The organism is Modestobacter excelsi (assembly GCF_005930495.1).
GTDB lineage: Bacteria > Actinomycetota > Actinomycetes > Mycobacteriales > Geodermatophilaceae > Modestobacter > Modestobacter excelsi.
This window is the reverse complement of sequence record NZ_SJEX01000036.1, coordinates 1-46,618: the sequence shown is the minus strand read 5'-3', so window position 1 is coordinate 46,618 and position 46,618 is coordinate 1. Positions and strand designations below refer to the sequence as shown.

General features: G+C 74.5%; 43 protein-coding genes, 1 tRNA gene, 2 pseudogenes and 1 riboswitch. Of the genes and pseudogenes, 21 read left to right on the top strand and 25 right to left on the bottom strand.

The window, feature by feature from the left end; translation table 11 throughout:
* The coding region (locus tag FHL80_RS13310; RefSeq protein WP_216870698.1) for a DUF2530 domain-containing protein at positions 1-203 on the top strand (203 nt) is incomplete at its 5' end.
* Here FHL80_RS13310 and FHL80_RS25535 read toward each other — a convergent pair.
* The 3 genes and pseudogenes from FHL80_RS25535 to FHL80_RS13300 form a co-directional block, all read right to left on the bottom strand.
* Entirely contained in the window at positions 136-432 is a 297-nt protein-coding gene (locus FHL80_RS25535; RefSeq protein WP_216870697.1) for a GNAT family N-acetyltransferase, read from the bottom strand. The two genes, FHL80_RS13310 and FHL80_RS25535, sit on opposite strands and share 68 nt — an antisense overlap.
* A gap of 121 nt (positions 433-553) precedes the next feature.
* Positions 554-688 (bottom strand): annotated as a pseudogene (locus FHL80_RS27080) (GNAT family N-acetyltransferase); the annotation flags it as partial.
* Positions 689-734: 46 nt separating this feature from the next.
* On the bottom strand, positions 735-1,544 hold the full coding sequence (locus FHL80_RS13300) for a DUF3027 domain-containing protein (protein WP_138733887.1): 810 nt from the start codon (positions 1,542-1,544) through the stop codon (positions 735-737).
* Between the two features lie 95 nt (positions 1,545-1,639).
* Here FHL80_RS13300 and FHL80_RS13295 point away from each other — a divergent pair, with 95 nt between their 5' ends.
* Positions 1,640-3,187 (top strand): MFS transporter, encoded by a 1,548-nt coding sequence (locus FHL80_RS13295; protein WP_246078653.1) that lies wholly within the window; start codon positions 1,640-1,642, stop codon positions 3,185-3,187.
* Complete coding sequence (locus FHL80_RS13290; RefSeq protein WP_246078652.1) at positions 3,178-3,720, top strand: DUF2771 family protein; 543 nt, start codon at positions 3,178-3,180, stop codon at positions 3,718-3,720. Before FHL80_RS13295 ends, FHL80_RS13290 begins: the two co-directional genes overlap by 10 nt.
* A gap of 24 nt (positions 3,721-3,744) precedes the next feature.
* On the opposite strand, the gene FHL80_RS27220 is transcribed toward FHL80_RS13290, so the two are convergent.
* The 4 genes from FHL80_RS27220 to FHL80_RS13270 all read right to left on the bottom strand — a co-directional run bounded on the left by FHL80_RS27220 (position 3,745) and on the right by FHL80_RS13270 (position 6,897).
* Positions 3,745-4,128: a cold-shock protein gene (locus FHL80_RS27220; RefSeq protein ID WP_138733886.1), complete on the bottom strand. Its 384-nt coding sequence runs from the start codon at positions 4,126-4,128 to the stop codon at positions 3,745-3,747.
* Positions 4,129-4,314: 186 nt separating this feature from the next.
* Positions 4,315-5,970: an AMP-binding protein gene (locus tag FHL80_RS13280; RefSeq protein ID WP_138733885.1), complete on the bottom strand. Its 1,656-nt coding sequence runs from the start codon at positions 5,968-5,970 to the stop codon at positions 4,315-4,317.
* A gap of 73 nt (positions 5,971-6,043) precedes the next feature.
* Entirely contained in the window at positions 6,044-6,265 is a 222-nt protein-coding gene (locus tag FHL80_RS13275; RefSeq protein WP_138733884.1) for a hypothetical protein, read from the bottom strand.
* A 113-nt stretch (positions 6,266-6,378) separates the two neighbouring features.
* On the bottom strand, positions 6,379-6,897 hold the full coding sequence (locus tag FHL80_RS13270; protein WP_138733883.1) for a hypothetical protein: 519 nt from the start codon (positions 6,895-6,897) through the stop codon (positions 6,379-6,381).
* 182 nt (positions 6,898-7,079) lie between these two features.
* Here FHL80_RS13270 and FHL80_RS13265 point away from each other — a divergent pair, with 182 nt between their 5' ends.
* From FHL80_RS13265 to FHL80_RS13230, 8 genes are all read left to right on the top strand, one after another.
* Positions 7,080-9,335, top strand: a complete 2,256-nt coding sequence (locus FHL80_RS13265; protein ID WP_138733882.1) for a helicase C-terminal domain-containing protein — start codon at positions 7,080-7,082, stop codon at positions 9,333-9,335.
* A 152-nt stretch (positions 9,336-9,487) separates the two neighbouring features.
* On the top strand, positions 9,488-10,768 hold the full coding sequence (locus FHL80_RS13260; RefSeq protein ID WP_138733881.1) for an SAM-dependent methyltransferase: 1,281 nt from the start codon (positions 9,488-9,490) through the stop codon (positions 10,766-10,768).
* A gap of 161 nt (positions 10,769-10,929) precedes the next feature.
* Positions 10,930-12,615, top strand: coding sequence for a DNA repair helicase XPB (locus FHL80_RS13255; RefSeq protein WP_138733880.1), 1,686 nt, complete (start codon positions 10,930-10,932; stop codon positions 12,613-12,615).
* 82 nt (positions 12,616-12,697) lie between these two features.
* The gene (locus tag FHL80_RS13250; RefSeq protein ID WP_216870696.1) at positions 12,698-13,645 is read left to right on the top strand and encodes an ABC transporter substrate-binding protein; all 948 of its coding nucleotides are present in this window, start codon (positions 12,698-12,700) and stop codon (positions 13,643-13,645) included.
* A gap of 2 nt (positions 13,646-13,647) precedes the next feature.
* Positions 13,648-14,604 (top strand): amino acid ABC transporter permease, encoded by a 957-nt coding sequence (locus tag FHL80_RS13245; RefSeq protein ID WP_138733879.1) that lies wholly within the window; start codon positions 13,648-13,650, stop codon positions 14,602-14,604.
* On the top strand, positions 14,601-15,389 hold the full coding sequence (locus FHL80_RS13240) for an amino acid ABC transporter ATP-binding protein (RefSeq protein WP_439331092.1): 789 nt from the start codon (positions 14,601-14,603) through the stop codon (positions 15,387-15,389). Before FHL80_RS13245 ends, FHL80_RS13240 begins: the two co-directional genes overlap by 4 nt.
* Before the next feature lie 199 nt (positions 15,390-15,588).
* Positions 15,589-17,367: a DEAD/DEAH box helicase gene (locus FHL80_RS13235; protein ID WP_138733878.1), complete on the top strand. Its 1,779-nt coding sequence runs from the start codon at positions 15,589-15,591 to the stop codon at positions 17,365-17,367.
* 137 nt (positions 17,368-17,504) lie between these two features.
* A complete protein-coding gene (locus tag FHL80_RS13230; RefSeq protein ID WP_138733877.1) occupies positions 17,505-17,849 on the top strand; it encodes a PspC domain-containing protein in 345 nt (114 codons plus the stop codon).
* A gap of 146 nt (positions 17,850-17,995) precedes the next feature.
* Here the strand turns inward: FHL80_RS13230 and FHL80_RS13225 are convergent, their stop codons facing one another.
* The 3 genes from FHL80_RS13225 to FHL80_RS13220 all read right to left on the bottom strand — a co-directional run bounded on the left by FHL80_RS13225 (position 17,996) and on the right by FHL80_RS13220 (position 22,587).
* Positions 17,996-20,986, bottom strand: coding sequence for a helix-turn-helix transcriptional regulator (locus FHL80_RS13225; RefSeq protein ID WP_246078651.1), 2,991 nt, complete (start codon positions 20,984-20,986; stop codon positions 17,996-17,998).
* A gap of 44 nt (positions 20,987-21,030) precedes the next feature.
* Positions 21,031-21,159: a hypothetical protein gene (locus FHL80_RS26730; protein WP_281283478.1), complete on the bottom strand. Its 129-nt coding sequence runs from the start codon at positions 21,157-21,159 to the stop codon at positions 21,031-21,033.
* Between the two features lie 135 nt (positions 21,160-21,294).
* The gene (locus FHL80_RS13220; protein ID WP_138733875.1) at positions 21,295-22,587 is read right to left on the bottom strand and encodes an MFS transporter; all 1,293 of its coding nucleotides are present in this window, start codon (positions 22,585-22,587) and stop codon (positions 21,295-21,297) included.
* Positions 22,588-22,915: 328 nt separating this feature from the next.
* On the opposite strand from FHL80_RS13220, the gene FHL80_RS13215 reads away from it, so the two are divergent.
* Together FHL80_RS13215 and FHL80_RS13210 are read left to right on the top strand one after the other, a co-directional pair.
* A complete protein-coding gene (locus FHL80_RS13215) occupies positions 22,916-24,337 on the top strand; it encodes a glucose-6-phosphate dehydrogenase (protein WP_138733874.1) in 1,422 nt (473 codons plus the stop codon).
* A 308-nt stretch (positions 24,338-24,645) separates the two neighbouring features.
* Positions 24,646-25,272: an HD domain-containing protein gene (locus FHL80_RS13210; RefSeq protein WP_138733873.1), complete on the top strand. Its 627-nt coding sequence runs from the start codon at positions 24,646-24,648 to the stop codon at positions 25,270-25,272.
* Here FHL80_RS13210 and FHL80_RS13205 read toward each other — a convergent pair.
* Positions 25,244-25,519: a DUF4031 domain-containing protein gene (locus FHL80_RS13205; RefSeq protein ID WP_138733872.1), complete on the bottom strand. Its 276-nt coding sequence runs from the start codon at positions 25,517-25,519 to the stop codon at positions 25,244-25,246. The two genes, FHL80_RS13210 and FHL80_RS13205, sit on opposite strands and share 29 nt — an antisense overlap.
* A gap of 17 nt (positions 25,520-25,536) precedes the next feature.
* On the opposite strand from FHL80_RS13205, the gene FHL80_RS13200 reads away from it, so the two are divergent.
* Together FHL80_RS13200 and FHL80_RS13195 are read left to right on the top strand one after the other, a co-directional pair.
* Positions 25,537-25,875 carry a VOC family protein gene (locus tag FHL80_RS13200; protein WP_138733871.1) on the top strand — a complete coding sequence of 113 codons (339 nt, stop codon included), beginning with the start codon at positions 25,537-25,539 and terminating at the stop codon, positions 25,873-25,875.
* Complete coding sequence (locus FHL80_RS13195) at positions 25,872-26,867, top strand: Gfo/Idh/MocA family protein (RefSeq protein ID WP_138733870.1); 996 nt, start codon at positions 25,872-25,874, stop codon at positions 26,865-26,867. Before FHL80_RS13200 ends, FHL80_RS13195 begins: the two co-directional genes overlap by 4 nt.
* Here the strand turns inward: FHL80_RS13195 and FHL80_RS13190 are convergent.
* From FHL80_RS13190 to thrC, 4 genes are all read right to left on the bottom strand, one after another.
* Positions 26,825-27,664 (bottom strand): DUF72 domain-containing protein, encoded by an 840-nt coding sequence (locus FHL80_RS13190; protein WP_138733869.1) that lies wholly within the window; start codon positions 27,662-27,664, stop codon positions 26,825-26,827. The two genes, FHL80_RS13195 and FHL80_RS13190, sit on opposite strands and share 43 nt — an antisense overlap.
* A 206-nt stretch (positions 27,665-27,870) precedes the next feature.
* On the bottom strand, positions 27,871-29,502 hold the full coding sequence (gene groL / locus FHL80_RS13185) for a chaperonin GroEL (RefSeq protein ID WP_138733868.1): 1,632 nt from the start codon (positions 29,500-29,502) through the stop codon (positions 27,871-27,873).
* Between the two features lie 280 nt (positions 29,503-29,782).
* Positions 29,783-29,983 (bottom strand): cold-shock protein, encoded by a 201-nt coding sequence (locus FHL80_RS13180; RefSeq protein WP_138733867.1) that lies wholly within the window; start codon positions 29,981-29,983, stop codon positions 29,783-29,785.
* A 231-nt stretch (positions 29,984-30,214) separates the two neighbouring features.
* The gene (thrC, locus tag FHL80_RS13175) at positions 30,215-31,510 is read right to left on the bottom strand and encodes a threonine synthase (protein ID WP_138733866.1); all 1,296 of its coding nucleotides are present in this window, start codon (positions 31,508-31,510) and stop codon (positions 30,215-30,217) included.
* An 18-nt stretch (positions 31,511-31,528) separates the two neighbouring features.
* Positions 31,529-31,656: riboswitch (SAM riboswitch) on the bottom strand.
* 59 nt (positions 31,657-31,715) lie between these two features.
* On the opposite strand from thrC, the gene FHL80_RS13170 reads away from it, so the two are divergent.
* Positions 31,716-32,537 carry an HAD family hydrolase gene (locus tag FHL80_RS13170; protein WP_138733865.1) on the top strand — a complete coding sequence of 274 codons (822 nt, stop codon included), beginning with the start codon at positions 31,716-31,718 and terminating at the stop codon, positions 32,535-32,537.
* Between the two features lie 98 nt (positions 32,538-32,635).
* On the opposite strand, the gene FHL80_RS13165 is transcribed toward FHL80_RS13170, so the two are convergent.
* The 5 genes from FHL80_RS13165 to rarD form a co-directional block, all read right to left on the bottom strand.
* Positions 32,636-33,499, bottom strand: coding sequence for an ABC transporter permease (locus tag FHL80_RS13165; protein WP_138733864.1), 864 nt, complete (start codon positions 33,497-33,499; stop codon positions 32,636-32,638).
* Between the two features lie 14 nt (positions 33,500-33,513).
* Positions 33,514-36,375, bottom strand: a complete 2,862-nt coding sequence (locus tag FHL80_RS13160) for an alpha/beta fold hydrolase (RefSeq protein WP_138733863.1) — start codon at positions 36,373-36,375, stop codon at positions 33,514-33,516.
* A 47-nt stretch (positions 36,376-36,422) separates the two neighbouring features.
* Positions 36,423-37,916, bottom strand: a complete 1,494-nt coding sequence (locus FHL80_RS13155) for a LytR C-terminal domain-containing protein (protein WP_138733862.1) — start codon at positions 37,914-37,916, stop codon at positions 36,423-36,425.
* Positions 37,917-38,035: 119 nt separating this feature from the next.
* On the bottom strand, positions 38,036-38,407 hold the full coding sequence (locus FHL80_RS13150) for a DUF3263 domain-containing protein (protein ID WP_138733861.1): 372 nt from the start codon (positions 38,405-38,407) through the stop codon (positions 38,036-38,038).
* A 78-nt stretch (positions 38,408-38,485) separates the two neighbouring features.
* Positions 38,486-39,400 carry an EamA family transporter RarD gene (gene rarD / locus FHL80_RS13145; protein WP_138733860.1) on the bottom strand — a complete coding sequence of 305 codons (915 nt, stop codon included), beginning with the start codon at positions 39,398-39,400 and terminating at the stop codon, positions 38,486-38,488.
* A gap of 159 nt (positions 39,401-39,559) precedes the next feature.
* Between rarD and FHL80_RS13140 the strand changes: the two genes are divergently transcribed.
* From FHL80_RS13140 to FHL80_RS13130, 3 genes are all read left to right on the top strand, one after another.
* Positions 39,560-41,212 carry a Na+/H+ antiporter gene (locus FHL80_RS13140; RefSeq protein ID WP_138733859.1) on the top strand — a complete coding sequence of 551 codons (1,653 nt, stop codon included), beginning with the start codon at positions 39,560-39,562 and terminating at the stop codon, positions 41,210-41,212.
* Positions 41,213-41,262: 50 nt separating this feature from the next.
* Complete coding sequence (locus FHL80_RS13135; protein ID WP_138733858.1) at positions 41,263-41,661, top strand: DUF5313 family protein; 399 nt, start codon at positions 41,263-41,265, stop codon at positions 41,659-41,661.
* Between the two features lie 140 nt (positions 41,662-41,801).
* Positions 41,802-42,230 carry a Rieske (2Fe-2S) protein gene (locus FHL80_RS13130; RefSeq protein WP_216870694.1) on the top strand — a complete coding sequence of 143 codons (429 nt, stop codon included), beginning with the start codon at positions 41,802-41,804 and terminating at the stop codon, positions 42,228-42,230.
* A 57-nt stretch (positions 42,231-42,287) separates the two neighbouring features.
* On the opposite strand, the gene FHL80_RS13125 is transcribed toward FHL80_RS13130, so the two are convergent.
* The 4 genes from FHL80_RS13125 to FHL80_RS13110 form a co-directional block, all read right to left on the bottom strand.
* Positions 42,288-42,497 (bottom strand): dodecin, encoded by a 210-nt coding sequence (locus FHL80_RS13125; protein WP_138733857.1) that lies wholly within the window; start codon positions 42,495-42,497, stop codon positions 42,288-42,290.
* 88 nt (positions 42,498-42,585) lie between these two features.
* Entirely contained in the window at positions 42,586-43,392 is an 807-nt protein-coding gene (locus FHL80_RS13120) for an LLM class flavin-dependent oxidoreductase (protein ID WP_138733856.1), read from the bottom strand.
* Positions 43,389-44,357 (bottom strand): Gfo/Idh/MocA family protein, encoded by a 969-nt coding sequence (locus tag FHL80_RS13115; protein WP_138733855.1) that lies wholly within the window; start codon positions 44,355-44,357, stop codon positions 43,389-43,391. The genes FHL80_RS13120 and FHL80_RS13115 overlap by 4 nt, the downstream gene beginning before the upstream one ends.
* Positions 44,358-44,432: 75 nt before the next feature.
* Positions 44,433-44,504: transfer RNA gene (locus FHL80_RS13110), tRNA-Thr, on the bottom strand.
* An 80-nt stretch (positions 44,505-44,584) separates the two neighbouring features.
* Here FHL80_RS13110 and FHL80_RS13105 point away from each other — a divergent pair.
* The gene (locus FHL80_RS13105; protein WP_138733854.1) at positions 44,585-45,451 is read left to right on the top strand and encodes an NAD(P)-dependent oxidoreductase; all 867 of its coding nucleotides are present in this window, start codon (positions 44,585-44,587) and stop codon (positions 45,449-45,451) included.
* 37 nt (positions 45,452-45,488) lie between these two features.
* Here FHL80_RS13105 and FHL80_RS13100 read toward each other — a convergent pair whose 3' ends face one another.
* The gene (locus FHL80_RS13100; protein WP_138733853.1) at positions 45,489-46,145 is read right to left on the bottom strand and encodes a hypothetical protein; all 657 of its coding nucleotides are present in this window, start codon (positions 46,143-46,145) and stop codon (positions 45,489-45,491) included.
* 251 nt (positions 46,146-46,396) lie between these two features.
* Between FHL80_RS13100 and FHL80_RS13095 the strand changes: the two are divergent.
* A pseudogene (locus tag FHL80_RS13095) lies at positions 46,397-46,618 on the top strand (peptidase S1); the annotation flags it as partial.

Below are 46,618 nucleotides of genomic sequence, written 5' to 3'. Positions count from 1 at the left end.
CCCGGGTGGTGCACGTCGGCATGGCGCTGTGGGCGGTCGCGCTCGTGGTGCTGCTGGTCCTGGGCGACCGGGTGGACCGGGTGTGGACCTGGACCTGCGTGGCCGCCCTCGTGCTCGCCCTGCTCGGGCTGGGCCTCATGCGCTGGCAGGGCCACGGCCGCCAGGACCGGACGCCTGGATCGCCAGCCACTCCTCGCGGGTGATGGCGTACTCGACCTCACCGAGCCCGCTGCCGGGCAGCGGGTCGTCCAGGGCGAGCGGGAACGTCCGCACGTGCGTCATCCCCAGTGCCGCCATGGTGGCGCGGGAGGCGGTGTTCACGGCCATCGTCTCGGCGAACACCCGCCGCAGCCCGAGGTCGGCGAAGCCGTGCCGGAGCAGCTCCCGCGCCCCCTCGCCGGCCAGCCCGCGGCGCCAGTGCCGGCGGAGCAACCCGGCCCCCTCCCGGGTCCCACCGCGAGCTTGTGAGTGGTGGGGAGGAGGGGGTCCTTCTGCAGCCGACGAACTCGTCCCCGACCAGGCCCGCCCAGAACCCGAGCCCCGGCACCCGCGCGGCGACGGCCAGCCGCTCACGGTGCCGGGCCTCGACCTCCGCCCGGGTGCTCGCCCGGCCGGTCACGTACCGCATGACCTCGGGATCGGCGTCCAGCTCGACCTCGGCCTCGAGGTGCTCCTCGGCCAGCGGCACCAGCCGCAGCCGGGCGGTCCGCAACGCGGCCTGCCCGCTCACCGGCTCAGAGGACGTCGAAGTCCGCGGTGTCGTAGCGCGCGGTGAGCTGGACCTCGGCCGGCTCCCCGTCGGAGGGCTCCAGCGTCGCCTGGCTGTGCGCGCCGCAGCCGTAGTCGGCGGTCACCACGTGGCCATCGGCCGGGGAGTACCCGTTCGCGCAGGCGCCCAGCGACAGCCGCAGCGACCCGGCCAGCGGGAGGAAGAACCCGCAGGTGGAGCAGGGGCCGGGTGCGTGCCGGGCCATGGCCGAGCGGGGCCCGAAGTCGCCGTCCCGCCAGCGCTCGGCGGCCTCGATCCGGCCCAGCGGCGAGAGCACCCGCTCGCGGCCGATGCCGATCTCCTCGGCGACCACCCGGCCGGCCGGGTCGTCGGCGGAGTCGTCGTCGGCGAGGTAGCTGGGCACCAGGCGGTGGTCGTCCTCCGTGGCGGGGAGGACGTCGCCGACCGACAGGTCGCCCGGGCGCAGCCGCTCGTGCCAGGGCACCCACGCCGGGGCGAGCAGCGCCGCGTCACCGGGCAGCAGGACCACCTCGTCGAGGGTGGGCTCGTCGTCGCCGGGCACCCGGGCCAGCGTCACGGCCCAGTGCCAGCCGCGGTAGCCGGGCAGGGTGGCGGCGAAGAAGTGGGTGACCACGACGCCGAGCGCCGGGTCGGCGTCGTCGGCGAGCACCTCGGCGGTCACGGCCTGGTGGTCACCGACGGCGGCCGGGTCACCGGCCACCTCGGCGGCAGCCGCGCGGGCCGGCTCGACCGCGGCGGCCAGCACCTCGTCCGGGGCGGAGCCATGGGCGGCGGAGAACGCAGAGTCGGACACGCCCCCATTGTCGCGGATGCCGCCCGACGCGCGCCCGGCGCGCCCCGGGACGCGCGGCACACCGCCTCCCCAGGCGGCTGCGGCACCATGGTCCCGTGCCCGACACGCCTGCTCCGCGCGCCCGTCGGCGGCTGCGCCCGGGCCGGGCACCGGGGCCGGGGGTGGAGACCCACCCGCTCGGCATCCCGCGGCAGCAGACCCGGCCGCTGCCGGTCGCCGGCACGGGGCCGGTCGCCGGGACGCCTCCGCCGCCGCGGCCCTCGACGCCCCGGGAGGGACCCGCACCCGACGCGACGCCGTGGACGTCGGAGGCCCGGCCGCGGAAGCTGACCGTCACCCGGGTGGCCGCGGCCCGCACCCGCGAGCTCAGCGGGGCGACCGTCCGCCGGGTGCGCGCCTACGGCCGGGCCGACGGCGCCGGGGAGACCGGCCTGGCCGGGCTGTTCTGGGTGAACGCCCTGCACATGGCCGGCGACGCGATGATCGCCGTCTCGCTGGCCGGCACGCTGTTCTTCGCCGCCGCCTCGGACGCGCAGCGCGGCAACGTCGCGCTCTACCTGCTGGTCACCATGGCGCCGTTCGCGCTCCTGGCCCCGGTGATCGGCCCGGCGCTGGACCGGCTGCAGCGCGGACGCCGCTGGGCGCTGGCCGGCAGCCTGCTCGGCCGCGCCCTGCTGGCCGTGTTCATGGCCGTGCACCACGACGACCTGGGCCTCTACCCGGCGGCCCTGGGCGTGCTGGTGCTGAGCAAGGCGTTCAACGTGCTGCGGGCCGCCGTCGTCCCCCGGGTGCTGCCGGCGGCGATGTCGCTGACCTCGGCCAACGCCCGGATGTCGGTCTTCGGGCTCGCCGCCGGCGGGGTGCTCGGCGCCGTCGGGGCCGGCACCGCCTCGCTGCTCGGCTTCGGCTGGGAGCTCAGCGCGACCGCGGCGGTGTTCGCCGCCGCCGCCGTGCTCGCGCTCCGGCTGCCCCGGCACGTCGACGTCCCAGGGGACGAGGAGCCGGCCGACGTGCTGCGCACCGCGCCGATGGCGGTGCCCGGCAGCCGCCGCCGGGCCACCACGCCGCACGTCGTCACCGCGCTGCGGGCGACCGCGGCGCTGCGCGGGCTGAGCGGCTTCCTCACGATCTTCTCGGCGTTCCTCGTGCAGGCCACCGTGTCCAGCGGCTGGGACGCCACGATCGCCCTCGGCGGCATCGCCCTCGCGGCCGGTGCCGGCAGCTTCCTCGGCACCGGCATCGGCGCCCGGCTGCACACCGCGAGCCCGGACCGGGTGGTGCTGGCCGCGGCCGGCGCGGCGGCGGCGATCACCGCGCTGGCCGCGTTCTCCTTCAGCCTGCCGATGGCCGCGCTGGTGGCCGGCGTCGCTGCGGTCGCCAACGCGCTGGGCAAGGCCGCGCTCGACGCGATCATCCAGCGCGAGGTGCCCGACAGCCTGCGGGCGTCGGCGTTCGCCCGCTCGGAGACCTGGTTGCAGCTGGCGTGGGTGCTCGGTGGCGCGCTGGGGGTCGCACTGCCCACCACCGGCTGGCTCGGTTTCACCGTCGCCGCGGCGCTGCTCGTGCTCGCCGTCGGCCTCACCCTCTGGAGCCTGCGCACCCGCCGGGCCCGCCGCACCATCGATCGGGAGGCATGGACGTGACCTCGGCAGGACGGACGCCGACCGGGGTGGCACTGCTCGCCGGACTGGGACTGATCGCCGGCTGCGGGAGCTCCGCCGCCGACGACGGCGGGACCGGCGGCAGCAGCAGCTCCACCGCACCGACCGTCACCGTGCAGGCCGGCGGTGACGAGATCCCGGTCGACCCCACGCAGTACTGCCTGGACGGCGACGGTCAGCGCTACGCCACGAGGCCGCCGGTCATCGAGGTCACGCCGGACACCACCGTCTCGCTGACCGTGCCCGACGCGGTGGCGGCGGCCGGCTGGAGCGTGCAGGTCTTCGACAAGGACCTCAAGGAGATGATCGGCGAGGTCGACGTGCCTGCGGGCGAGACGGTGTTCCGCGAGATCAACACCTCCGACGCCGCCCCGCCGACCTTCTACCTGGTGGTCGTCGAGGACTCCGACCCCGAGGCGTGCAGCGGCCTCTCCGGCGCCTGGCCGGTGGGCTTCATCCGCACCGACGGCGTCAGCCTCTCGACGACAGCCCCGTCGGGGTCCCCGGCCGGCTGACGTCGCCGCCGGACGGGTCCTCCCTCAGCCCTCCAGGTCGGCGGCGATCGCGCGGAGCACCGCGGCGACCTTGCGGGCCATCGGCTTGTCCGGGTGCCGGCCGTGCCGCAGCCCCTCGGAGACGCCGTCCAGCAGCTTGATCACGTCCTCGATGATCGGCACCAGGTCGTCGGGCTTCTTGCGGGTCGCCGCCACCACCGAGGGCAGCGGGTCGAGCAGCTGGACCTGCAGCGCCTGGTCACCCCGGCGGCCGGCGACGATGCCGAACTCGACCCGCTGGCCGGGCTTGAGCTCCGTGGTCCCGGGCGGCAGCGCGTCCTTGTGCACGAACACGTCCGGGCCACCCTCGTGGGCGAGGAACCCGAAGCCCTTCTCCGCGTTGAACCACTTCACCTTGCCGCTGGGCACGTCGATCCCTCGGTCGGTCGATCCAGGTCCCGACCGTGCCGGCCGGGACGTCGCGGCCGGTCAGCGGCCCGCGTCCCCCGAGGTTAACCGCCCGAGGACGCTGTGCCCCGCTCCAGGGGCCCGCCGTCGGCCCCGTCCCGGGTCCCGCCCTGAGCCTGCGAAGGGTGGGGAGGACGGGGTCCTTCCTCAGGCGTTGCGGATGGCAGCCGCGGCCTGCAGGCCCAGCTCGGCGACCGACACCTCGCGCATCTCGACCTTGCGGACCTTGCCGGTGACGGTCATCGGGAAGCCGTCGACGACCTTCACGTACCGCGGCACCTTGAAGTGGGCGAGCTTGCCGGCGCAGAACGCGCGCAGCGCCTCGGCGGTCAGCGGCTCGGCCCCCTCGCGCAGCTGCACCCAGGCCATCAGCTCCTCGCCGTACCGCTCGTCCGGGACGCCGATCACCTGCGCGTCGACGATGTCGGGATGGGTGTAGAGGAACTCCTCGACCTCGCGCGGGTACACGTTCTCCCCGCCGCGGATGACCATGTCCTTGATCCGGCCGACGATGTTGACGTAGCCCGCCTCGTCCATCACGGCGAGGTCGCCGGTGTGCATCCAGCGGGCACTGTCGAGCACCTCGGCGGTCTTCTCCGCCTCGTCCCAGTAGCCGAGCATCACCGAGTAGCCACGGGTGCACAGCTCCCCCGGCGTCCCGCGCGGCACGGTCAGCCCGGTCTCGGGGTCGACGACCTTCGACTCCAGGTGCGGGTGCGTGCGGCCCACGGTGGAGGTGCGGCGGTCCAGGTCGTCGTCGGCACCGGTCTGGGTGGACACCGGGGAGGTCTCCGTCATGCCGTAGCAGATGGTCACCTCGGTCATCCCCATCTCGTCGACCACCCGCTTCATCACCTCCACCGGGCACGGTGAGCCGGCCATGATCCCGGTGCGCAGGCTGGACAGGTCGTAGGAGCCGAAGCCCGGCAGCGCGAGCTCGGCGATGAACATGGTGGGGACGCCGTACAACGACGTGCACCGCTCGTCCTGCACCGCCTGCAGGGTCAGCGCGGGGTCGAAGCCCGGCGCGGGGATGACCATCGTGGCTCCGTGCGAGGTGCAGCCGAGGTTGCCCATGCCCATGCCGAAGCAGTGGTAGTAGGGCACCGGGATGCAGACCCGGTCGGCCTCGGTGTAGCCGCAGCCCTCACCGACGAAGAACCCGTTGTTGAGCAGGTTGTGGTGGGTGAGCGTGGCGCCCTTGGGGAAGCCCGTCGTCCCGGACGTGTACTGGATGTTGATCGGGTCGTCGGCGCTCAGCTGCGTCGCCCGCTCGGTCAGCAGTGCGCGGTCGGCGGCGCGGCCGGTGGCCAACAGCTCCTCCCACTCCGGGTCGCCGAGGAAGACCACGGTGCGCAGCGCCGGGCAGTCCTGACGGACCTCCGCGACCATGGCGCGGTAGTCGCTGGTCTTGAACTCCGGCGCGGCGACCAGCACGGAGATGCCCGCCTGCTGCAGCACGTAGGCGAGCTCGTGGGTGCGGTAGGCCGGGTTGATGTTGACCAGGACGGCGCCGAGCTTCGCCGTCCCGTACTGCACGAACACCCACTCGGCGCAGTTGGGCGCCCAGATGCCGACCCGGTCGCCCTTGACCACGCCGAGGGCGTCGAGACCCAGCGCGCAGGCGTCGACGTCGGCGACCAGCTCGGGGTAGGTCCAGCGGCGACCCGAGGCGCACTCCACCAGCGCCTCGTGGTCACCCACCCGCGCTGCCGTCCGGTCGAGGTCGACCCCGATCGTGTCGCCGAGCAGGGGCACCGTCGAGGTGCCACTGCTGTAGGACGGCAGCGCGGGCGTGGTCATGCCACTGCCTCGCTGGCGCTCGCCAGCAGCACGACCGAGGGTGCTGTGTCCCTGGATGAGCTCGCGAGCTCGCTCATCTGTCCTCGCCCGCCATCAGGCCGGCCCGGTTGGGGCGGTCGGTCGGGTGGGCGTAGCGCAGCCGCTCCGGCGGGAGCGGGAAGGCGTGGTCCTCACCGAACGGCGAGGGCCCACCGGCCATCTCGCTGACCAGCTCGGTGATCGGCGGGCCATCGCCCTCGGACACCCCCCAGGTCGGTTCGACCAGGTGGGCGTGCTTCTCCTTGCGCTTGGACATCGAGCCTCCATCAGCGGTGCGGTCCGGGTCAGCTCCCGGGTGCCTCGGTGCCATCTTCGCGTGTCGGACCGGTGGGATGCACGTCGCGTTCCCCGCCGTGTCGCCCGGCCGGGTCAGCGGCGGCCGGCTACCCGCGCCCCGTAGACGGTGCCCGCTCCGTCGGCGGTGAGCAGCCACTCCTTCGCGGAGACCTGCGCGTAGCGGACGTCGCAGCCGTTGAGCTGCTGCACGGCCCGGGTCCGCCACACCGCGGTGGACATCAGCCGCAGCCGCAACGGCTCGTCGACGTACTCGTCGAAGCCGAGCGGCTCGACCTGCAGCACCGCCGGTCCGGCGATCCGCAGCACTCCGACCTGCCAGTCCGTCCGGGCCAGCGCCGCGGTCCACCGGCGCGCCCGGACCAGCGCCCCCAGCCCGATGCAGGCGACCGCCGACCCACCGACGACCAGCGCCACGACCATCAGCCCGCCGAACGGCGGCCGCGCACCGCCGTTCTCGACGATCCGGACGACAGCCGCGCCGAGCAGGACCCCGAGGACGACGGCCACCAGCCCCCCGCCGAGCCAGCGGAGGGCCCCGGCGCGCAGCGCGTCGAGGGCGGTCCGGGTCTGCGGGTCGTCCAGCGCGGGCACCCGGCGATGCTCCCAGAACCGGGCGGCTCGTCCGTCGGCCCGCTCCGCCGCAGGGGCCTGCCGGGCAGTCGTGCTCTGGACAGTCGTGCTCCGCTGCCTGGGTGGGAGCAGAGCACGACTGTCCCCGGTGCCTCCACAGCCGCCGGAGCAGCACCGGTGCCCGCCGACGTAACGTGGACCGGATGTCTCCGGACCAGCCCGCCACGCTCGCCGCCTGGCTGCGCACCCGCACCGACGAGCAGCTGGGCGCCCTGCTGGTGGCCCGGCCCGACGTCGCGCGCCCCGCCCCGTCCGACGTCGTGGGCCTCGCGACCCGCCTCGCCGTCCCGGTCTCGGTCGACCGGGCGCTCGACGAGCTGGACGCGGCCACCCTGCAGGTGCTCGACGCCGTGCTCCTGTCCCCCACCGACGGCGTGCCGCGCACCGAGCTCCCCGGCCTGCTGCCCGACGTGCCCGGCGAGGTCGTCGACGCCGCCGTGGAGACGCTGAGCACCCGCGCCCTGCTCTGGGGCGACGAGGAGCTGCACGCCCCCGAGCCGGTGCGCCGCGCGGTCCGATACCCGGCCGGTCTGGGCCGGCGGGCCGCCGACCTGCGGGTGCAGCTCCCCCGCGACCTGCCCGCCGTGCTCGGCGACCTCCCCCCCGACGAGCGCACCGTGCTCGACCGGCTGGCCGGTGACCGCCCGGTCGGTCACCTGCCCGACAGCAGCGCCGGCTCGCTCAGCCCCGCCCGTCGGCTCCTGCAGGCCGGGTTGCTGGCCCGCATCGACGCGATCAACGTCGAGCTGCCACGCGAGATCGGCCTGGCCCTGCGCGGCGACCGGCCGCTGGGCCCGCCCCGGCTCCGCCCGGAGCCCGAGCTGAGCCGGCGGGACCCGGCCGTCGTCGACCGGCAGGCCGCGGGTGCGGCGCTCGAGGTCCTCAGCCGGGTCGTCGACGTGCTGACCGCCCTGGAGGAGGAGCCGGCGGGCCTGCTGCGCAGCGGCGGCCTCGGGGTGCGGGACCAGAAGCGGTTGGCCAAGGAGATGCACATCGGCGAGGCCGACGTGGCGTTCCTGGTCGAGGTCGCGCACGCCGCCGGGCTGCTGGACGTCGGCGGGGCGCACCGCGACGAGTGGCTGCCCACCCGCAGCTACGACGCCTGGCGCGAGCAGGACCTGGCCGACCGGTGGGCCACGCTGGCCTCGGGCTGGCTGACCAGCGTGCGGCTGATCTCGCTGGTCGGGCAGCGCGACGTCGCCGGCAAGGCGGTCAACGTGCTCTCCCCCGACGTGGTGCGGCAGACCGCCCCGGTGCTGCGGCGCTCGGCGCTGTCGGTGCTCGCCGAGTTCCCCGCCGGTTCCGGCCTCGCCGCCCCCGAGCTGGTGGCGCTGCTGCGCTGGCGCACCCCGCGGCGGGCCGACCGGCTGGCGCCGGTGCCCGACCTGCTGGCCGAGGCCGAGCGGCTGGGCATCGCCGTCGGGGGTGTGCTGGGCCGCGGCGGGCGGGGCCTGCTCACCGGCGGGGAGGACGACGCCGCCGACGGCATGCGCGGCCTGCTGCCCGAGCCGGTCGACCACGTGCTCGCCCAGCCCGACCTGTCGTTGATCGCCCCCGGGCCGCTGGTCGCCGACCTGGCGGGCACCCTCGGCGTCGTGGCCGACGTCGAGTCCTCCGGCGGTGCCACGGTCTACCGGGTCTCCGACGGCAGCATCCGGCGCGCCCTGGACGCCGGCTGGTCGGCCACCGACCTGCACGACTTCTTCGCCCGCTCCTCGCGCACGCCGGTGCCGCAGGCGCTGGAGTACCTGATCGACGACGTCGCCCGCCAGCACGGTCGGCTCCGGGTGGGCGCCATCGAGTGCTACGTCCGCTCGGACGACCACGGGCTCGTCTCCCAGGTGCTGAGCGACCGCCGCACCGCGAACGCCGAGCTGCGCCGGCTGGCCCCCGGCGTCCTGGTCAGCGGGCTGCCGCCGGAGGAGGTGCTGTCGGTGCTGCGCGCCGCCGGGTACGCCCCGGCCGGGGAGTCCGCCGGCGGTGCGGTGCTGACCCGGCCGCAGGCGCCGCCACGTGCCGCCGGACGTCGTCCCGGCGCCGCGGCCGGGCCGGTCGGGCCGCGCCCGCTGGCCCCGGGGGACGTCGCCGCCACGGTCCGGGAGATCCGCGCCGGGGACGCCGCCCTCGCCGCCCGGCGGGCCGAACCGGTGCGTCAGGTGCCGGGGGTGACCACGGCCAGCACGCTGGAGCTGCTCGGCCGCGCGGTCCGGGAGAACCTGCCGATCTGGCTCGGCTACGTCGACGCCCAGGGCAGCGGCAGCCAGCGCGTCGTCCAGCCGGTGTCGCTGGCCGGCGGTTTCCTGCAGGGCTTCGACGAGGGGCGCGGGGAGAGCCGCACCTTCGCCGTCCACCGGATCACGTCGGTGGCGCTGGTCGAGGCCGAGGACGCGACCGGCTGACCTGCGGGGCCACGGGTTCCGCTTTTCCACCTCGTCCGGGATGATCAAGCGCCCGTCCGGCGTTGCGCGGGTCAGTTGGTGCGCGCAACCAGTCTTCGGGCAGAAGGGCCCGGGTCGTCTGCTGGTTGCGGCCAGGGCGAGGAGTGTGGGGCATGACGAGGAAGCGGACGGTCGCCGACCGGCTGGCGGAGGCACTGGGTGCGGTGCTGGGCACGACGGAGCTCCCGGTCCAGCTGCGCGGGTGGGACGGCTCCCTCACCGGCCCCGCGGGGGCGCCGGTCGTGGCGGTGCACTCGCGCCGGGCACTCCGGCGGATGCTGTGGTCACCCGGGCAGCTGGGCATCGGCCGGGCCTACGTCGCCGGTGAGATCGACATGGAGGACGACGTCTTCGCGACGTTCACCGCGCTGCGCAGCGACAGCCGGCTGGCGCAGGAGAAGCCGCCGTCGAACTGGTCCTGGCGCGATCGGCTGTCCCTGCTGGCCACCGCCCTGCGGCTGGGGGCCATCGGTCCGGACCTCGCACCGCCACCCGAGGAGGCCCCTCCGGTCGGCGGAGGACGCCACACCCGTGCCCGCGACGCCGCCGCGATCGCCCACCACTACGACGTCGGCAACGACTTCTACGAGCTCGTCCTCGGCCCCTCGATGGTCTACTCGTGCGCCGTCTGGGCCACCCCGGAGACGGGGCTGGACGCCGCCCAGGAGGCCAAGCTCGACCTGGTCTGCCGCAAGCTCGGGCTCGCTCCCGGCTCCCGGCTGCTGGACGTCGGCTGCGGGTGGGGCAGCATCGCCATCCACGCCGCCCAGCGCTACGGCGCGACGGTCGTGGGCGTCACCCTGTCGGAGGAGCAGGCGCGGCTGGCCCGCAAGCGGGTCGCCGAGGCAGGGCTCACCGACAAGATCGAGATCCGGGTGCAGGACTACCGCGCCGTGGACGACGGGCCCTTCGACGCGATCAGCTCGATCGGGATGGCCGAGCACGTCGGCCGCGCGCAGATGCCCGCCTACGTGGCCCAGCTGGACCGGCTGCTCCGCCCCGGCGGGCGGCTGCTCAACCACGCGATCTCCTGGAACGCCGGCGTCTCGACCTGGCGACCTGACTCGTTCATCGCCCGCTACGTCTTCCCCGACGGCGAGCTGCTGAACCTGGGCGAGACGGTGAGCCTGCTGGAGTCCCGGGACCTGGAGGTCCTCGACGTCGAGGCGCTCCGCCAGCACTACGCGCTGACGCTGCGGGCCTGGGTGCAGCACCTGGAGCAGAACTGGGACGCCGCCGTGGCCGCGTCGAGCGAGGGCCGGGCGCGGGTGTGGCGGTTGTACATGGCCGCCAGCGCGCTGACCTTCGAGGCCGGCGACATGGGCGTGAACCAGGTCCTGCTGCAGAAGACCGGCGGCGAGCAGCCGCCGCTGCGCCGCACCGCCTGGGTCTGACGCTCCCGGGGGGCCATGGTGGCCACCATGGCCCCCACGGCCGCGTCGTCCTGAGGTCAGCCGCACACCGTCGTCCGGAAGGTCGGGTCACTGCCCGGCGTTAGCCTGGACAGTCCGGCGCGCTCTCTGCGCCTGAGCCCCCGAACAGAGGATGCGCACGCGTGAGTGACGGCCCCCTGATCGTCCAGTCCGACAAGACGCTGCTGCTCGAGGTCGACCACCCGCAGTCCAAGGAGTGCCGCGCGGCGATCGCTCCCTTCGCCGAGCTGGAGCGCTCCCCCGAGCACGTGCACACCTACCGGGTGACGCCGCTGGCGCTGTGGAACGCCCGCGCCGCCGGTCACGACGCCGAGCAGGTCGTCGACGCGCTGGTGCGGTACTCGCGCTACCCGGTGCCGCACGCGCTGCTGGTCGACATCGCCGACACGATGGACCGCTACGGCCGGCTCACCCTGGCCAACAACCCGGTGCACGGGCTGACGCTGACCAGCACCGACCGCGCCGTGCTGGAGGAGGTCGTCCGCAGCAAGCGGGTGGCCCCGATGCTCGGCGTCCGGATCGACGACGACTCGGTCGCCGTCCACCCCTCCGAGCGCGGCCGGCTCAAGCAGGCGCTGCTGAAGATCGGCTGGCCCGCCGAGGACCTCGCCGGCTACGTCGACGGCCAGGCGCACCCGATCGAGCTGGCCCAGGACGACTGGCACCTGCGCGACTACCAGCAGGAGGCCGTCGACGGCTTCTGGGCCGGCGGGTCCGGCGTCGTCGTGCTGCCCTGCGGTGCCGGCAAGACGCTGGTCGGCGCCGCGGCGATGGCCGAGGCCAAGGCGACCACCCTGATCCTGGTGACCAACACCGTCTCCGGCCGGCAGTGGAAGCGCGAGCTGATCGCCCGCACCTCGCTGACCGAGGAGGAGATCGGTGAGTACTCCGGGGAGCGCAAGGAGATCCGGCCGGTCACCATCGCGACCTACCAGGTGATCACCACCCGCCGGAAGGGCGAGTACCGGCACCTGGACCTCTTCGACGCCCAGGACTGGGGCCTCATCGTCTACGACGAGGTGCACCTGCTCCCCGCGCCGATCTTCCGGCTCACCGCCGACCTGCAGTCCCGTCGCCGGCTCGGGCTGACCGCGACGCTGGTCCGCGAGGACGGGCGCGAGGACGACGTCTTCTCCCTCATCGGCCCCAAGCGCTACGACGCCCCCTGGCGGGACATCGAGGCGCAGGGCTACATCGCACCGGCCGAGTGCATCGAGGTGCGGGTCAGCCTGGACGACGAGGAGCGGATGACCTACGCGGTCGCCGAGCCCGAGGAGCGCTACCGGATCGCGGCCACCGCGCAGTCGAAGCTGCCGGTGATCCGCCGGGTCCTGGAGCGGCACCCCGACGAGCAGAAGCTGGTCATCGGTGCCTACCTCGACCAGCTGGACGAGCTCGGCGTGGCGCTGGACGCCCCGGTGATCCAGGGGTCGACGACCAACAAGGAGCGCGAGCGGCTGTTCCAGGCCTTCCGCACCGGGGACATCAAGACCCTCGTCGTCTCCAAGGTCGCCAACTTCTCGATCGACCTGCCCGAGGCCGCGGTCGCGGTGCAGGTGTCGGGGACGTTCGGCTCACGGCAGGAGGAGGCCCAGCGGCTCGGCCGGGTGCTGCGTCCCAAGGCCGACGGCCGGCAGGCGCACTTCTACACGGTCGTCTCCCGGGACACCCTGGACAGCGAGTACGCCGCCCACCGGCAGCGGTTCCTCGCCGAGCAGGGCTACGCGTACACGATCGTCGACGCCGCCGACCTGGCCGGCCCTGGCGAGGTCAACGGCCCGGACTGGGTGGACGAGCCCGCCGATTGACGCTGGTGGGGTGGCCCGCCGCCCCACCAGCGGTGATCACAGGGGAAGATCTCTGCGTCGCTGACCGCAGAAGGAGTCCTCCGTGCGCCACCTCACCTCCCCTGTCCGCCGCCTGGCCGTCGCCGCGGTCGCCCTGAGCAGCACCGCGCTGGCCCTCACCGCCTGCGGCGGCGACTCGGCCGACTCCGGCGGCTCCGGCTCCGGCAGTTCCGCCGGCGGCGCGTCGTCCTCGCCGCTGCCGAGCGTCACGGCCGACCAGGCCCTGGCCGACCGGGTGCCCGACGCGATCGCCTCCGACGGGACGATCGCCGTCGGCAGCGACACCACCTACGCGCCTGCTGAGTTCATCGGCGAGGACGGCTCGACGGTCGTCGGCTTCGACGTCGACCTGTTCACGCTGGTCGCGGCGAAGCTGGGGCTGAAGGCGCAGTTCGAGACGGCGCCGTTCGACTCGATCATCGCCGGCGTCGGCTCGGGCAAGTACGAGGTCGGCGTCTCCTCGTTCACCATCAGCGCCGAGCGGTTGGCCCAGGCGAACATGGTGAGCTACTACAACGCCGGCACCCAGTGGTCGGTGAAGAAGGGCAACCCGCAGGACGTCGACCCGGACAACGCGTGCGGGCTCAAGATCGCGGTGCAGAAGGCCACCGTGCAGGTGGACGACATCACCGCCCGGTCCGAGGCGTGCACGGCCGCGGGCGACCCCGAGATCACCATCGACCAGTACGAGGGGCAGGACGAGGCGACCGCCGCCGTCGTGTCCGGCAAGGACGACGCCGGCCTGGCCGACCTCCCCGTGATGGTCTACGCGGTGCAGCAGACCAACGGCCAGCTCGAGCTGCTCGGCGACCCCTACGGTGACGCGCCCTACGGCTACGTCGTCCCGACCGACCAGGCCGAGTTCGCCCAGGTGCTGGCCGACGCGGTGTCGGCGCTCATCGCCGACGGCAGCTACCAGCAGGCGCTGGAGAAGTGGGGCGTGGAGGGCGGCGCCATCAGCGACCCCACGGTGAACCCCACCGTCGGCTGACGATGGCCACCGACACGACGACGCGATCGGCATCGCCCGAGCAGATCCGGGCGGTGCCGGTCCGGCACCCCGGCCGGTGGGTCGCCGCCGCGGTGATCGCGGTGCTGGTGGCCATGTTCGTCCACATGCTGGTGACCAACCCGGTCTTCCAGTGGAGCTTCATGGTCGACAACATGTTCAGCGCGCCGGTGCTCCGCGGGGCCCGGACGACGCTGATCATGACCGTGCTGGCGATGGTCATCGGCGTCCTGCTCGGCGTCGTGCTCGCGGTGATGCGGCTGTCGCCGAACCCGGTGGTCTCCGGCGCGGCCTGGGTCTACGTCTGGTTCTTCCGGGCCATCCCGCGCATCGTCCTGCTGTTCTTCGTGGCGAACCTCGGCGCGCTGTACGCCACCTACCAGCTGGGTTTCCCCTTCGACCGGCAGCTGATGGACCTGTTCGGCTTCAGCGGCGACCTGCGGTTCCTCGACCTGGACGGCAACCAGATCTTCACCGGCTTCACGGCCGGCCTGATCGGGCTGGCACTGTCCGAGGGCGCCTACATGGCCGAGATCGTCCGCGCCGGCATCCAGTCGGTCGACCCCGGCCAGACCGAGGCGGCCAGCGCCCTGGGCATGAGCCGGTCCACCGCGATGCGCCGGATCGTGCTGCCCCAGGCGATGCGGGTGATCATCCCGCCGACCGGCAACGAGACCATCGCCATGCTCAAGGACACCTCGCTGCTCATCGCGGTGCCGGTGACCATCGAGCTGAACTTCCAGCTGCGGGCGATCGGCAGCCGCACGTTCCAGATCATCCCGATGGCCGTGGCCTCGATCCTCTGGTACGCCGCGCTGGCCAGCCTGCTGATGATCGGTCAGCACTTCCTCGAGAAGCGGTTCAGCCGTGGCTTCGGCGCCCGGGAGACCCGGGCGCAGCGGGCAGCCCGTGAGGCACGAGAAGTCGGGAGCACCCATTGAGCACCGCCGCGGACATGCCCGCCGAGCAGCTGATGGTCCGCGCCGAGGGGGTGCACAAGCGCTTCGGTCACGTCGAGGTGCTCAAGGGCATCGACCTGGCGGTCGCCCCCCGCGAGGTCATGTGCGTCATCGGCCCGTCCGGATCGGGCAAGTCGACGTTCCTGCGGTGCATCAACCACCTGGAGAAGGTCGACGCCGGCCGGCTGTGGGTCGACGGCCGGCTGGTCGGCTACCGGGAGTCCGGCGGGAAGCTGCACGAGCTGAAGGACCGTGAGGTCGCGGCACAGCGGCGCGAGATCGGCATGGTGTTCCAGCGCTTCCACCTGTTCCCGCACATGACCGCGCTGGAGAACGTCATCGAGGCACCGCAGCGGGTGAAGGGCGTGGGCAAGCAGGCGGCCCGGGCGCGCGGCACCGAGCTGCTCGAGCGGGTCGGGCTCGGCGACCGGGTGCACAACTACCCGAACCAGCTCTCCGGCGGCCAGCAGCAACGGGTGGCGATCGCCCGGGCGCTGGCGATGGAGCCGAAGCTGATGCTGTTCGACGAGCCGACGTCGGCGCTGGACCCCGAGCTCGTCGGCGAGGTGCTCGACGTGATGCGCGGCCTGGCCGCCGACGGCATGACGATGGTGGTGGTCACCCACGAGATGGGCTTCGCCCGCGAGGTCGGGGACACCCTCGTCTTCATGGACGACGGCGTGGTCGTCGAGTCCGGCGCCCCGAGGCAGGTGCTCACCGACCCCCAGCACGAGCGGACCCGGGCCTTCCTGTCCAAGGTGCTCTGACCGCACCCCGGGACGTCCGGTGCGGGTGGGACGGACGGGTCCCGGCCGGACATGACCCTTCCCACAGCCACCGCACCGGCGGCCCGTCCGCGCAGGTCAGAGCCGCGCCCCCGGCGTCCCATACGTCGTCCTGGCGGGGGCGCGCGGGAGGCACCCGGTTGGGCGTGTTGCCGCCCGGCCGACCAAGATGGTCCCCGACATGGGGACTGCAGCACGAGCGGAGACACTGGGCCCGCAGACGACCAGCCGACCGCTCCGGGCGTGGCAGCAGGCCGCACTGGCCAGCTACGAGGAGACCTCGCCGAAGGACTTCCTGGTCACCGCGACCCCCGGCGCCGGCAAGACGACGTTCGCCCTGACGCTGGCCGCGCGGCTGCTCGCCCGGCGCGAGGTGGCCCGGGTGGTCGTGGTCTGCCCGACCGACCACCTGCGGCTGCAGTGGGCCGACGCCGCGGACCGGATGGGCATCGTGCTCGACCCCGGCCTGACCAACGCGGTCGGGCCGGTCCGGGCCGGCACCCAGGGCTACGTCACCACCTACGCGCAGGTCGCCGGCAAGCCGATGCTGCACGCCGCCCGGGCGACCGCGGTCAAGACGCTGGTGGTCCTGGACGAGGTGCACCACGCCGGCGACGGGCTGTCCTGGGGTGAGGCGACCGAGGAGGCCTTCGGCCGCGCCGCGCGCCGGCTGTCGCTGACCGGGACGCCGTTCCGCACCAAGGCCGACGAGCGCATCCCCTTCGTCCGGTACGTGGAGGACGGGTTCGAGGGCCAGGGCGGCCTGATGAGCGTCGCCGACTTCACCTACGGCTACAAGGAGGCGCTGGCGGACAACGTCGTCCGGCCGGTCGTCTTCGCCGCCTACACCGGCACCTCGCGGTGGCGGAACTCCGCCGGCGAGGTGGTCGCCGCGTCGCTGTCGGAGGCCGGCACCCGCTCGGTGGAGATGCAGGCATGGCGCACCGCGCTGGACCCCAAGGGCCAGTGGGTGCCGCACGTCATCGCCGCGATGGACGACCGGATCACCCACCTGCGCGAGACCGGCATGCCGGACGCCGCCGGGCTGGTGCTGGCCAGCGACCAGGACGACGCCCGCGAGTACGCCAAGATCGTCCGCCGGGTCACCGGGAAGGCGCCGGAGCTGATCCTCTCCGACGACCCGAAGGCGTCGAAGAAGATCGAGAAGTTCAACATCGGCGGCGCCCGGATCGCGGTCTGCGTGCGGATGGTCTCCGAGGGCGTCGACGTGCCCCGCGCCGCCGTCCTGGCCTGGATGACCTCCTACCGGACGCCGCTGTTCTTCGCCCAGGCCGTCGGCCGCGTGGTGCGTGCCCGCGGGCCGCACGAGTCGGCGACCGTGTTCCTCCCCGCCGTCCGGCCGCTGCTGTCGCTCGCCGCGGCGATGGAGGAGCAGCGCAACCACGTCATCCCGCCGCCGAAGTCCCAGCCGGACGAGGAGCTGGAGGCGCTCGACCTCCCGCCGCGGGAGCCCCGCGAGGGCGAGATGAAGCAGTGGGAGGCGCTGGAGGCCGACGCCCGGTTCGCCCACGTGCTGCACAGCGGGACGGCGCACACCGGCGAGGGCACCTCGGCCGGCGCACCGCTGGAGGCCGAGGACGAGGACTTCCTGGGCATCCCCGGGCTGCTGACCGCCGCCCAGACCGCCGAGCTGCTGTCCAGGCGGGACGACGAGCTGCGGATCCGGATCGCCGCCTCGCACCGGCGCGGGGACGACGAGGACGGCTTCATGGTGGTCGAGGACCACCCGGAGGAGGACGCACCCGGCCGCGGCTGGCGGGACGTCGCCGAGCTGCGCCGGGAGATCAACCGGCTGGTGAACCGGATCGCGGCGAAGACCTCGCAACCGCAGGCCGTCGTGCACACCCAGCTGCGCCAGTCGGTGCCCGGGCCCCCGTCGGCCTCGGCGTCGGTCGACGTCCTGCGTGCCCGCCGGGAGCGCCTCCGCACCATGCTCTGAGGAGAAGGACCCTCCGGACCCCACTCCTCACGGTCCCCAGGCGTACGTCACCAGGGGGATCCCTGAGTCCTGGGATCCGGGGCGGGTCCGGGCGTTCACCGATGTGCCGGGAGGCTCGCGGCGCGCAGGCTCGGAGCATGACATCGACCCCGTTCTCCGCTGCCCCGACCGGCCCTACGCAGCTCCCACCGGCCGGCCCGACCGCTCGCCCGCCGCTGCGCCGCAGCCGCACCGACATGATGCTCGGCGGTGTGAGCGGCGGCCTCGCCGAGCACACCGGCGTCGACGCGCTCCTGTGGCGGGCGGCCTTCGCCGGCCTCACGCTCGCCGGTGGGGCGGGCATCCCGGTCTACCTGCTCCTCTGGGTGCTCATGCCGCCGGCCCCCGCCGGCCCGGCCGACCGGACCAACCTGCTCGACGAGTGGGTCGAGCGTCTGCGCGGCCGGCTCAGCAGCCCCCGCACGCCCCCGGCTGCCGGCTGACATGCGGCCACGCCGCCGGACCCGCTGACGAATGCCTGGAGACCGTGAGGAGTGGGGCCCGGAGGGTCCCGCGACCGAGCGGCGAAGCGGCTCAGCGCGGCCGGGGACGGCACCTGACCGCGGTGCGGCCCGTCAGGGTCGCCATGTCAGAGCAGGCCGCGGGCGGCGGCCAGGGCGACCGCCTCGGTGCGGCCGGAGGCACCGAACTTCGCCAGGATGTTGCTGACGTGCACGCTGGCCGTCTTCTCGCTGATGAACAGCTCAGCGCCGATCTGCCGGTTGGTCCGCCCCTGCGCCATCAGGGCCAGCACCTCCACCTCCCGCGGGGTCAGCACCGCGGAGGCCTCCGCCGCCCGCGGCAACCCGGGCAGCGCCAGCCTCCCCCGGCGGGCCAGCGCCTCGATCGCGGTGCGCAGCGGCACCGCCCCCAGCCGCACCGCCACCTCGTGCGCCGCCGTCAGCTCGGCGGCGGCCCCGGGCCGGTCGTCGGCCGCCAGCAGCGCCTGGGCCAGACGGAACCGGGACCGTGCCTGCTCGAACACGTGCCCGTACCCGAACAGCTCGACCACCTGCTGCCACGCCTCCGGCGACCCACTTCCCCGCAGCCGGCCCAGCTCGGCCTCCAGCCGCGCGCACCAGGCCTGCGCCTCGACCCCGAGCTCGCCGATCGCCGCGTGGGCGCGCGCCGCCGTCCGCGCCAGCTCCGCGAGGGCCTCCCCCTCGGCCACCCATCCGGCCAGCGCCTCCTGGTCCCCGCTCCCGCGGGCGGCGGCCGCCGCGTCGGCGACCGCGCCCACCGCCGTGGCCACCAGTCGCACCGTCGCCGGCCGGTCCTCGCCCCACAACGCCTGCAGCCGGGCGTCCGCCCAGCGCGCCCGGTCGGCCGCCGTCCGGGCGTTCCCCGCCGCCGCGGCGAGCTCGATCTCGGCCGAGACGGTGGCCAGCATGAGCAGCACGTGCGCGTCCCACCGCGTGGTGAGCCCCTGCGCCCACGCCAGCCGCTCGTGGGCCGCCGGGTCACCCCGGCCGACCAGCACCAGCAGCCCGTCGGCGCGCACGTGCGCCGCCATGTCGGGCACCCGGGCGAGCTCGTCGGCCGCCGCCAGGCTGCCGTCCCAGTCACCGCCGACGTACCGGGCGACGACCTCCAGGTGGCGGAGCTCGGCGGCGTAGAAGGACCACTCGACGCCCAGCTCCCGGGCGCGGGCGAGGCCGGCGCGCGCGTGCTCCAGCGTCTCGCCGACCTGACCGGCCTCGTAGGCGACGATCGCCAGGCTGAACCACGCCCGGCTCTCGACGTCGGCGTCCCCGGACCGCTCGGCCCGCAGCCGCGCCTCGTGCAGCCGGGCGCGCACGGTCGGCAGGTCGCCGGTGCCCTCCACCCGGGCCAGCGAGACCGCGGTGTCGGCCCACGCCCCGTCCAGCCCCAGCGCGTCGGCGGCCGCGAGCGCCTCGTCGGCCGCGGCGTCGCCCTCGGCGATGCGGCCGGCTGCGTAGAGCGTGCGGGCGTGGGTGGCTGCCGCCCAGGTGCGGACCACCGACGGCGGCTCGGCCGGCACCAGCTGCATCGCCCGCTCGGCCTCGCGCAGCGCCTCGGCGGTCTCCTCGATCCGGGTCAGCCCCTGGGCGAGGGTGTAGTGCACCCGCGCCCGCGCCTCCGGGTCGCCGTCCGGGCCGAGCAGCCGCTGCGCGGAGCGCAGCAGCGCGACCGCCCGGTGCAGCTCCCCTCCGGCCCGGGCCGCGGCGGCGGTGTCCAGCAGCAGCGCCCACTGCTCCCGCCCGGCGCGCTCGGCGGCGTCGGGCACGGCGGCCCAGAGCGCGAGCACGGCCTCCAGGTGCTGCAGCTGCTCGGCCGGCGCCCCGACCCGCCGGGCGGCGGCGGCCGCCTCCAGCGAGGCGCTCAGCGCACCGGGCAGGTCGTTGCTCTCCCGCGCGTGGTGCGCCCGCTCGGCCGCGGTGCCGGCGGTGGGGTGCCTGGTCAGGTGTGCGGCGACCTCGGCGTGCAGGCGCACCCGCTCCCCGGGCAGCAGGTCGGCGAGCACCGCCTCGCGCAGCAGCGCGTGCCGGAAGCGGTAACGGCCGTCGTCGGAGACGACCAGCAGGTGGTGGTGCACCGCCTCGCCCAGCGCCCGCTCGGTCTCCTCCGGGGACTGCCAGGAGACCGCGGAGACCAGCTCGTGGCGCACCTGCCGGCCGGCGACCGCAGCGACCCGCAGCACCTGCTGGGCCTCCTGGCTCAGCTGCTCCACCCGGGCGAGCAGGACGTCGGTCAGCCCCATCGGCAACACCTCGCCGGCCAGCCCGGCCGCCAGCAGCTCCTCGGCGTAGAAGGCGTTGCCCTCGGCCCGGGCCACGACGTCCTCCACCGTGCCCTCGGCGACCCCGCCGGAGGTGGCCGCCAGCCCGCGGACGAGTGCGCCGACGTCCGCGTCGGGCAGGGGCTCCAGGGTCAGCCGTTCGACGCCGGGGAGCCGCACCAGCTCGGCCAGCAGCGGCCGCAGCGGGTGCCGCCGGTGCAGGTCGTCGGCGCGGTAGGAGACGACGACGGTGATCGGCTCGTCGACCAGCCGCGCGAGCAGCCGGGCGAGCAGGTACCGCAGCAGGTCCCGGCTGGACCGGTCCGCCCAGTGCAGGTCCTCCAGCACCACCAGCAGCGGCCGGCCGGCGGCCACCTCGGCCAGCAGCGCGGCGACCGCCTCGAACAGCTGCAGCCGGCCGTCGTCCGTCGGCGGGCGCAACGCGCCCCGGCCCAGCGGGCTGCCCCGGTCGGGATCGTCGTCCGGCGTGCCGGTCACCGGGGCGCCCGGCCGGCCGGTCAGCAGCCCGGCCAGCACCGGGTGGCCGGCCAGCACCGGGCTCAGCTCCGGATCGGCCGCGACCGGGCGCAGCAGGTCGACGAAGGGCAGGTACGGCAGGCCGACGTCGCCGAGGTCCACGCAGTGCCCGCTGAGCACCCGCACGCCCCGCTCGGCCGACCGGCGGGACAGCTCGTCGAGCAGCCGGGTCTTGCCGACGCCGGCGTCGCCGGCGACCAGCACGGCCGAGGGGCGGCCGTCGACCGCGCGGTCCACGTGCGCCATCAACCGGGCCAGCTCGTCGGCACGGCCCACCAGCGGACCCTCGTCCCAGCGCGGCATGCCACCGATCGTGGCAGAAGCCGCCGACAGGTCCGGGCGCACGCTCAGCGCGTCCGCCGCCGCCGGGACGTCCAGGAGCCGCGGCGGCTGCCGGCGGCGAAGGCCTGCGCGATGCGCTCGCGGCGGTAGGCCAGCTCGGCCTCCAGTGCGGGGTTGGGGTAGTTCGCGGTCATGACCGTCTCCTCGTCTCGTCCGGGTGGAACGAGGAGGACGGTCGTCCTGAGGGCGTGCCCCGGGCATCGGTCGACCAGGCAGTCCTGCCGGCTCAGGACGGTCTGAGGTGCTCCTGGTGGGACCTCAGACGGGCCTCAGCGGAGCTCGCTCCCCTTGGTCTCGGGGAGGGTGAGGATTGCGCAGAACGCCACGACCGCGGCCACGGCGACGTACCAGAAGAACCAGAGCGGGTGGTCGGCCTCGGACAGCGCGGTGATGACCAGCGGCGCCGTCCCGCCGAAGACGGCGACCGTGAGGTTGTACCAGGCGCCGATGCCGGTCGCCCGCAGCTCGGTCGGGAACAGCTCGCTCATGATCGCCGGGGCGATGGAGGCCAGCAGGGCGTAGAGCACCAGGCCGACGCTGAACACCACGACCAGCGACGCGAGCTGGTCCCGCACCAGGAACGACAGCGGGACGATGAGGACCGCGATCGCTGCGGACCACACCAGCATCTGCGGCTTGCGGCCGAACCGGTCCGACAGCACCCCGAACGGGTAGCAGCAGGCGATGAACAGCGCCGTGCCGATCGACAGGGCCAGGAAGACGTCGTTGGCGTCGGCGTCCCGGAAGTTGATGGCGAACGGCGTCAGCGCGCTGAAGAACGTGTAGTACGACAGCGTCGACAGCATGGTGAAGGCGCACAGCTGCAGCACCGCCCGCGGGTGCTCCTTGATGGTGAGCAGCAGCGGGTTCTTGGTCGCCCTCGCCTTGGCCGCGTTCTCCTCGAACTGTTCGGTCTCGCTGAGCGACCGGCGCAGCCACAGCCCCACGATGCCGAGCAGGCCGCCGGCGGCGAAGGCGATGCGCCAGCCGTAGGAGCGGAGCTGGTCGTCGTCGAGCACGTTGGTGAGCAGCACACCGAGCAGGGAGGCGACGAGCAGCGCGGTGCCGGTGGAGATGTAGAAGAAGGCGGAGTACCGGCCGCGGCGGGCCGGCGGGGCGATCTCGGCCAGGTAGGCCGAGGCGTTGGAGACCTCACCACCCAGCGACATGCCCTGCGCGATCCGGGCCAGCAGCAGGAAGATCGGCGCGAACCAGCCGACCTGCTCGTACGTGGGCAGGATGGCGATCACCAGCGAGCCGCCGGCCATCAGCAGGATGGTGAGCAGCATCCCGGCCTTGCGGCCGCGCAGGTCGGCGAACCGGCCGAGCAGCCAGCCACCCAGCGGCCGGAAGAAGAACGCCAGCGCGTAGGCCGACGTCGCACCGATCAGCGCCAGCGCCTCGTTCTCCTTGGGGAAGAACTGGGTCGAGAAGTAGACGACGAACGTCGCGTAGACCGTCCAGTCGAACCACTCCACGGCGTTGCCGATGCTGGCCGAGACCAGCGTGCGCACCGGCAGGCGGTGCGGCGCGGGGGGTGCCTGCTGCACCGAGCCGGCCATGAGGATCCCCTTCGTTGCGGACGTCGGTGTCCGCAACGCTAGTGACCCTGGGCACCCGCGGCATCCTGAGGGCGAGCTGAGCGGGGCGGCGGCGCGTCGCCCTCGGGCCCGTCGTCCCGCCCGCCGGAGAGCGGGATGAGCGCCGCGGTAGTGGGTAGGAACAGCAGGGGACGACGACGTCCCGTCGCACCGGGACTGCGGCCCGGCCGTCCGTGGTTCCACCCAACGCAGTTGCTCCACGGGTCGTCCACCTCACCGGCGTGGGGACTCACCGTCGGGCACACCGACCACCGAGGGCGTCGCAGCGGCGCCCAGCGAGAGGAGCACCGTGCCCCCCACCGGGACGAACGAGCTGACCCCCACCGTCTTCGTGCTCTACGGCGCGACCGGCGACCTGGCCCGCCGGATGGTGCTGCCGGCCTTCTTCGAGCTGGCCCAGCACGGCCTGCTCCCCGAGGACTGGCGGCTGATCGGCAGCGGGCGTGGCGAGCGCACCGACGAGGAGTTCGTCGAGCACGTCCGCAGCGCGCTGGAGGAGTTCGGGCCCGACCCGGACGACGGCCCCTGGGACGACTTCGCCGAGCGGCTGCGCTTCGCCGGCGGCGGGTTCACCGCCGACGACCCGGGCCAGCTGCTGGACGCCGTCGCCACCGCCCGCAAGGAGATCGGGGACGACGCCCAGCTCGTGCACTACCTCTCCCTGCCGCCCAAGGCCTTCACCGACTACACCCGGGCGCTGGGCGCCCACGGTCTCGGCGAGGGCGCCCGGGTCGTCTACGAGAAGCCGTTCGGCGCCTCGCCGGAGGGGTTCCGCGAGCTCGACGACCTGGTGCACTCCGTCTTCGACGAGGAGCAGGTCTTCCGGATCGACCACTTCCTGGGCAAGGAGGGCACCCAGGACCTGCACGCGCTGCGGTTCGCCAACGGCCTCTTCGAACCCATGTGGAGCCGCGAGCACGTGGCGCAGGTGCAGATCGACGTCCCCGAGGACCTCGACGTCGCCGACCGGGCCGACTTCTACGACGCCACCGGCGCGACCCTGGACATGCTGGTCACCCACCTGTTCCAGGTCGCCGCCGAGGTCGCCATGGAGCCGCCGGTCAGCTTCTCGGCCAACGACATCCTCTCCGCGCGCGAGTCGGTGCTGGCCAACTTCCGCCCGCTCGCACCCGAGGACGTCGTCCTGGGGCAGTTCGAGGGCTACCGCGAGCTGGACGGCGTGCCGGACGACAGCGCCACCGACACCTACGTGGCCGCCCGGCTGTTCATCGACTCCGGCCGCTGGCGCGGCGTCCCGTTCCTGCTGCGCACCGGCAAGCGGATGGCCGCCAAGCAGCAGCGGGTGAGCCTGGTGCTGCACCGCCCGAAGGGCCCGGTCAACGACGTGCCCGCCAACGGCAACGTGGTCTCGCTGTCGCTGGCCGGCGCGGGCGCCGTCGACATCGACGTGATGGCCAAGAAGCCGGGCCCGGACCTGGCGATGGCCCCGGCACGGGTCTCGCTGGACCTGTCGAAGATCCCGGGCGGTGAGCCGCTGGCGCCCTACGTGTCGCTGATCCACGACGTGCTGATCGGCGACCGGTCGCTGTTCACCACCAGCGAGGGCCTGGCGCAGACCTGGCGGGCGCTGCAGCCGGTGCTCGACGACCGCCCCCAGGTGCACCCCTACGCCCCCGGCTCCTGGGGGCCGGTGGAGGCCAACGCGCTGACCGGTGAGCACGGCTGGCTGCTCGGGCAGACCGAGGACTGAGGAAGGACCCCGGGCAACGCAGAACGGCCCCTCTCCTGCGGGAGAGGGGCCGTTCTGCGTCTGGGTCCGGACCGGACGCTGGTCGCCTCGCGGCGGTTTGCACATCCGCGGCTCCAGCCCCCGACCGAGGTCGGGGCGGTGTTCCGCGGCGGCAGTTATCCAGTGGAGCCCGGGGACACAGGTCGCCCGGCCCGGACCTCTGCGACTCTACCCGCGTCACGGAGCGGGCACCTGGGCACGCCTCGGTCGGAACCGCGGTCGCCCCTGGCCGGGACGGTGGCGACCGCCCGTCGTGCCAGACTCCAGGCGTGGCCGGCGTCGACTTCGAGCACTGGACGCAGCTGGCCGGGGACTCCCCCACCTCCCGCACCGAGTGGGCCGCCGTCGTCGGCGCGTGGAGCGAGCCGCACCGGCGGTACCACGACCTCGCGCACCTGACCGCGGTCCTCGGCATCATCGACTCCCTCGCCGGGGCAGCCGCCGACCCGGCCGCCGTCCGGCTGGCCGCCTGGTACCACGACGTCGCGTACGACCCGGCGCGCGGCGACAACGAGGAGGTCAGCGCCGGGCGCGCCCGGATCGGGCTGGTCGGCCTGGTGGACGACGCGACGGTCGCCGAGGTCGAGCGCCTGGTGCTGCTCACCGCCGGGCACGACCCGCAGCCGGACGACGCCAACGGCGCGGTGCTCTGCGACGCCGACCTCGCCGTGCTCGCCAGCCCGGCGCCGGCGTACGTCGCCTACGCCTCCGCGGTCCGCGAGGAGTACGGGCACCTCTCCGACGCCGAGTTCACCGCCGGGCGGATCGCCGTCCTGGAGCACCTGCTCGCGCTGCCCGCACTGTTCCGCACGCCGGCGGCGGCCGAGCAGTGGACCGCGCCCGCGCGCGCCAACCTGGCCGCCGAGCTCAGCCTGCTGCGCGCGCGCCCTTCCTGAGCCGCAACCCCGCCGCGAGCAGCCGCTGCAGCAGCTCCCGGCTGCCGACCGCCTCCGCGCCGGCGGCCACCGCCACCGCGTAGAGCTCCTCCGGGACGTCGTAGTGGTCACCCTGGAACGCCCGGCGCGGCATGCCCAGGTGCTCGGCCACGAAGGCGTGCAGCTCGTCGTAGTCGGTGTCGCTGACCAGGTGCGACCAGCGCCGCCCCCGCCACGGCCACACGGGGGTGTCGATCAGCACACTCACCGTGCCAGTCTGCCTGCATGACCTCCGAGGTGCGCGCCTCCCCGGTCCTGCCGGTGACCGACCTGGACCGGGCGCTGGCCCACTACGCCGCGCTGGGGTTCACGACCAGCCGGCACGACGACACCTACGGCTTCGCCGCCTGGTCCGGCCTGGAGCTGCACCTCACGGTCGATCCGGACGCGGCCGGCGCGGAGGTCTACCTGCACGTGCCGGACGCCGACGCGGTCGCCTCCTCGTGGGCCGGACCCGGGACGACGACGCCCACCCCCAAGGCCTGGGGAGTGCGCGAGGGCAGCCACGTCGACCCGGACGGCAACCTCCTCCGGTTCGGGTCCCCGCTAGCGTCTGAGGGGTGACCGAGGAGATCCGCTGGGGAGTCGTGGGGCCGGGCCGCATCGCGGAGAAGGTGGTCGAGGACTTCGCCGTCGTCGACGGGGCCCGGGTGGTCGCGGTCGCCTCGCGGTCCCTGGAGCGCGCGCAGGACTTCGCGACCCGGCACGGCATCGAGCGGGCGCACGGCTCGTACGCCGACGTCCTGGCCGACGCGGGGGTCGACGTCCTCTACGTCGCGACCCCGCACCCGCAGCACCACGCGATCGCACTGGGCGCCCTGCGCGCGGGCAAGGCGCTGCTGGTCGAGAAGGCGTTCACCGCGACGGTGGCCGGCGCCCGCGAGGTGGTGGAGCTGTCCCGGGAGACCGGCGTCTTCGCGATGGAGGCGATGTGGACCCGGTTCCAGCCGGCCGTCGTCCGGCTGCGCGAGCTGATCGCCGACGGCGCCATCGGCGAGGTGCGCTCGGTGCAAGCCGACCTCGGCGTGCAGCGCGAGTTCGACCCGACCGACCGGCTGTTCGCGCTCGAGCTCGGCGGCGGCGCGCTGCTGGACCTGGGTGTCTACGTCGTCTCCTGGGCGCAGATGCTGCTCGGCGACCCGGACACCGTCACCGCGACCGGGTCCCGCTTCCCGACCGGCGTCGACGCGGAGGCGGCCCTGCTGCTCGGCTACGCCGACGGCCGCTCCGCGACGCTGACCACCTCGCTGCGCAACGCGCTGCCCGGGCAGGCCCGGGTGTTCGGGACGGCGGGCTGGATCGACGTGCTCCCCCGCTTCCACCACCCGCAGACGATCGTGCTGCACCGGGTCGACGCCGACCCGGAGGAGATCACGGTCCCGCAGCTCGGCGCGGGCTACGCGCACGAGCTGATCGAGGTCACCGAGTGCCTGCGGGCGGGGCGGACCGAGAGCGCGGTGATGCCGCTGGCCGACACCCTCGCCGTCCAGAGCGTGCTCGAGCAGGCCGCCGGTCAGCTGGGCGTGGCCTTCGCCGAGGACGACGCCGTCCTCTGACGGGTCTTGGGCGGCGGTTTCGGCGGCCAGGCCGCGCCGCTGGCCTGGGCAGGAGTCGGCACCCGGGTGTGCTCCCCTCCGGTGGCGCGGACGGCGCCGGCGAAGGTGACGGCGTCGACCGTCGCCGCGCCGCCGGGGTCGTTGTTGAAGTAGACCAGGACGTCGTCGTCGCCGTAGGTGTCGGCGAGGCGCTGCGCCCACAGCTGCAGGGTCTCCGGGCGGTAGCCCCAGCCCTCGGCGCCGGTGTGCAGCCGCAGGTAGCCCCAGTCCGCGGTGCGCCACAGCGGCGCGACCGGCTGCTCGGCGCGGTCGGCCCAGCACAGCGCCGCCTGGTACCGCTCGAGCAGGGCACGGACCTCGTCGGTCCACCAGCTGTCGTGCCGCGGCTCCACCGCGACCCGGGTGCCGGGCGGGAACTGCCCGAGGCACTGGCTGAGCAGGTCGACGTCGGCCTTGAGGGTGGGCGGCAGCTGCAGCAGGACGACGTCGAGCCGGTCCCCGAGGCCGGCCGCGCGCTCCATCAGCCGGGCCACGGGCTCCTCGGGCTCGCGCAGCCGCTTGAGGTGGGTCAGGAAGCGCGACGCCTTCACCGCCCAGCGGTAGTCCGGCGGGGTGCGCTCGCGCCAGGCCTCGAACGTCGTCCGCTCCGGCAGCCGGTAGAACGCGTTGTTGCTCTCGACGGTGGCGAAGTGCGCCGCGTGGTGCTCGAGCCACAGCCGCTGCGGCAGCGCCGGGGGGTAGAAGCGGCCGCGCCAGTCGCGGTACTGCCACCCCGACGTCCCGATCACCACCGTCACGCCGCCCGCCTACCCCGCTCGGCCATGACCGACTCCCCGGCCCGGTTGCTGGACCTGTGCATCGACGCGCTCCACCCGCGCTTTCGGGCGCGGGAGTACGCGCGACAGGGCCCGCGGACGCCGACAGGGGCGGCCCGCCGAAGCGGACCGCCCCTGTCGGGCGGTGCGGGTGGTGCAGTGTCAGCTGGCGCTGAGCGGTGAGGACGTCAGAAGTCCATGCCGCCCATGCCACCGTCGCCGGCACCGGCCATGGCCGGGGCGTTCTTCTCCGGCTTGTCGGCGATGACGGCCTCGGTGGTGAGGAAGAGCGCCGCGATGGAGGCGGCGTTCTGCAGCGCCGAGCGGGTGACCTTGGCCGGGTCGATGATGCCGGCCGCGACCAGGTCCACGTACTCGCCGGAGGCGGCGTTGAGGCCCCAGCCGGTCTCGGAGTTGCGGACCTTCTCCGCCACGACGCCACCCTCGAGGCCGGCGTTGATGGCGATCTGCTTCAGCGGGGCCTCGAGCGCGACGCGCACGATGTTGGCACCAGTCGCCTCGTCACCCTCGAGCTCGAGCTTCTCGAACGCGACGGTGGTGGCCTGCGCCAGGGCGACGCCACCACCGGCGACGATGCCCTCCTCGACGGCGGCCTTGGCGTTGCGCACCGCGTCCTCGATGCGGTGCTTGCGCTCCTTGAGCTCGACCTCGGTCGCCGCCCCGGCCTTGATCACCGCAACACCGCCGGCCAGCTTGGCCAGGCGCTCCTGCAGCTTCTCGCGGTCGTAGTCGGAGTCCGACTTCTCGATCTCGGCGCGGATCTGGTTGACCCGACCCTGGATCGCGTCGGCCTCGCCCGAGCCCTCGATGATCGTGGTCTCGTCCTTGGTGGTGACGAACTTGCGCGCCCGGCCCAGCAGCGACAGGTCGGCGTTGTCCAGCTTGAGGCCGACCTCCTCGCTGATGACCTGACCACCGGTGAGGATGGCGATGTCGGCCAGCATGGCCTTGCGACGGTCACCGAAGCCGGGGGCCTTGACGGCGACCGACTTGAAGGTGCCGCGGATCTTGTTGACCACCAGGGTCGCCAGGGCCTCGCCCTCGACGTCCTCGGCGATGATGGCCAGCGGCTTGCCGGACTGCATGACCTTCTCCAGCAGCGGGAGCAGGTCCTTGACCGAGGAGATCTTCGAGTTGACGACCAGGATGTACGGGTCGTCGAGCACGGTCTCCATGCGGTCGGTGTCGGTCACGAAGTACGCCGACAGGTGACCCTTGTCGAAGCGCATGCCCTCGGTGAGCTCGAGCTCGAGACCGAAGGTGTTGCTCTCCTCGACGGTGATGACACCTTCCTTGCCGACCTTGTCCATCGCCTCGGCGATGAGCTCGCCGATGGCCGGGTCCGCGGCGGAGATCGAGGCGGTGGCCGCGATCTGCTCCTTGGTCTCGACGTCCTTGGCGGTCGACAGCAGGTACTCGGAGACCGAGGCGACGGCCTTCTCGATGCCCTTCTTCAGGGCCATCGGGTTGGCGCCGGCGGCGACGTTGCGCAGCCCCTCGCGGACGAGGGCCTGGGCGAGCACGGTGGCGGTGGTGGTGCCGTCACCCGCGACGTCGTCGGTCTTCTTGGCGACCTCCTTGACGAGCTCGGCCCCGATCTTCTCCCACGGGTCCTCGAGCTCGATCTCCTTGGCGATGCTCACACCGTCGTTGGTGATGGTGGGCGCGCCCCACTTCTTCTCGAGCACGACGTTCCGGCCACGGGGGCCGAGGGTCACCTTGACGGCGTCGGCGAGGGTGTTCATGCCCCGCTCGAGGCCGCGGCGCGCCTCTTCGTTGAACGCGATCATCTTGGCCATGTGGTGATGTCCTCCATGCGTGGATCGCTGGCACGGTCAGGTCCGGCGCCCGCGACGGACGACACCGGTTGCGTGCACCTCCTGCGGCGCACGACCAGTGCCTCACCGTTCCGACCTGGTTGGCACTCAGGTACCCCGAGTGCCAAACCGAAGTCTGGCACTCGACCTGTGCGAGTGCAAGAACGGGGGGTCGGGACGGCTTGTTCCCGGACCCTGCCCGCCCCGGGAACGCGACGAGGCCCGGCCCCCGAAGGGGACCGGGCCTCGTGGTGGAACGACCTCAGACGGACTGGACCGCGTCGGCCTGCGGACCCTTCTCGCCCTGGACGACCTCGAAGCTGACCCGCTGGCCCTCTTCGAGGCTCTTGTACCCGTCCATCTGGATGGCCGAGTAGTGGACGAAGACGTCCTGGCCGCCGTCGACGGCGATGAAGCCGAAGCCCTTCTCGGCGTTGAACCACTTCACGGTGCCCTGTGCCACGTGTGCTCCCACGTTCGTGCGTGCGGACGACACCTCTTGATCGAGGGTCGGGTCTCGCTCTTCCGCCCGTCGGACACGAACGTGGAACTCGAACCGCGCGGAACGGTACAGGACCGAAGACCCCAGGTCACCGGTCCGTTGCACGTCTCCCTCGGGGGTGTGGTACCGCGCCAGAAGGACCCCGTCCTCCTCGACCCTCGCAGGCTCGGGCCGAGCCTCGGGACGGGGCCGTCAGGAGATGAGGCCGGCCTCGCGCAGCGACCTCAGCGACGGCTGCACGTGGTGCGAGGGGCCGACGACCGGGAGCAGCGGGTCGAGGGTCTTGAGCCCCTCGCCGGTGTTCAGGACGACGGTCTCCTGCGCCGGGTCCAGCAGCCCGCCCTCGACCAGCTTGCGCAGCACCGCGGTGGTGACGCCGCCGGCGGTCTCGGCGAAGACGCCGGTCGTGCGGGCCAGGTCGCGGATGCCGGCGACGATCTCGTCGTCCCCGACCCGGGCGACCGACCCGCCGGTGCGCCGGATCGCGTCCAGCGCGTAGGGGCCGTCGGCGGGGTTGCCGATGTTCAGCGACTTCGCGATCCCGGTCGGCTTGACCGGCTTCACGACGTCCCAGCCGTTGTCGAAGGCGGTGGCGATGGGGTCGCAGCCGGCGGACTGCGCGCCGAAGACCTTCCAGCCGGTGTCCTCGACGATGCCGGCGGCGACGAGCTCGCGCCAGGCCTTGTCGACCTTGGTCAGCAGCGACCCGGACGCCATTGGGATGACCACCTGGGCCGGGATCCGCCAGCCGAGCTGCTCGGCGATCTCGTAGCCCATCGTCTTGGAGCCCTCGGCGTAGTAGGGCCGGACGTTCTGGTTGACGAAGGCGGTGTCCTCGAACTCGTCGGTCTCGGCGAGCTCGCTGGTCAGCCGGTTGACGTCGTCGTAGGAGCCGTCGACGGCGACCAGCGCCTGCCCGTAGACCGCGGACTGGACGATCTTGCCGGGCTCGAGGTCGCTGGGGACGAAGACGAAGGAGGGCAGCCCCATCCGGGCGGCGTGCGCCGCGACGGAGTTGGCCAGGTTGCCGGTCGAGGCGCAGGCGATCTTGGCGTAGCCGAACCCCTTGGCCGCGGTGGCGGCCAGGCTGACCACGCGGTCCTTGAAGGAGTGGGTCGGGTTGGCCGAGTCGTCCTTCACCCACAGCCCGCCGGTGATGCCGAGCTCGGCGGCCAGCCGGTCGGCCCGCACCAGCGGCGTCATGCCCGGGTCGAGCGTGACCCGGTCGGCCGGGTCGTGGCCGACGGGCAGCAGGGCGGCGTAGCGCCAGATGTTCTGCGGCCCGGCCTCGATCTGCTGGCGGGTCACCGCCCGCATGATCGCGGGGTCGTAGTCGACCTCCAGCGGGCCGAAGCACTCCGCGCACGCGTGCTCGGCGATGAGCCCGAAGGTGGCGCCGCAGTTGCGGCAGACCAGGCCGCGGGCCGGGTTCGGGGGGACCGGGCCGCCTTCGGTGACATCTGCCTGGGCGGAACCGGGAGCGGTCATGGTCATACGACGACTACCTCCTCATCTTCCCCGCGCCGGGCCGTCGAGCCGCGCGGGACGGATGTGGCACCTCTCGTGCGCAGGAGTGCGCACGGCGGTTGCCGGGGCTTCATCGGGCCGTGTCCCTCTGCCCCTCTGGATGAGTGGAACGCGGCGAGCCTACCCGGGGCGGGGGGTCGGACCGGGACCCGGTCAGGATGACCGGGTGACCACGCGCATCGTCTACACCGACCTGGACGGCACGATGGTCGGCCCCCGGGGGTCCTTCTGGCACAGCGCCGGCCGGGCCCTCACCCCGACCCCGGCCGACGCCCTCCTCGAGCTGCACCGGGCCGGCGTCGTCCTGGTGCTGGTCAGCGGCCGGACGCACGCGCAGCTGGTCGAGGCCGCGCGGATCTTCGCCGCGGACGGCGCGATCTCCGAGCTGGGGTCGCTGGTCAGCTGGTCCGGCGGCCGGGAGACGCACCTGCTGACCGGGGAGCTGCCCGAGCGGTACGCCGGCCGCACGCCGGTGTCGGTGATGGCGGAACTCGGCGTGGTCGAGGCGCTGACCGCCGCGCACCCCGGCCGGCTGGAGTGGCACGAGCCCTGGCACACCGCGCACTCGGCGGACGCGCTGCTCCGCGGCCGGGTCGACGCCGCCGCCGTCGACCGGTGGCTGGCCGAGCGCGGCTGGGGCTGGCTGACGATGAACGACAACGGCGCCGTCCCGGCGACCCCGCGGATGACCCTGGACGACGACGCGCTGCCGCCGCACGTCTACCACCTCATGCCGCGCGGGATCTCCAAGGGAGCGGCCATCACCTGGGACCTCGCCCGCCGCGGGCTGACCGCGGACGACGCCGTCGCGGTGGGTGACAGCGTCAGCGACCTGGAGATGGCGGGGGCGGTGCGCCGACTGTGGGTCACCGCGAACGGGGCGGCGGTGACGGGCATGGGCGAACTGCTCGCCGCCGTCCCGAACGCCGCGGTGACCGACCGGCCCATGGGCGAGGGCTGGGCCCAGGCGGTGCTCGCCAGCCTCTGACGTGGATCAGGTCACCTGATCAAAGGGCGTCCTCCTGCACCAACGCTGGTGCGGTGGGACGGCCTTGGATCAGGTCACCTGATCCAAGGCCCGCCGCCTCAGGAGGTGACGTCCTTGCGGGCGAAGTGGCGGAAGGCCAGGGCGGTGAACAGCGCCGACCAGGCCAGCCCCTGGACGACGCCGCGGAACAGGTCACCGGAGTCGACCGGGGTCTGCAGCAGGTCGGTCCAGGCGAAGTTGAACGCCGTCGGGAACCAGTCGCGGATGCTGCCCAGCTGCTCCACGGCCTCCAGCACCGCGAACACGACGGTGGTGAACACCGCGCCGCCGACCGCGGCCAGCGGGGCGTCGGTCACCGTCGACAGCCAGAACGCCAGCGTGCCGACGACGAGCAGGTGGACGGCGAGGTAGCCGACCATGCCGACCAGCCGGACCAGCGCCGTCCGCTGCTCCAGCGCGACGCCCACCGGCGTCTGCACGTCCCCGAAGCCGTAGGCGATGCCACCGGCGACCAGCGCCACGACGACCAGCAGCACCAGCGCACCGACCGACATCACCAGCGCGGCCAGCCACTTCTGCCGGAGCAGCCGGGCCCGGGGCACCGGCGTGGCCAGCGCGTAGCGCAGCGACCCCCAGGACGCCTCGCTGGCCACCGTGTCGCCGAAGAAGAGGGCGAAGACCACGACCAGGAAGAAGCCGGCGGTCGCGAACAGCGTGAACAAGGTGAGGTTCAGCCCGCTCGCCGTCGCGACGTCGACCAGGTTGACCCGCGCGTTGGCCTCGGCCTCGTCCGCGCCGCCCAGCGCCAGGGCGCCGATCAGGATCAGCGGCAGGGCGGCCATCAGCACCAGGACGCCGATCGTCCGGCGCCGCTTGAACTGCCGGCGGAGCTCGACGCCCAGCCGCAGCGTCCGGTCCGGCCGGTACCCGGCCGCCGCACCCGTGGCCGTGTTGGCCGACATGGCCCCCTCCTCGGTCACGAGTCCCCCACCAGCGACAGGAACGCGTCCTCGAGACGACGGCGCGGGCTGAGCTGGTCGACCGCCACCCCGGCGGTGACCAGCGCGGTCAGGGCCTGCGCCCGGCCGACCGGCCCGAGGTCGACGACCAGCCCCTCGTCGGTGCGCTCCACCGGACCGGTGCCGGGGAGGCCTTCGAGGACCTCTGCGGCGCGGCCGGCGTCGGCGTCGTCGGCGAGCCCGATGAGCACCGCTCCCCCGGTGCCGACGATTTCCTCGACGGTGCCCTGTGCGATCTTCTGCCCCTTGGCCATGACGACGACGTGGCTGCAGGTCTGCTCGATCTCGGCCAGCAGGTGGCTGGAGACGATCACCGTGCGGCCGGTGTCGGCGTAGGAGCGGAGCACCTCGCGCATCGCGTGGATCTGCGGCGGGTCCAGCCCGTTGGTCGGCTCGTCGAGCACCAGCAGGTCGGGCAGGCCGAGCATCGCCTGCGCGATCGCCACCCGCTGGCGCATGCCCTGGCTGTAGCTGCGCACCCGCTTGTCGATCGCGGTGCCGAGCCCGGCGACCTCGATCGCCTCCTCCATGTGCGCGTCGGCGCGCGGGCGGCCGGTCGCGGCCCAGTACAGGTCGAGGTTGTCCCGGCCGGACAGGTGCGGCAGCAGCCCGGTGCCCTCGACGAAGGACCCCAGCCGGGACAGCACCGGGGCCCCGGGCCGGGCCGCGTGCCCGAACACCTCGATGCGGCCCTCCGTCGGGCGGATGAGCCCCATCAGCATCCGCAGCGAGGTGGTCTTGCCCGCGCCGTTGGGCCCGAGCAGACCGAGGACCTGGCCGCGGCGCACCTCGAAGGAGAGGTCCCGGACGGCGACGAACCCGTCCTTGTAGGCCTTGCTGACCCCGACGAAGCGCAGCGGCACGTCCTCCCCGTCGGGCGAGGTCACCGCCAGCCGGCGGCTCCGGCGGCGGGCGAGCAGCCGGGCGGCCAGCCAGCCGAGCAGCGCGAGAGCGGCGAGCACCGCGAGCAGCACCCACCAGCGGGCCGAGCCGGCGGTGGCCTGGGTCTGGCCGGGGACCTCGGGTACGGCCAGCGAGGTGCCCGCGGCCAGGCCGACGCTGTCGACGGCCGCGTCGGCCGGCAGCGCGTACGCCTGGTCGGTCGAGGAGACCAGCAGCCGCATCGTGTGGCCGACCTCGAAGCGGTGCACGATCCCGGGGAGCGTGACCGCGACCCGGGTCGGCGCGGTCGGGTCGGCGGAGAGCCCGGTCAGCGCCAGGGGGGCGACCAGGCCGCTGGGCAGCGTCATCGAGCCGTCCGGGCCGACGTCGTAGAGCTTGGCGAACAGCGTCGCCGTCCCGGCGGGGGCGGCGACCTCGAGGGTGACCGTCGGTGCGCCGACGACGTCGACGGCATCGGTGAGCTCGGCGCTGTCGAAGGCGGCGAACTGGCCGGGGATCTCCAGCGTGGTGCCACCCAGCGCCGCGGTCACCCCGCCGAGACCGGGCAGCGTCGACAACGCGGCGGGGCTCCCACCGGGCGGGGTGACCACCGGCTGGGGCGAGCCCTGCAGAGCCACCTCGGTGCGGCGCACCGGGTCGTCGTCGGCCAGCCCGGGGTAGGCGGCGGCGTCGACCGTCTGCTGCCCGCCCTGCACGGTGCCGACCCCGCTGCCGAGCCCGGTGGGCGCCGGGTAGCTGAACCCGGTCCCCGGGTCGGGGCCGGTGCCGCGCAGGTGGTGGTCGAACCAGCCGGCGACCTGGTCCCGCAGGTCGGCGGTGACGGCGTCGGAGGTCGAGCTGTCGTGACCGCCGGCGTACCAGACGACCTTGACCTCGGTGCCGTTCGCGGCGATGCCGCGGGCGTTCGCGTCCGCCTCGCCCAGGCCGAACAGCGAGTCCTGGGTGCCCTGCACCAGCAGGGTGGGTGCGGTGATCCGGTCCAGCACCGGAGCGGGGCTGCTGCGGTCCAGGACGGCGGCGACCTCCGGGGTGAGCCGGCCGGTGGAGGCCGCGGACTGGTAGGCCGCGCAGATGTCGGCGCGGAACCGGCCGCAGGTCAGCGCCTGGGTCACCGCGGCGGGGTCGACGGTCGAGAGGTCGGGTGCCGTGGCGCCGTCCCTGCTGCCGCCGAGCAGCCCGCCGAGCACGCCGTCACCGGTGGGCACCGACCCGGCGCCGAAGAACAACCCGGACCACAGCCGCTTGAAGACGCCGGCCGCGGAGGTCCGCGGGGTGGCCGCCGGCGAGGCAGCGCCGTCGACGACGCCGGCCTGGTCGGGGAAGAGCGCGGTGGTCAGCGAGTTCCAGGTGATCTGCGGCGCGATGGCGTCGACCCGCTGGTCGTAGGCGGCCGCGAGCAGCGCCAGGGCGCCGCCGTAGGAGCCGCCGGCGATGCCCACCCGCGGGTCACCGGGCCCGTCGAGGAGCACGTCGTCCCGTTCCGCGAGGACGTCGAGCAGCGTGCTGACGTCGGCCACCTCGTACCTCGGGTCGTCCAGCCCGATCTGACCGGTGCTGGCGCCGAAGCCGCGGGCGGACCAGGCCAGGACGACGTAGCCCCGGCCGGCCAGGTCGCGGGCGTCGGCGGCGACGGAGGCCTTGCTGCCCCCGAAGCCGTGGGCCAGCAGGACCGCGGGGGCCGGGTCGGCGGCGGTCGCGGACCCGGGCAGGTACAGCGTGGTGTCCAGCTCGACGGCGTCCGCGCCCGCGCCCGAGGGGATGCGTGCGTCCTCGGTGCTGACGTCCGTCGCGGCCCGCGCCGACGGGGTGCCGCCGGCGAGCACGGCGGCCAGTGCCAGCAGGACGGTGAGGACGACGAGCCCGGCGCGGGCGCCCGGTCGGGGACCGACCGTCGCCGGCCCTGCTGCGGTGCGCACGACGGCGGCAACGCACGGGGCGGCCCCGTGGTTCCACCGGCGACGGATCAGGGCTGCCAGTTCCCGGTGGCGACGACGACCAGACCCGGGGCGGGCTCGTCGGGTACGTCGAAGTAGCGGGCCACGGGCCCGGTGACGTCGGGGAACTGCTCGGCCAGCTGGGTGGCCGCCTGCTCCTGCACCGGGTCGCCCTCGGTGTAGTAGACGGTGGTGGTGGCGACGTCCTCGACCGGTGACTTGCCGGTGCCGATGACCTCCCAGCCGGCGGCGGTGAAGGCGTCGCCGATGTCACCGGCCAGGCCGTTGATCGACGTGCTGTTGAGCACGGTGATCGGCGAGGACACCGGCCCGACCGGGGTCGCGGCTGTCGCAGCGGACGGGGCAGCGGTCTCCTGGGACGGCAGCGCCGCCGCGGAGGTCGCGGGCGCACTGCTGGTCGCCGGGGTCTGCGCGGCGGTCTCGGCCGTCCCGGGCGAGGTGAAGGACCAGAAGCCCAGCACGCCGACGGCGACCACGACCGTGGCGACCAGGCCCTGAACGACCCGGCTCGACGAGCGCCGCGGGGCGTCGTCCGGCTCGCCGCCACGACCGGGACCGCTCTGCGCGGCGATGCCAGGGCCCGTGGGGGGTCCGGTGCGCTTGCCGGACTTCTTGCGCGCGGCCTCGGCGGCCTGCCGCTCGAGCCGGGCGGCGGCCCGGCCGCCCACCGGCACGTCGGCGCGCCGGCGGACCGGCTCGGCAGCCGGCTCGGCAGCCGGTCCGGCGACGTCTGGCTCCGGGACGACCTGCGGGGCTGGGGCCCGGCGGCCGCCCGGGGGCACCGCCGGGGCGAGGGGCCGAGCGGGCGGCTGTGCCGCGCGGACCGGTCGCGCGGCGGGCCCGGCGGCCTCGGGCGGGGCGGTCCGGGACGCCCGCGCCGCGACCGGCGTGGCGGGGGCCGAGCCCCACGGCGACTCGGCGGGGGCCTGCCCGGAGACGCGCTGGGTGACGTCGTACGGCGGCGGCGTGGGCGGACCGGGCTCGGCCGCCCAGCTCGGCATCCCGGTGGTGCGCGGCGCGGCGTCCGGCCGGGCGACGTCCTCCGCGGTGGCGCCCGATCCACCAGCGCCCGGCGACGTCGGGACGGCGTCGTCCCGACGCGGCGACGGCGGGACCTGGCGGTCGGCGCCGGCGATCGCCGGTGAGGCCGCCGAGGTCATCGGCCCCGGGGCCGGCGAGCCGGCCGGCGCGGCCGGGGCCGGCCGGGCCTGGAGGGCCGGCTGCTGGAGGGGCCGGCGGCGCTCGCCGGTCTCGGGCGGCCGACCGGGTGCGGCCGTCGGGTCGAGGTCCGTGCGGCGGCGACCGGCCCCGGGCGGCGGGCCCCCGGCGGGACGGGCCGGTGGCCGACGGATCATCGGGTCCTCGCCGGAGGGCAGCAGCCCCTCGCGGCGCCGGTCCGCCCGGCTGGACCGGGGCAGCGAGCCGTCGGTCGCCGGCTCGGTCGCGAGGGGGGTCAGGACACCGCGCAGGTCGGCGTCGGCGTCGGTGCGCGGCTCGCGCACGGGCTGCCCCAGCCGCGGGCGGACGTCACTGTCGCCCTCGGGCCGCCGACGACCACCGGTCGCTGGTGGCGGCATCCCGTCACTGCCTGGTGCCACATGCCTCCCCACAGTGAGAGAGGCTAGTCGCGCAGGGGGTCGCTGCCCAGGACCCGCCCGGAGCGCTGCCGCTGGCGCGCCCCCCGCATCCGACGCAGCCGGCGGACCAGCAGCGGGTCGACCGCGAGGGCCTCGGGACGGTCGACCAACGCGTTGAGCACCTGGTAGTAGCGGGTGGCGGACATCCCGAAGCGCTCCCGGATGGCCTCCTCCTTGGCGCCGGCGAAGCGCCACCACTGCCGCTCGAACGCCAGGATCTCGCGTTCCCGGGCGGGCAGACCCACGACACCGTCGTCCCCGGGCGTCCCACCCGTCCCGGCAGCCCCGGCGTCCGGGGCCGGTGGGGGGGTCGCAGCCTGGGCGCTCCGCAGCTCGCTGTCGGTCTCGCTGCTCATCAGGGGTCTGCCTCCGCCGGCGTCGTTCGAATCACACGACGGTAGTCCGCTCGCGCGCGCAGCGGTGCGAGGCCGTCGTCAGATGCCGACCGGTACCGGCGCGGCAGCATCCCGGCGGGCGCTGTGCGCCTGCCGCAAGCTGTCCGCGGTGAACACGATCAGCGCGAGCCAGACGATCGCGAACCCGACCAGCCGGGCCGGCGGCATCGGCTCGCCCAGGACGAAGACGCCGATCGCGAGCTGGATCAACGGGTTCACGTACTGCAGCAGCCCGACCGTCGACAGCGGCACCCGGCGCGCCGCCGCGGCGAACAGCAGCAGCGGGACAGCCGTGGCGACCCCGGAGGAGGCCAGCAGCAACGCGTTGCCGGCACCCTCGTGCCCGAACGCGGCCGAGCCGTGCCCCTCGAGCACCCCGATCACCACCAGCGCTGGCAGGAAGACCAGCGCCGTCTCGACGAACAGCCCCGGTGCGGCCTCCACCCGGACCAGCTTCTTCATCAGTCCGTAGAGACCGAAGGAGCCGGCCAGGGCCAGGGCGATCCACGGCGGGTGGCCGTAGTCGACGGTGAGCACGACGACCGCGAGGGCGGCCAGCGCCACGGCCACCCACTGCAGCCGGCGCAGCCGCTCGCGGAACACCACCACCCCCAGCAGGACGCTGACCAGCGGGTTGATGAAGTAGCCCAGCGAGCTCTCGACCACGTGCCCGGAGTTCACCGCGAAGACGAAGACCAGCCAGTTGACGACGATGAGCACCGCGGCCCCGCTGAGCACCAGCAGCGTCCGCCGGTCGGTGAAGGCGGCGCGGACCTGCGACCACCCCCGCAGCACGGTCAGCAGCAGGCCGATGAACACCAGCGACCAGGCCACCCGGTGGGCGACGATCTCCAGTCCGCCGGCCGGCTCCAGGAGCGGGAAGTACAGCGGGAACAGGCCCCAGAGCAGGTACGCGGCGAGGCCGGCTGCCACTCCGGTTCGGCGTTCGTCCACCGGGGGACCGTACGCCCCGCGCCGCGGGTGCTGAGCAGGGCTCACGACCTCGGGGACGACCCGTCACCCCGCACTCGTCCTGCCCGCCGGTCCGGCACCCAGCACCATGGACGCCGACAGGTCCGGCGGACGACGCCGGGCGACAGCGAGAGGTGGGGGATGGACGCGGCCGAACTGCTGCTGCTGGCACTCGGCGCGGTGGGGGTGGCGGCGGTGTCCCGGCGGATGGGCTGGCAGACGCCCCTGGTCCTGGTCCTGGTCGGTTTCGTCGTCAGCCTGGTGCCCGGCGTGCCCGAGCTGGAGATCGACGGCGAGCTGCTGCTGGCCACCGTCCTGCCGCCACTGCTCTACTCCTCGGCGCTCGGGGTCTCCTACGTCGGCTTCCGCGCCCTCTTCCACCCGATCGCGCAGCTGGGCGTCGGCCTGGTGCTCGTGACCGCGATCGTGGTCGCGCTCGTCGCCCAGGTCGTCGTCCCCGGGCTGCCGATGCCGGTCGCCCTCGTGCTCGGCGCGATCGTGGCCCCGCCGGACGCGGTCTCCGCCGCCTCCATCGGCCGCAAGCTGGGGCTCCCCCGGCCGGTGATGACCGTGCTGTCCGGGGAGAGCCTGATCAACGACGCCGCCGCGCTGACCTTCTACAAGGTGGCCCTCGCCGGGGTGTTCGGCGCCAGCGGGAGCCTGCTCGGCGTCGACTGGAGCTCCGCGGCGGGCACCTTCACCCTCGCGGTCATCGCCGGGGTGGCCACCGGGCTGGTGCTGGGCTGGCTGGTGCACATGCTGCGGATGCGGCTGGACGACCCGGTCGTGGAGTCGGTGCTCGGGCTCATCGTGCCGTTCGCCGCCTACCTGCTCGCCGAGGAGCTGCACGGTTCGGGCGTGCTCGCCGTCGTGGCGGCCGGGCTGTACCTCGGTCACCGCGGACCCGAGGCCGGCTATGCCACCCGACTGCAGGAGCGGCCGCTGTGGTCCTCCCTGGACCTGCTGCTGGAGGCCGTCGTCTTCGCCCTGATCGGGCTGCAGCTGCGCTACGTCCTCCGCGCGGTGCAGGAGTCCGACCGGTCGAACGCCTCCCTGCTGGCCGCCGCCGTCGCAGTCCTCGCCGTGGTCGTCCTCGTCCGGTTCGGCTACGTGTTCGGGCTGGAGCTGCTCCGCCGGGTCCCGCGCCCGTCGTGGTCCGGGCTCACCCGCCCGAAGCGACCACCGTGGACCTACCAGGTGGTCATCTCGTGGACCGGGATGCGCGGCGTGGTGACCCTGGCCGCCGCAGCGGCCCTGCCGGTCGAGGTCGACGGGGCGCCGTTCGAGGACCGCGGCGCCGTCCAGTTCCTCGCCTTCGCCGTCACCATCGGCACCCTGCTGGTGCAGGGACTGACCTTGCCCCGGCTGATCCGGCGGCTCGGCGTGCAGGACCATGACCAGCCGCAGCGGGACGCCGAGGAGGAGCTGCACCTGCAGGAGAAGTCGACCGAGGCCGCGCTGGCCCGGCTCGACGAGCTGGTCGTCAAGCTGGTCCCACGGATCGGGGAGGACAAGGCCAAGGAGTGGGACGAGCGCATCCGCCGACCCCTGCTGGCCCGGACCGAGACCATGCACCAGGCGATCCGGGCGGACGAGGAGGAGCAGGCCGAGCGCGGACGTCGCCGGGCGCAGACCTTCCGCCGGGTGCGCCAGCAGGTCATCGAGGTGCAGCGCCAGGTGCTGATGGAGGAGCGCGACAAGGGCCACGTGGACGAGGAGGTCGTGCGCGCCGTGCTGCAGGAGCTCGACCACGAGGAGGCCGCCGGCGCGAGCTCCTGGGTCAGCCGGTTCTGACCTCCACCGCGGGGCCGCACGCGCCACCAGGTGCGCCTACCGTTGGCTGTGTGGACGCTGGACGCCCGAACCCGGCCCAGTGGCTCTGGTACGCCTATGGCGGCGGGCTGCCGCGATCGCTGTCGCCCTGGGTGCTGGAGGACACCACCCGCCGCACCTGGGTGCTGCGGCACCTGGGGCGGGCGCTCGTGCAGCTGGCCCCGGTCGTCGCGCTGTGCCTGCTGCTGCCCCCGGTGGACTTCGGCATCCGGCTGACCGCAGCCGGCGGCGGCCTGGTCATCGGCCTGCTCTTCTCCCTGGCGTACATGACCGAGACCACCGAGCACCGCGCGGTGAAGGCCGGCTGGCCACCGGGGACCACGGCGGCACGGCGGGAGGAGCGGGCCGAGCGCGAGCGGGTGGAGCGGAACGCGCGCTACCGCTCGGGCGGTGCCGGCAGCTTCGACTGAGCACATGGCGACCCTGCGGGCCGCACCGCGGTCAGGTGCCGTGCCCCTGGTGCGCTGAGCTGTTGCCGCCGCTCCTGCCCGGGAGCCTCCGGCCCCCACTCGTCACGGCGACCGGCTGACGCCGGGGATCCGTACCGCCCGTGGGGCAGGATGTGCCGGTGCATCGCTGCTTCTCCCGCCGGGACCTGCTGATCGCCGGGAGTGCCGGCGCGGGGGCGGTCGCGGTCGCTGCGTGCGGTGGCGGCGCCGACGTGCCCGAACTCACCGGGGTGGGCTCGGGCGACGTCGTCGTGCCACTGTCCGAGGTGCCCGCCGGCGGCGCCTACGAGGTGTCGATCGACGGACGGCGGGTGGTGGTCAGTCGACCGACCGAGGACACCGCGGTCGCGTTCGCGGCACGGTGCACCCACCAGGGCTGCACCGTCCGGGCCACGGAGGAGGGGCTGGTCTGCCCCTGCCACGGCTCGGTGTTCGACCTGGGCGACGGGTCCGCCCTGCACGGACCGGCCACCGGACCTCTGACCCCGGTCGGCGTGGCCGTCCGCGGCACCGACGTCGTCCTCACCTGAGGCCCCGTGCAGGGTCCCGCCGCGAGCCTGCGAGCGGCGGGGGCACGGGGCCCTCCATCAGTCGTCCACGCGGAAGCCGATCTTCAGGGTCACCTGGTAGTAGGCCACGTCGCCGTCGACGACCTGGCCGCGGATCTCCGAGGTCTGGAACCACTCGATGTTGCGCACGGTCTGCGACGCCTTCTTCACGGCGGTGCGGATCGCGTCGTCGACGCTGGTGGGAGAGCTGCCGACGATCTCGCTCAGCCGGTACACGTGCTCGCTCATGGAGGATCTCCTCGGGGTCGGCTGCCCGGGCGGCAGCGGTCGCCTGCGACCCTGGCACACCCCTCCGACGGCCGCGCGTCGCGACCGGTCAGCCCGGACCGGCACGCACCACCCGCCGGACCTCGGCGAGGTCCAGGTCGTAGGGCCCCAGCCGGGTGAGCACCCAGGTCGCCCCGGCCGCCGCCCAGGGCTGCGGGTCCTCCCCCACCGGCAGGTCCACGACGACGTCGAAGCCCGCCGACCCGTCGGCCCGTGCCGCCGCGACCGTCTCGCGGACCTGCGCCAGCCCCGCCGGCTCGGGTACCGAGATGACGAACGCGCCCTCGTGCCGGGCGGCCCGGCGCAGCGGCGCGGCGTTGGGCCAGCGCCCACCGATCCAGAACGGGATGCCGCCGGGACGGGTCGCCGGTGGCAGGAACTGCACTCCCCCGGCCCTGAAGTGCGCCCCGTCGTGGTCGACCACGGCCCCGGACAGCAGCCGGCGGAGCAGCTCGAGCCCCTCGTCCAGGCGCTCGGCGCGCACCCGCGGCTCGAGCTCCTCCCCGAACCGGGAGAGCTCCCCCACCCGGCCGTCGTCGCCGAGCCCGAAGCCGAGCACCAGCCGCCCGTCGGAGAGCTGGTCCAGCGCGGCGGCCTGCCGGGCCAGCACCTGCGGCCGTCGCCGGGTCAGCGGCGTCACCATCGGGCCGAACTGGATCCGTGAGGTGCGGACGGCGATCGCGGCGCAGCAGGTCCACGGGTCGGAGATCGCCGTGACCGGGTCGGCGTAGAGCAGGTGGTCCCAGAGGAACACGCCGTCCCAGCCGGACTCCTCCGCCTCCACCGCCAGCTCGGCCACCAGCCGGGGGTCGGCCAGCACGTCGAACGGCGGGAGGAAGAGCCCGCGCCGGCTCATCGTGCCGCCGCCCGCACGAGGTCGATCGCCTCCGCGACCGCCAGGGAGGACTCCAGCGCGGTGTGCCGCGGCGCCTCCTCCCCGGCCAGGACGGCGTCGACGTGCCGCAGGGCGGCGGTGAACGAGTGCAGGTCACGGGTCGGCCGCTCCACCACCGGGTCCGACCCCGGACGGCGCAGCTCGACGGTGCTCCCCGGCTGGGGGTGGTACGGGTCGTCGACCCGGATGGTGCCCTCCGTGCCGCTGAGCACCGTCGTGGTGTCCGAGGCCCGGCGGAAACCGCAGGACAGCAGCAGCCTCCGGTCGCCGGGGTAGTCGACCAGGGCGGCGAGCTCGGTCTCGACCTCGACGCCGCGGACGGCGGAGGCGGCAGCGGTGAGCGCCGGGCCGCCGAAGAGCTCGCCGGCCAGCCGCAGCGGGTAGCAGCCGACGTCGGCCAGCGCGCCGCCGGCCGTCGCCGCGGACAGCCGGATGTCCTCGGTGCGCCGGAGCAGGAAGTGGAAGGCGCCGGAGATCTCGCGCAGCTCGCCGATCGCGCCCGCCGTCAGCAGCTCGACCAGCCGCTGGTGCTGGGCCTGGAACGGGAAGACGAACGCCTCCCACAGCGGCAGCGCGGCCCGCTCGGCCACCGCCAGCACGCGGCGCGCCTGCTCCGCGTCGACGCACAGCGGCTTCTCGCAGAGCACCGCCTTGCCGGCCTCCAGCGCCGCGACCGCCCACTCGGCGTGCAGCGGGTTGGGCAGCGGCACGTAGACCGCCTGCACGGCCGGGTCGGCCAGCACCGCCTCGTAGCCGGCGACACCGCGGGCGACGCCGTGCGCCGCCGCGAACTCGGCCGCGCGGGTGCCGTCCCGGCTGCCCACGACCACCGCCTCACCACCGGCCTCGGCCAGCGCGGGGAGGAAGCGGGATCGGGCGATGGAGGCGCCACCCAGCACACCCCAGCGGGTGCCTGCGGGCGACATCAGCGGGCTGCCGGGGTCTGCACGGGTGCATCCTGCCCTGCCCGGCGACGACCCAGCAGGGCCGGCCGGGGGACGAGCCCCATGTCCGGATCGAACGGACGACCTTTCGCTTACAAGGCGAGTGCTCTACCACTGAGCTAATGGGGCGGGCCGGAGCCGCTCACGAGGTTACCGGCAGCACCCGCGGCCGGGCTGCCGCGGCCGGCCACCCGGGTGAGGATCAGGGCATGACGAACCCGGTGGTGGCGGTCCTCGGCACGGGCACGATGGGCGCGGGGATGGTCCGGTCGCTGCGCCGGGCCGGGCTCCCGGTGCGGACGTGGAACCGGGACGCCGCGAGGGCCGAGGCGCTCACCGACACCGGCGCCGAGGCCTGCGCCTCCCCCGCCGAGGCGGTCGCCGGTGCCGACGTCGTCCTGACCATGCTGTTCGACGCCGACGCGGCGATCGACGTGGTCCGCCGGGCGGCACCCCCGGCCGGCACCCCGTGGCTGCAGTGCAGCACCGTCGGGGTGGACGGCGCCGAGCGCACCGCCGCGGTCGCCGCCGAACTGGACCTGGCGCTGGTCGACTGCCCGGTGCTGGGCACCAAGGAGCCCGCCGAGAAGGGCGCGCTGGTGATGCTCGCCTCGGGGCCGGAGCACCTCCGCGAGACCCTCGCCCCGGTCCTGGACGCGCTGGGCTCGAAGACGCTGTGGCTGGGCGATGCCGGGGCGGGCAGCCGGCTGAAGATGGCCTGCAACGCGTGGCTGTTCATGGTCACCGCCGGGGCGGCGCAGTCGATCGCGCTGGCCCGCGCGCTGGGCGTCGACCCGCAGCACTTCCTGGCCGCCATCGAGGGCGGGCCGCTGGACACCCCGTACGCGCACGTCAAGGGCGGGCTGATGATCGACGGGCACTTCCCGGTCAGCTTCGGGCTCCCCGGCGCGACCAAGGACGCGCGGCTGATCCAGGAGGCGCTCCGGTCCGCCGGCGTCTCCGACCGGCTGGACACCGCGGTGCTGGAGACGATGAAGGCAGCGGCGGCCGCGCTCGACGACCCCGACGCGGCCGACGTCAGCGCGGTGATCGCCGGGCTGACCGAGCGGAGCTGACAGAGCAGAGCTGACGGAGCGGGGCCGACGGCCCGGGTCAGGCCGCGTCGTAGCCGGCGGTGGGGCCGCCGGAGACGTACCGCGCCGGGTCGCTGTCGACGGTCGCGCCCTCGGCCAGCCAGCGGCTGAACCCGGCGGGGTCCCGCCGCTCGAGCTCGTCGAGCGCCTCCTCCCGGCGCTCGACCAGTGCCTGCCGGACGGCGGCGTCCCGGGCCTGGGCCAGCGCCGCGGAGGTGCGCAGCCACTCCCGGCCCAGCGCCTCGACGGTCAGCGTCCGAACCGGGTCGGCGCCCGCTGCGGCCCCGGGGAGCGGGAGCACGGAGGCCCCGGTGGCGCGGGAGGTCGTGCGGGCCGACCGCACTGCCCAGCGCACCAGCACGCCGCCCACGGCCACCCCGGCCAGCAGGGCGGTCAGCGCGCCGCCGGCCAGGACCACGCAACCGCTCAGCACGAGCAGCACCGCCACCGTGCCGACCGCCGCCCGCCAGGCCGTGTCGACGGCCGCCTGCCGGGGCCGCGGCGCATCTTCGTCACGGACGATGCCCGCCGCCAGGCAGGCGGTGACGATCGCGGCCAGCACGACCGCGATGAGCCCCGACCCGCCCATGGACACCCCGCCGATGGCGGCGAGGGCGGCCAGCAGCAGCACGAGCACGGCGAGGGCGGATCGGATGAGGAGTGCTCGAACCGGCACCGACGGCCTCCGGGACGGGAGAGGGAGCGCAAGGGACGACGAGGGCCGGCCGCCCCTCCCCTTCCCTCGACCCCGCATGATCACGCGCGCACACGCCAGGAAACCGGTCGGCCGCGGAGCGTTGCAGCCGGGGAGAGCCGTGTCGCGTCCAGACAACTCACAGCGGACCACCAGTTCCGGACCAGTCCACGGGCGCAGAGTGAGGACATCGCGACGGGGAGGGCCTGTCGTGACGTGGGGGAGGACCACCAGTGACTGAGCACAACCGCCCGGCCGACGAGACCGGACACGGCACGGACCGGAACGCGGACGCCGGCGCCAGGTGGGCCGCGCAGCAGCCGGCCCCGCAGCCGCCGGCCGCGCAGCAGCCGGGTGGCGCGACGGCCCAGCCCCCCGGTGGGCAGCCGGCTCCGCAGCCGCACCTGGGCGCGCAGCCGACCCAGCAGTTCCCGCCGGCGCAGCCCGGCCAGCAG

What these genes read in the sequence shown, in the direction of transcription:
- FHL80_RS13260 (WP_138733881.1), top strand. Translation starts at nt 9,488, where the DNA reads ATGACGAGGAAGCGGACGGTCGCCGACCGGCTGGCGGAGGCACTGGGT.
- FHL80_RS13125 (WP_138733857.1), bottom strand. Translation starts at nt 42,497, where the DNA reads ATGAGCGAGCACGTGTACCGGCTGAGCGAGATCGTCGGCAGCTCTCCC.
- FHL80_RS13245 (WP_138733879.1), top strand. Translation starts at nt 13,648, where the DNA reads ATGGCCACCGACACGACGACGCGATCGGCATCGCCCGAGCAGATCCGG.
- FHL80_RS26730 (WP_281283478.1), bottom strand. Translation starts at nt 21,159, where the DNA reads ATGACCGCGAACTACCCCAACCCCGCACTGGAGGCCGAGCTGGCCTAC.
- thrC (WP_138733866.1), bottom strand. Translation starts at nt 31,510, where the DNA reads ATGACCGCTCCCGGTTCCGCCCAGGCAGATGTCACCGAAGGCGGCCCG.
- FHL80_RS13275 (WP_138733884.1), bottom strand. Translation starts at nt 6,265, where the DNA reads ATGTCCAAGCGCAAGGAGAAGCACGCCCACCTGGTCGAACCGACCTGG.
- FHL80_RS13290 (WP_246078652.1), top strand. Translation starts at nt 3,178, where the DNA reads ATGGACGTGACCTCGGCAGGACGGACGCCGACCGGGGTGGCACTGCTC.
- FHL80_RS13230 (WP_138733877.1), top strand. Translation starts at nt 17,505, where the DNA reads ATGACATCGACCCCGTTCTCCGCTGCCCCGACCGGCCCTACGCAGCTC.
- groL (WP_138733868.1), bottom strand. Translation starts at nt 29,502, where the DNA reads ATGGCCAAGATGATCGCGTTCAACGAAGAGGCGCGCCGCGGCCTCGAG.
- FHL80_RS13115 (WP_138733855.1), bottom strand. Translation starts at nt 44,357, where the DNA reads ATGTCGCCCGCAGGCACCCGCTGGGGTGTGCTGGGTGGCGCCTCCATC.
- FHL80_RS13105 (WP_138733854.1), top strand. Translation starts at nt 44,585, where the DNA reads ATGACGAACCCGGTGGTGGCGGTCCTCGGCACGGGCACGATGGGCGCG.
- FHL80_RS13165 (WP_138733864.1), bottom strand. Translation starts at nt 33,499, where the DNA reads ATGTCGGCCAACACGGCCACGGGTGCGGCGGCCGGGTACCGGCCGGAC.
- FHL80_RS13220 (WP_138733875.1), bottom strand. Translation starts at nt 22,587, where the DNA reads ATGGCCGGCTCGGTGCAGCAGGCACCCCCCGCGCCGCACCGCCTGCCG.
- FHL80_RS13150 (WP_138733861.1), bottom strand. Translation starts at nt 38,407, where the DNA reads ATGAGCAGCGAGACCGACAGCGAGCTGCGGAGCGCCCAGGCTGCGACC.
- FHL80_RS13140 (WP_138733859.1), top strand. Translation starts at nt 39,560, where the DNA reads ATGGACGCGGCCGAACTGCTGCTGCTGGCACTCGGCGCGGTGGGGGTG.
- FHL80_RS13200 (WP_138733871.1), top strand. Translation starts at nt 25,537, where the DNA reads ATGACCTCCGAGGTGCGCGCCTCCCCGGTCCTGCCGGTGACCGACCTG.
- FHL80_RS13265 (WP_138733882.1), top strand. Translation starts at nt 7,080, where the DNA reads ATGTCTCCGGACCAGCCCGCCACGCTCGCCGCCTGGCTGCGCACCCGC.
- FHL80_RS13120 (WP_138733856.1), bottom strand. Translation starts at nt 43,392, where the DNA reads ATGAGCCGGCGCGGGCTCTTCCTCCCGCCGTTCGACGTGCTGGCCGAC.
- FHL80_RS13225 (WP_246078651.1), bottom strand. Translation starts at nt 20,986, where the DNA reads ATGCCGCGCTGGGACGAGGGTCCGCTGGTGGGCCGTGCCGACGAGCTG.
- FHL80_RS13235 (WP_138733878.1), top strand. Translation starts at nt 15,589, where the DNA reads ATGGGGACTGCAGCACGAGCGGAGACACTGGGCCCGCAGACGACCAGC.
- FHL80_RS13280 (WP_138733885.1), bottom strand. Translation starts at nt 5,970, where the DNA reads ATGACCACGCCCGCGCTGCCGTCCTACAGCAGTGGCACCTCGACGGTG.